We start from the raw sequence: 57,671 nt of genomic DNA, 5'->3' as shown, positions 1-57,671 counted from the left end.
GAAGGTTGGTATCCAGTTCCCATAAATCGCAATGATTTTGCCAGTTCTAGAGGATTATTATCTAATCTTTTTATTAGCATTTGTTCATATAATTGATGAGTTTTAATATCACCAAAAATTGCTTGACTATACCAATTATTTAAAAATATCTTCAATTCATTTTTATTGACCATTCTGGTAATTTTTTTAGCAATTTGGGAATCACCTTTAATTCTGGCTAATCTTTCTGCTCCTGTTTCTAAACCTGGGGAAACTGACTCTAGTACAACTTTAAAAAAACGTTCAGGAAAATGAAGCATAAGATATAAGCCTAATCTTCCTCCCATTGAATAACCGACTAAAAAGCATTTTATTATTTCTAATTTATCCAATAACTTGATTAGAGCTTGAGCAGTAGGTTCCATTTTATAGTATTCATCACCTCCTAAAACTTGAGTTTTACCATGTCCAGGTAGGTCAATTGTGAGATAATAAAAATCTTCCCCTAGTAATTTTATGACTTCATCAAATTCTTCAATGTCACCCATGAAGCCATGTAGAAAAAGAATTAATGGTTTTTGGGAATTACCTTGCAAAGAACAGTGAAATTGATAATTTTTCAGCGTCATGTTTCCGAAGCCCAAGCAAAAAGATTTGTGGCTGTATAAATAAATTTTGCTTATAGCCTTTCCCACTCTAGTTAGATACAAAATTACCCCTCCCCAACCCTCCCCTTGGTAAGGGGAGGATGCGCGACAGCGCGGGTGGGGTGTATTTCATGAGCTTGGGAATTGCTTATACAGCTTAATTACTTGTTTAACTTAGATACAAGACAGTATATTTTTTCTGCACGTGATCAAGCAAGATGCATACACTAAATATTTACGATTTTTAGTAATTGCTAAGGCAAAAACCGATCTAAAGCTGCTTTGAGTTGTTCAATTTCTACATCAATATTGCCATTTTTGGAAGCTCTAGCAATACATTCAGTTAAATGTTCATCCAAAACGATGCGGGCTACTTTATCTATAGCACCTCTGACAGCGGCAATTTGTAATAAAACATCAGGACAAGGGGTATTTTGCTGCACCATTGTCTTAATTCCGCGAACGTGTCCTTCTATACGCGATAGTCGGTTGATAATTCGCCGCAAAGATTCTTCACTATGGACGTGGGGATGAACGGAATCAGTATGCCCAGGAGTATGATCTGTATGTTGGTGGTTGAGATCGTGATGGTGTGTGTGTTCTGCTGGTTGAGAAGGCAAGGATTCGTCAGCTAATTGGTTTGATCCATTCATTGGTCATCACGGTTTTGGTATTAATTAAGATCCTAACCTAGAGAGATTTGAGATTTTACAGTGGTGGTCAGAAAAGGCGTAGTGCTATATGCCTGGACAGCAAAATTTTGTACTATATATTTTAGATTTGGGGAAAATCCGAACCAGAACAGTCCAAATTTCCATACTAGCTTTAGATCTGATTGTTCCATTAACTTAATCGCAGTAGGACAAATTCCATCTGGAAATCGTCTAAAGAAACGTAAAAACGTTAATAGACGTGTATTTTTATCCAAGCTGTAAACAATTGTAAATAACTTTATCGTTTATCTGTTGTTTTTTCTGATACTTCTAGATTAGGTTGTAATTATGCAAATTCCCAAACTACCCCGGTCTATACGCCAACTCACTACCCATGCAATCGCAATTTTTATGGGAGTGATGCTGACTGTTACCTCTTTACAAGTGTTACCATCTCAGGCTGAACCTGCACCAGATTCTGTAGTTTCTCAAAAGCTATCTCCGGCTGTTGCGGCTGTTGGTAGTAGTAGTTTTGTCACGGCTGCGGTGAATCGGGTGGGGTCGGCTGTGGTCAGAATTGATACAGAGCGAACAATTACCCGCCGTGTTGAGCCGATAATGGAAGATCCTTTTTTACGGAGGTTTTTTGGTGATGGCTTCCCTCAACAGTTACCAACTGAGCAGTTACGCGGTTTAGGTTCTGGGTTTATTCTTGATAAGAGTGGTTTAATTCTGACTAATGCCCATGTGGTAGATCAAGCTGATAAAGTGACAGTCCGCCTTAAAGATGGCCGCACATTTGAAGGAACGGTAAAGGGCATTGATGAAGTAACTGATTTAGCAGTTGTCAAGATTAATGCTGGTAATGATTTGCCTGTTGCACCTTTGGGTTCTTCTAATAATGTACAGGTGGGAGATTGGGCGATCGCAGTTGGGAATCCTTTAGGATTTGATAATACCGTTACATTGGGCATTGTCAGCACTCTCAAACGTTCTAGCGCCCAAGTAGGAATTAGCGATAAACGCTTAGATTTCATTCAAACTGACGCTGCAATTAACCCTGGTAACTCTGGGGGACCCTTATTAAATGGTGAAGGTGAAGTAATTGGGATTAATACAGCGATTCGTGCAGATGCTATGGGGATTGGGTTTGCGATTCCTATTGATAAAGCTAAAGCGATCGCACTTCAATTGCAACGAGATGGAAAAGTTGCTCATCCCTATTTAGGTGTACAGATGATCACCTTAACACCCCAACTAGCCAAAACAAATAACAGTGATCCCAACTCCATGTTTGAGATTCCTGAAGTCAAAGGCGTTTTAGTCATGCGGGTTGTTCCCAATTCCCCAGCTGCAAATGCAGGTATCCGTCGTGGAGATGTAATTGTGCAGATTGATGGTCAATCAATCACCAATGCAGAACAGTTGCAAGGAGTAGTGGAAGATAGTAACCTTGGTCAACTATTGCAGGTGAAAGTACAACGAGGTAATCAAACACAGTTGCTTTCAGTCCGCACCGCTGAACTAAAAGATATTTCTTGAAGAAGTCAGGAGTCAGGAGTCAGAATAAATTCAGTAATTCGTAGGCTGGGTTACGCTGCGCTAAACCAGCCTACGATTTTTGGGTAATTTATTTTTTGGTGTTGCCTAAAGTTTCAACGCCTTTTCTGCTTGGAAATGTAATAACAAACCATATTCCAAACCTTCAACTACAGCTTGATAAGAAGCTTCCAAAATATTCGTAGAAACTCCTACAGTTGTCCAACGTTGTTGACCGTTTCCCGATTCTACTAAAGCGCGGGTTTTAGCTGCTGTCCCTGTATGTCCATTGAGAATTCTGACTTTATAATCTGTCAACTCAAAAGCAGCAATATGGGGGTAAAAGTTGACCAATGCTTTGCGTAAAGCTGCATCCAAAGCCGCTACCGGTCCATTACCTTCCGCTGCTTCCAGAATATTATTACCGTTAACAGCTACTTTAATTGTTGCCAAAGAATTGGTCGGTTCTTTCCCCTCAACCAAATCACAGTGGACTTGAAAACCTTTAACTTCAAAAAACTGCTCACGCCGACCCAAAGCTTCATACATCAGTAAGATAAAACTCGCCTCTGCGGCTTCAAATTGATATCCTTCACTCTCCAAATCCTTCATGCGTTGGAGAATTTGCCGGGCTTGGGGATTTTCCTTATCTAATTCAATACCAAAAGTCCGAGCTTTCGCTAACACATTACTAAGTCCAGACTGTTCAGAAATAACAATTCGGCGCAGGTTCCCCACCTGTTCTGGCTGAATATGCTCATAAGTCAAAGGGTTACGTTCTACTGCTGATACATGAATACCACCTTTATGAGCAAAAGCAGAACGTCCCACAAAAGGCGCGTGTTCATCAGGCGCGAGATTTACAACTTCGCTGACAAAGCGACTAGCTTCTGTAAGTTGATTTAGCTGGTGTCCACCGATACAGCTATAACCAAGCTTTAGTTGTAAATTGGGAATCAGAGAACACAGGTTAGCATTACCGCAGCGTTCACCATAGCCGTTGATTGTACCTTGTACCATCTTCGCCCCAGCCATTACTGCTGCTAGGGCATTAGCTACAGCCATCTCTGAATCATTATGAGTATGAATGCCGATTTGAGGAATTGGTGATTGAGTAAGAGTTTCTCCTGTTCCCTGTTCCCTGTTCCCTATTTCCTGAACTACATCTTTAACAATTTGAGAAACTTCATGAGGTAAAGTCCCGCCATTGGTATCACATAAAACTAACCATTCCGCCCCTGTGGTTACTGCCGCTTTTAGTGTCTGTAAAGCATAATTAGGATTTTGTTTGTAGCCATCAAACCAATGTTCAGCATCATAGATGACACGCCGTCCTTGAGAACGCAAGTACTCAATTGTGTCAGTAATCATGGCTAAATTTTCTTCTAAACTGGTCTTGAGTCCGGCTGTGACGTGTAAATCCCAGGATTTACCAAAAATTGTCACCCAGCGCGTACCTGCTGCTAGAATCGCTTGCAGCATTGGTTCATCTACTGCTTTAGTATGGGGGCGACGAGTAGAGCAAAAAGGAACAACTTCTGCTTGTTTGAGCGGATTTTCTTGGAGTTGCCAGAAAAATTGTACATCTTTGGGATTTGCTCCTGGCCAACCGCCTTCAATAAACGGAATCCCTAATTCATCGAGTCTGTGAGCAATGCGTAACTTATCTTCTATGGACACTGATAATCCTTCCCGTTGAGTCCCGTCCCGGAGAGTAGTGTCATAGAGCCAAAGTTGATTTGAGGGAGTTGTGGTCATAAAAATTTGGTGAACCTTTAGTTCAACACTGACACCTGAGAGACAACTTTGCGGCGATGTGCCAATATACAAAAAGCTATTTTGGTAATTTCAATATGCCCCAAGTAGTAGCTCAAGGTAAATTAATTGAGTGTGAAAGCCAAGCCAATTTACGTAAAGTTCTGTTAGAAAATGGCATTGACCTCTACAATGGCGGTTCCAAGCTCATAAATTGTCGAGGAATTGGCAGTTGTGGTACTTGTGCGGTTAAGGTAGAAGGCGAAGTATCCGCAGCGAATTGGCGTGATCAAACGCGGCGTTCGCTTCCTCCCCATTCTCCTACATCAAACTTGCGTTTAGCTTGCCAAACTCAGGTTTTAGGTGATGTCAAAATAACAAAGTTTGATGGATTTTGGGGTCAAGGTTCTCAATTAGTTTGGACACCAGAAGGTTAACAAGGAGAGAAACAAGATGGGTAGATGGACACCCTTAATTCTGATGGCTGGAGGCGTGGCAATTTTGCTGGGTACGTTGCTAGGCATTAATTTTCCTATGGGCGGACAACAAAGTGCTAATGTTCCACCTGGACGTAGAGCTTCTAGCGTCCTCCCGGCTAATATTAATGTTAATAGCACTGCTACCCGGAATGATTCTGAAACTGCTAACAGCAATGATTCTGAAGCTGTTAACAGTAGTAATTCTGAAACTACTAACAACAATGATTTTGCTGATGATAATCGCCGCACCAGCGTAGCTCAAAATAATGCTTCTACTGAGCCTACAGGAATAAATGATAGTACACAAGAGGGAAATACTACTGATACTTCCATAACAGACAGTAGTTCAAGTTCAGATAATCTTAATCAAGAAAAAGAACCTATTCGCGCTTTGTGGTAGTCAGAGGATGTCTGAAAATTTTTTCCTGTGGTATCCAATATTTGTAGATCCCCCTAAAAAGGGGGACTTTGCGAAATTTATCTCCCTTGTTGAGAGGTAAGGGGGGATCTGAATAAAACTTTGATACTTCTCAGACATCCTTTTAGTTTGTGGACTCATGAACTACCTCTAGTTAGCTTCGCTTGAACTAGAGGTTTCTACATCCTCTAGTTTGTTATTAGCAAAGTCCCCTTGAGATTTTTGACGCTTCTTTTCCCCTAGTTGCCTCATGCTTCCCGCTTTTTTGCGGGTGCGTGAAGTAGAGCCAGAAAGATCAGCGTCTACGAGGCTAGTTCCTAACCCCGGTAGAGTGCCTTTTGCCCAATAAAGTATGACCTCAGCAGCAGCAATATCCCTGTCCTGAACATACCCACAAACACCGCACTGATGCTCTCGTTTATCGAGTGTTTTCTTGTGCTGATTTCCGCATTTTGGACAGGTTTGACTAGGTTTTACTTGACGGGTTGGGACTTCCACGAAGACACCACCAATTTGTTCTACTTTGTATTTAATAGATGCTCTAAGCATCCCAAAACCCACGTCAAGAATTGATTTATTTAACCCAGCTTTTTGCTTTTTGCGCTTACCTTTCTTCGCTTTACTAGTCATATTCTTAACTTCTAGTTTTTCCGTTGCAATGAAGCTATTACTGCCGATTATTTCTACTGCAACTTGATGTACCCAGTCTTGACGTTGATTAGCAACTCGTGCGACTAGTTTACTAACTTTCACTTGGGCTTTTTTATATCTTCTAGAAGCCTTGATTTTTTTGTTTCTATTTGGTGCGCGTTTACGTCTCTTCTCCTTAGAAGCTTTTTTGATTTTCTGTTCAGCAATTCTATAAAACTTAGGGGCATCAATTTGTTGATGATTTTCCCCGTCGGTAATGGATAATGCTGATTTACACCCTAAATCAATTCCTACCGCACCAATGGGTAAAGTTTTTGGTTTTAGGGCTTGCTCTAAAACATTAACTGTTATAGAGGCGTACCATTTGCCATTGCGAAAAACAATAGTGCAAGTAGTAGGTTTCCCCCAATATTTGGCTTGTCCACGCATTTGAATCTTGCCAATTTTGGATAGATTCAGATACCCATTCTCGCCATTAGATTCTACTTTAAACCCAGCAGAATCTGGATATGTCCACCCCGAATAATGCCTGATTGATTTGAATCTAGGACGTTTACCCAACCCTTTAAACCAGCGTTCAAAAGCAAAATCAACCCGCTTTAAAGTCGCCTGTAAAGCATGGCTAGGAAGCTCTTTGTATTCTACCCAGACTTCTTTAAACGCTGGCAAACAATTTTGTTGCTCAAAATAATCAACCTTGTGGTTAAACTTTTGATATTGGGTAAATCTGTTATTGACTGCGGCGTTAAATAAGTCTTTGTGTAACTTTCGGTGATACCGCAATTTTGATTCAGTTGTCTGATTTGGATATAACCGGAAAGTCATACGTCTGATCGCCACAGTAAATATTTACCCTCTGTTTAAAATCTGTTATATTATTAATATAAATTAGACACGGGGGTTTGTCAAGTGGTTGCTCGTAAAGGCTCACACGCTGTATTCTCTATTCACCTACACTTTATATTTGTGACTAAATACCGAAAGAAAATAATTAATGCTCCAATACTGGAAAGAATGCACGAGATTTTTGCAAATATCTGCATTAAGACTAACTGCATATTAGTAGAGTTTTCTGGTGAACAAGATCACGTTCATTTACTGGTGGACTATCACCCTGACAATAATATTTCTGATTTTACATCTAGTTTAAAATCTGCTAGTAGCCGGATTATTCGTAAAGAATTTAAAGAACATATTGATAAATTTTATTGGAAACCTGTCTTTTGGTCTAGCTCGTATTATGTGGCATCAAGTGGTGGTGCGCCAATTGAAAAACTAAAACAATATATTAAGGAACAAGACGCACCAACGAAGTAAATAGAATAGAAAGATTGGTTATTTTCGCTTCGCTGCAATAACCCGCTCTAACCCCTACCCTATGGGTACATTGAGGGTAGGGACTGCCGCGAGTAGTTCAAAAATCCCACGGCTAGAGGCCGGGGGTAGTTGTCAATCCTGATAGGTTATTAGTTATGTAGTAATGACTAATGACTAATGACTAGTGACATTTTAATTATTGGCGGTGGCGTTATTGGCTTGGCTTGCGCTGTCGAATTGAAATTACGGGGGGCAGGTGTCACCGTGCTTTGTCGTAATTTTTCAGATGCAGCCAGTCACGCAGCCGCAGGGATGCTGGCCCCTGATGCGGAAAAAATATCAAACGGGGCGATGCTTTCTTTGTGTTGGCGATCGCGCTTTTTGTATCCCAGATGGACACGCAAACTAGAAGATTTAACTGGTTTAAATACAGGTTATTGGCCTTGTGGCATCCTCGCTCCAGTTTATCAGGAGGCAGGGGAGCAGGGAGCAGGGGGAAGAAGTAAAGATAAGGATGTTTCCCAATCCTCTACTTACTGGTTAGACAAAGCAGCTATTGAGCAATATCAACCAGGTTTAGGTGCAGATGTGATTGGTGGCTGGTGGTATCCTGAAGATGGGCAAGTTGATAACCGCGCTTTGGTGAAAGTTTTACGAACTGCGGCTGAGTCTTTGGGTGTGGAATTCAAGGATGGCGTGACAGTGGATGCGATCGCTCAACAACAGGGAAAAGTTATCGGTGTACAAACCAATTTGGGTTTACTGCACGCCTCCCATTATGTTTTAGCCGCTGGTGCTTGGGCAAATCAATTATTACCTTTACCAGTGATTCCCCGCAAAGGACAGATGCTGAGTTTGCGAGTACCGGAATCTGTCCCAGAATTACCATTGACGCGGGTGCTTTACGGCGAAAATATTTACATTGTCCCCCGGCGTAATCGTTCTATTGTTCTGGGAGCAACTAGTGAAGATGTGGGATTTACTGCTGATAACACCCCAGATGGAATTCAAAGTTTACTCCAAGCGGCAATTCGTCTTTATCCACAATTAGCAAATTATCCCATTCAAGAAATGTGGTGGGGATTTCGCCCTTCTACTGCCGATGAATTACCGATTTTAGGCAATAGCCATTGTGATAATTTAACTTTGGCTACTGGACATTTTCGGAATGGCATTTTACTTGCACCTGTCACAGCCGAATTAATTGCTGATTTGATTTGGGAAAAAAAGGCAGATCCTCTCCTGGCTAATTTTCATTATTCACGCTTTCAAGCTCAGTCATCTACCACTACATCCATGCTGACTCATTCTGCTAATTTCACCAACAGACACGGTAATCTACAACCCACAGATTTGACTATTCAAGATTCAAGTTTGATTATTGCTGGTAAAACTTTTCAATCTCGCTTAATGACGGGAACTGGTAAGTATCGCAGCATTGCAGAAATGCAGCAAAGTGTTGCCGCTAGTGGGTGTCAAATTGTGACTGTAGCGGTGCGGAGAGTGCAAACTAAAGCACCTGGACATGAAGGTTTGGCGGAAGCTTTAGATTGGAATAAAATCTGGATGTTGCCCAATACCGCAGGTTGTCAAACCGCTGAAGAAGCAATCCGGGTTGCCCGTTTGGGACGCGAAATGGCGAAGTTATTAGGACAGGAAGACAATAATTTTGTCAAGTTGGAGGTAATACCTGATGCCAAATATTTACTTCCAGATCCCATTGGCACTCTGCAAGCTGCTGAACAGTTGGTAAAGGAAGGTTTTGCTGTTTTGCCATATATCAATGCTGACCCCATGTTAGCCAAGCGTTTAGAGGAAGTTGGTTGTGCAACAGTGATGCCTTTAGCAGCCCCTATTGGTTCAGGACAAGGGTTGAAAACTACTGCCAATATTCAGATTATTATTGAAAATGCCAATATCCCTGTTGTTGTAGATGCTGGTATTGGTGCGCCTTCTGAGGCTTCTGAGGCGATGGAATTGGGTGCGGATGCGTTGTTAATTAATAGTGCGATCGCACTGGCTCAAAATGCCCCAGCTATGGCTTATGCGATGAATCTGGCAGCGGTAGCCGGTCGCATGGCTTATTTAGCGGGAAGAATGCCGATGAAAAACTACGCTAGTGCTAGTTCACCTTTGACAGGGACTATTACCTAATCTGGAAAACCTCTCTCCTTACAGGAGAGAGACTTTAAATTTATCCCTTTAGATGTATGAAAAATACTATTAATATTTTCAACAATAATAGAGTAACAATTTTGAATATCTAAATATATATACATGGAAAATGTAATTACCTATAACAATGATAAAGGACTCCTCGCTTATATTCAATTTCTAGCATCAAGAGCATTAAGAACCAAATATGATGGTACTGATCCAATCTTTAATTTTGAAGATGCACTTGATCAAACCGAAATAGCACATTTCACTGTAGATGAACTAAAAAAAATCCCTGAAGTTAACACCCTATTTACAGAACGCTGGTTACCTGCACCAATAAATTTAGATGAATTAAGTAAACTTCCAGAAGGAACTTTAGGATATGTTTATGCTAGGGAAATGAAAGCTAGAGGTTTTGATCCCAACTTCTATCAAACAGTTCCTGTTGTTGATGATATTTCCTATCTGAAAATGCTGTGGAGAACTACCCATGATATTTATCATGTAGTTGCAGGCTTTGATACTGATGTATTTGGAGAACTTGGTTTACAAGCTTTTGTTTTAGCTCAAACTGCTATTCCTATCAGCATTATGCTGGTGAGTTTTGGTATGGTTTTAATTAGTCTCTACCAACCGGATAAACTCAAACCTTTAATGACAGAAATATCCCGTGGCTACCGTTTAGGTTCTCATACTCCCAGCAAACTTATTGCTCAAAAGTGGGATCAGTTTTGGAATGTTCCAGTTATGGAAATTCGCACTCAATTAGGAATGAATTATATTTCTGAAAACTGAAAATCAGTAAATTATGAGTATTTACAGATCAGATATTATTGTGAAAATTTGTATTCTCTAGGACTTATGCATTGACAATATCTATCAAATATGGGTTATGAATTTTATCTCTTGTAGGGTGTGGTTCGGCAAGCTCACCAACCACGTCAGACCCGATAATTTAGTACATAACAGATTTTCTCTATCTGACACACTGCACTAATATGCGATTCCAAAAGCCTGAAACTAGGCTATTTCGTTCATATATATCATGTGAAGTTTGTACAGTGCGTGAGTTCTATTCTCTTCAAATACTTTCTTCTAAAACCTGACTTCTGTACTTAATTAGCTCAATACTATTATCACCATTCAGTCTTTTGAGCCGTTTCTTAAGTTTAATTTCTACAGAACTATTAATATCAGGAGTGGGATTTCTATTTAATACAATACGTGCATAAATTTTAAAATCTTGCATTTCCGTTATAAGTTTAGTTATAGATGAATCTATTTGTCCAATTGCTTTTTTTAAATCATGTCCTTTTAGCTCTATAAAAAATGCCAATTTATCTTCACAGGATAAAATTAGATAATCACATCTTTCCCCCGCTGTAATTAAGCAATCATCTACCTTAATTTTACAAATCTCTTTACCATTGTCATTGGTGACTCTATACTCTTGTTTATTCCTAAAATCTTTAACAACTATAGTTTTCCTAATATCACAAAATTCCTTACATTCACTTTTTCTAAAAAAATCGTTACACATACTCAGTCATCTAAATTAAACAAATCATTAAACTTGTCATTAATTATACTGGATGCGCTATCTATTTTTTCAGCTTGAATTAATTTCAGTTCTTCATCCATAATTGACTCATAGTAATTTTCAGATATAAAGTAAGCAGAAATCCGATCTGGATCAATCCAACTTTTATTACTAATAATAGTTTCCACTGCTTCTCTTTCATCACCAATTTTTTTTGTACCCACTTGGTGAGCATATAAAAGATTGTTGAAAGATGAGAGAATATAAGGACTATGAGTAGTAATAACTATTTGATTATTATTAATATTTGCTAATAAACCAATTAATTCTACAATATCACTTTGGGTTTCAGGATAAAGATGTGCTTCCGGTTCTTCAAAAACCATAAATACACTCGTTTCATCTAAAATATATCTAAATATCAGCAAAAGAATCCAAACTGATTCTTGTTGTCCTGAAGAAGCATATTGTAGTTTGACATATTTTTCATTATTAATATAAATTCTTTCTTTATCAAGATCTGCATTAAATCTATACTCACCTTTGAGGATTTTTTTCAATAAAGATAATAAATCTATTCCTAGATTCAAAGCAATATTTTTGTTTTGAATGAGAGTATTTAAGTCATCTGTAAAATAAGATTTTAATAAATTAATTCTCTCGACAAAAGATTGTGTAAAATAGTCTAAAATATTTGGATTATTGATATCTTGTAATTGCTCAGTTAATGTAGACATCAAACTTCTCCCAGCAGGAATAAATACAGAAGAGTGTGTTTCTTCAAAAATGTTATCAATGCGTGATTTAAAAATTTTTGACTGTAATCTCCTATCTGATTCTAGTTCTCGTAATTCTTCTAATGACTTAAATTTATTCTGTTGTTCTTTGAAGATTATTTTGTAATTTGAAATTTCTGTAATTAGAGAATCTAATTCTTTCTCAAGAATTGGACTAATTTCAATATTTTTATTATATATAGACCCAGAAATTTTTATATATTTTTCGTTTGAGTATTGATATTTTACACTAGATACTTCACTATCTGCTTTAATATCAAAATATGTGAGTAATATTATTGAGCTTATATTATTAATTAATAAGGACGAATTCTTTATAGAATTATCATCTATATACTTAAGTATTTGCTCTTTTAAAGATTTAAATATAAAAATTATCTTGCTAATTGTACTTTTCCCGCTGGCTTGGGGACCAATTAATAGCATTACATCTGTGACATCGGCCTCAAATTTTTTCACGGGGCCAAAATTTTCTATAGATATTCTTTGCATAATTCTGATGTTCCGATTTAGATTCAAAAAATAAATCACTATTAACAGTGTAGCAAAATATCTGTTGTATGTGTTTATTCGGTTATTCGTGTTACTAACATTTGTACTCAATTAGGAATGAATTATATTTCTGAAAACTGAAAATTAGTTAATTGTTAGTTAGAACTTGTATGGATAAAATGTAGTAAGAGGGATTAGTGATTACAAGCAAATCCATATTTTGTTTATTCTGTCAATTCGTAAATTCTACTAAAATATAAATTTTTTATCTGTAATGTAAAGATTTATATAGTATAATGAAAATAAACTATAATATGTTTAGCATCCAATAAAAAAAGATAAGAAGGAATCACTTCATGCCCTATACAAACGAAGAAGGCGGACTGATAAACAATTTTGCTCGTGAACCTAAGGTTTATGAAGCAGAACCTCCTACACCCACTCAACAGCGCAACTATATTGTTTTAGGAATTGCTGCTGCACTTTTGGTTGGTGGTGTGATTTTTGTCGCCTTCTCTGTTTCTAACGTTGGTTAATCTCAAAATATTTTAATAAAATTTAACGTTTCAGAAAATCAGGTTCTAATCTTAGGAGGAGCCTGATTTTCTAATTTTTTGCTAAAATTAAAAATAATACTTAAGTATAATTAGACACTTATTAACCTGTCAAGCTGGGAAAAGTCGATTTATCCTGAACAGAAAAACATTTACTTGAAAATCAGAATATGAGATTTTTCCGTTATGTTTATTTGACTGACTTGAGAATGTATACTGTATTTCGGCTGTTTTAGCCACTATGAGCGTGAATGAAACTTTACCTACAGATATTTTTGCTTGGAATCGGCAAGTATATCAACGCCTAAAATTTGCCCTGAGTATTGGTTTACGACGGCAGATATTTTTTGCTGTGTGTGATGACTTACACTTAAGAAATCAAGTAGCTACTCGGTTACATTCTACCTTGGCTTATCCCGTGGGGCAGGTGCTATATCAGCCGACGGAAACAAGGGGAATCAGTACTCCAGCTTATCCAAGGCTAGTTACATTGCGGTTGAATTTAAATGATCCTAACCCCATAGCGCAGATAAATCAATGGTTGGGTAATTATCCTCCACCGATTGTGGGAGAATCAAAAGACACACCTGGTCGTCCCTTACCAATACCCGCATTTCAGATTGTCGGAGTGGAACTGCTCACTAAACAATCAGTAGCGGTACAACGTTTATTTTTACATTATCTCCGATTAAGTGAACAATATTTTTCTACCCAAGAATCCAGTCCGTTTTTAGAATCTAGTCTGCTGTTTTGGGTTCCGCGTCCTTGGTTATCTGCTATTCAGCAATCAGCACCCAAGTTTTGGCATGGTCGAACTGGTGTATTTATCTTTGCTGGAGAACCGACACCAACAATAGATAATCGCAATTATACAGAAAATTTCTCTAGTTTGAGAAGTGTAGATCTAGGAAATCTTGAGAAATCAATTATTGATGAATCAATCGCTTCAGAAGAAGTGTCAGAAAGTCTTATTCAAGAGTTTAAGTTTACTGAAGATGATGATTTTTTGGCAGAAAAAGCTAAGAATACAGAATATACGTTAAATGGAATATCAACAGAAAAGTTTGATATTCCCAAACTCTCTTCTTTCTTGCATATTAGTGATGAGTTAATATCGTTAGTTAAAGAAACACTGAATACGGATATTCCTGAAGATGCCGATGAAAATTTACAACCGCAGCAACTTCTCTGGGAAATTGAAAAATTACAAATCCAGCAAGCTGCTGGGCAAGAAATAGCGGTAGCTTATCATAATTTAGGAAATTTATATCGTCTTCGCATTGAGCAAGGAAAGTCAAGTCTAGAAAATTTAATGGTGGCAATTATTGCCTATCAGGAAGCAGTCAGTTATGACGACAATTCACCACAACTCCCAGATACTTTAAATGATTTGGGTACGTTGTATTGGATGCTGCACCGCACACCTGGTAATAGTGAGGAAGGAAAAACTTATATAGAACAGGGAATAGAGTTTTATCAGTTGGCAATAAAACTAATTACACCTGATAGCCAACCGGATATTTATGCTCGTGTGCAGAATAATTTAGCTACAGCTTACGGTGATTTAGCGCGATTTTCTAACCCTGTGGAAAATTGGCAACAAGCGGTTACAGCTTATGGTGAAGCACTTCTCTACCGAACAGAGGAAATTGATCCTATTAAATATGCTGCTTGTCAGAATAATTTGGGGACTGCTTACTGGCATTTGGGACAACATAGTCAACCGGTGGAACATCTTCAAAAAGCGATCGCAGCTTATAATCTAGCACTTGTATATTATAAACCCAGTGATGAGCCGCTCAAGTATGGCATGATTCAAAATAATATCGGCACTGCTTATTGGAATTTATCTCAATATGAACAACCATTGGATAACTTACAATTAGCAGTTGATTTTTACCGTGAAGCCCTTAAATATCGTACTCCTGCTAATGTTCCTAATGCCTGTGCGGCTACTCGCAATAATCTTGGTACTGCCTATTGGCATATAGCAAATCTACCACAAGTAACTAAAGACATTCGCCAAAGTTTTTTGAAATTATGCGTCAAAACTTATGAAGAAACTCTGAGTATATCAGATTCTGTAGATCGTAAAAATTTAAGTTTTGATTTATTGGCAACACAAAATAATTTGGGACTTGCTTATTATCAATTAGTTACAGATCCGTCTTTCAATGGTGACAAAAAAATACTTTCTCAGCATTTAGAAGCATCTTTAGAAAATCATGTCCAAGCACTAAATGCCTTGAATCAAAATACGGAAGCTTATCAAACGACTTTTACCCATATAGTGAAAATAATTCGCACTTTTCATGATCAATTAGGTATTCAAGGACAAAATCTGGCTTTATCTAAGGTTCCGGGTAATTTAATTCCTGAAATTTTACCTAAGTTATAAAAGAACTGATACTCTTTTAGAACCAACAGAATATGGATTAAATGAACCGCGAAGAAGCGAAGGACGCGAAGGAAGAAAGAAGAAGGAAGATAGGTAATCTTATTCTGGGAAGTCCCCAAGTTGATTGGTAGTTATTGGCTAAAGGTGTCACAATCGGTAAAATTACCGCAAGGGGTTTTCAAAGGCTGAAAAAGTCTTCTGTTCCCTGTTCCCTGTTTAATCACTACCCCAGACCTATGAAAGAAACTATCCTAGAGGTTCGCAATCTACAAGTTGAATTTTCCGGTGATGGCAGTAAAGTTAAGGCTGTCAATGGTATCAGCTTTGATTTGCATCGAGGTGAGACTCTAGGAATAGTGGGAGAGTCTGGAAGTGGTAAATCAGTTACGGCTTTGGCTGTGATGGGTTTGTTGCAGTATCCCGGTAGGGTTGGTGGGGGAGAAATCTGGTTTCGTCCCCAGGAAAATGCCCAATCTCTGGATTTATTGGCTTTATCGGTTAAGGAGATGCAGCTGTACCGGGGTGGTGACATTGCAATGATTTTTCAAGAACCGATGAGTTCACTCAATCCGGTTTATGATATTGGGTTTCAGATGACAGAAGCAATTATGCGTCATCAAAATGTGAGTGCAGCTGAGGCTAAGAGAATTGCGATCGCAGGTCTGCAAGAAGTTAAACTTTTACCTAGTGATGAAACAATCCAGCAGCAGTGTCTTGATAATCAGTCATCTCCACCCGATAGCTTCCAATTAGCGCAGCTGGTGAAAGAACAAAAAGCAGCGATGCTGGAACGCTATCCCCATCAGTTATCTGGTGGTCAACTGCAACGGGTCATGATTGCCATAGCAATTTCTTGTAACCCATCATTGTTAATTGCTGATGAACCAACTACAGCCTTAGATGTGACGGTACAGGCGACAATTCTGGAATTGCTGCAAGAATTACAAAAAAGTCGTAATATGGCGATGATTTTTATCAGCCATGACTTGGGGTTGATTTCGGAAATCACTGACCAAGTAGCGGTGATGTATAAAGGTAAAATTGTCGAATCTGGTGAGGCAGAACAAATTTTTACTAATCCCCAACATCCTTATACAAAGGGGCTTGTAGCCTGTCGTCCTTCCCTGAACCATCGTCCCCAAAAACTGCTGACTGTTTCTGACTATATGAGTGCAAAGGAGGATGAATTTGGACAGGTGGTCATTTATCCCCAAGAACCAGCACAACCACCAGATATCAGCAGCGAAGAGATTAATGTCAGATTAGCTAATTTGTGCGCCCAAGAACCTCTTTTACAAATTCGCAACCTGAATGTTGGCTTCCCAGTCCGGGGGGTACTTGGGAGAACGAAACCTTACAATATGGCTGTGAATGCTGTTTCTTTTGATGTTTATCCAGGCGAAACTCTGGGATTGGTGGGAGAATCTGGTTGTGGTAAAACTACTTTGGGTAGAAGTTTGCTGAGATTAATCGAACCGATGAGCGGTAAAATTATTTTTGATGGACAAAATATAATTACCCTCAAAGGACAACCGTTGCAAAAATTGCGCCGGGAAATGCAAATAGTTTTCCAAAACCCGTTTAGTTCTCTTAACCCCCGGATGAAGATTGGTGAAGCGGTGATGGAACCGTTGTTGATTCATTCTGTGGGTAAGTCTCAGTCACAGCGACGAGAAAGGGCTGTGGAACTGTTAGAACGGGTCGGATTGGGTGCAGATGATATGAAACGCTATCCCCATCAGTTTTCTGGTGGTCAACGTCAACGGGTTTGTATTGCCCGATCTTTGGCTTTAAATCCTAAGTTTATTATCTGTGATGAGTCGGTTTCGGCTTTGGATGTGTCGGTACAAGCCCAGGTATTAAATTTGTTAAAAGAATTACAGCATGATTTTAACTTGACGTATATTTTTATTTCCCATGATTTAAGTGTGGTGAAATTTATGAGCGATCGCATTTTGGTGATGAACCAAGGGAAAATAGTTGAAGAAGGTACAGCAGAAAGTCTCTACCGCGAACCAAAAGAAGAATACACACAGAAGTTAATTGCAGCAATTCCTACAGGTAGTCCAGAGAGAATGAGAAAGAGGTAGAAGTCAGGAGTCAGGAGTCAGGAGTCAGGAGTCAGGATGTAGAAAGAAGAAGGAGTCAGAAGTTAGAAAGAAGAAGGAGTCAGAAGTTAGAAAGAAGAAGATTAGAGAAGGAGTTAGGAGGTAGAATTTTTGAGAATAGCTTTTGCATAACTATCTAATAATCTACTAACTTCTTGCAATCTCAACATTACTTCTGAAGTGTTACCATATCCCAAATCATTTGTGAGAATAAGATAGTATCGACATTCTTCGACAGAAGCCTGTGCTATATTCATAAATCTTACTTTATCTAAATCTCCCTTTTTCTTAAATCCTTCCGCTATATTTGCAGGAATAGAAATTGATGCGCGTCTAAATTGAGAGGTAAGTCCATATATTTCTGACTTGGGAAAATTCGCAGTTAATTGATATACTCCTAACACAAACTGATGTGCTTTTTGCCAAACTATTAAATCTTCAAATGTTCTCGCAGGTTGCATTTATTCTGACTCCTGACTTCTTCTTCCTTCTTCTTTCTACCTCCTGACTCCTGACTCCTGACTCCTGACTCCTGACTCCTGATCATTTATAAAGATAAGCCCTAATATATTGATGATTGCGAATAATTTCCGCAGATTGTTCAGCTGCACTAGCGAAGTTTTGACTATAAACACCATGACCATCTATTCCATCTAAAGTTATCCAAGCATAAGCTATTTGATAAAGTTCGCTTTTGCCTAATAAATGTTCAAACAGAGGTTGTTTGTCAGGTAGAGTTTTTCTATTTAGCAGATTAGTTTTATCAGCGAGAATTACCACTTTTTCATCATAAAATTTCTGAGCTACTTCAATTTGCATATCTGGATTTCCTAAAATTTTTTCATCAGAAATATTAGGGTCAAATCTATCTCTAGAAATTTGGAAAGCACCATAAAACTTACTGTTTGGTCGGTGTTCTTGCCAATTACCACCACTAGATTCTGTAGCTGATATAGCAATTAAAAAGATAGCAACTTCTTGACGAAGAGTACCTCGCTTGACTTTTTCAAGAATTTGTTTAGCGAAATCAATTTTAATCGTACCATCAATAATTACACCAGCTTTTTGAGCTTTTTTAGCAGGGATAAATTGAGATAAATTCTGATCAGAATTAAAGTTTATTTTTTTGGATAAGTTTTCTTCACTATTTCTATAAGCAACAGGAACTAGTTTTTCATCTACTCGATTTTTTACACTAATTGCCACCACAAAAGCTAGGAATATGCAAACTAGTAAACTAAATTTTTGTGTGAAAATAAAATGAATTTTATCACCCTGAAGGTTGAACCAGTTGTTTTTATAAAATAGTATTTTTGTTAATTTCCAAGTTCTTTTAGACTGCGCTGGTTTAGCGTCCTTTAACATTCCTCTTCCTGCTAATTTTTTCAACAGACATTGTATATCTTCGATATTAACCTTGTATTTAGCAGCGATGGTTTTTGGTGGTAGTTTACCTAGCTGTAAAAGTAGATCTTTTTGATCAGGGCTAATTTGAAGATAGGCTAAACTATGCGGGTGTTCCATACGCAAAAGCCAATAACCATTTGGGTTCCATATCCACTGCACTGCGGATTTAAGTAGAGGCCAACGGTTAGGTTTTGGGGAATATTCTCGCAGTACATAAGCTTTTTTATTCTCTGTTTTGTGAATTCCCAAAACTCCCAAAGCCAGCAATTTCTCTAATAGCTTGATCACAAAATCAGAATCAATTTCTTTCCCAAATTGCTGTTGACACTTTTCCTGTACCTGTTTGACTGTTAATTTTCCATTCAACAGCTTGAGAGCGTAACCTTCCGTTAATGAAAATGGAAACCTCTGTCTCGTTTTAATTCCTTGTAAAAGTATTGGTGAAAAACCGCTTACCCCTTGCTCAGATTCAGGTACAGAGATTATTTTCCAGTGAGATACCAGATTTGGACACACTAAACTCTGATCCTTACGTGTATTAACAGGTGATAGTTTCACTGGGTTCATGTGCTAAAAAGATATCAAGGTTCTGCTGTACCCACATCAATTTAGTGAATAAGGGTTGTTGTCATATTATACCAGTAGATACGACTCTAATTTTTTTCTGCTATCCTTAATTTAGCGGAGCGCGATCGCACATTTTGAGCAATCTCTTCTTCACCAGCAATAATTGGTTTTTTTGTCAATACCTTTAACATGGGCGAATTTCTTAACCCATGCTTGACTAACCTATCTTCCAAGCTGTGAAAGCTAATCATCACAATTCTGCCACCGGGAACTAAAGCTAATGGTGCTTTATCTATTAAAGTTTCCAGCACCTTTAACTCATCATTGACAGCAATTCGCAAAGCTTGAAAAACGCGGGTAGCGGGGTGGATTCTACCATGACGGTATTTAGGAGGGACAGAATATGCGATCGCATCTGCCAATTCTGTAGTAGTCTGAAATGGGCGTTTCTCCACAATTCTTCTGGCAATACGTCGTGAAAGTCTTTCCTCACCATATTGAAAGAATATATCTGCTAATTCCTTTTCATCCCACTCATTAATTACATCAGCAGCAGTAAGAGACTGTTCTTGATTCATTCGCATATCTAAATTTGCCGCATTGCGAAAACTAAAACCCCGTTCTGGCTGATCTAAATGATAAGAACTCACACCCAAATCTGCTAAAATCCCATCATAAGTATTTGCGGGAAATGCGTAATTTGCAAAGTTGCTATGAATAAATTTGACTCTATCTCCAAACTCAGCTAAATTAGCTTTTGCAGCATTTAAAGCATCTAAATCTTGATCAACAGCAGTTACTTTTACATCTTCAGCCGCTTCTAAAATTAACCGACTGTGGCCACCACCACCAACAGTTAAATCTAAATAATGTCCACCAGGCTGGATATTTAAACCTGTAATCACTTCTTGACTCAGAACAGGAATATGGGAAAATGTAATTTCTTCTGAATCTATTGGGGTTTGTAAATCTGATTCCATCATTTATTTATTAATAATATAGCCTTTCCCACTCTAATTAGATACAAAATTACCTCTCCCCAACCCTCCTCTTGGTAAGGGGAGGGTGCGCGACAGCGCGGGTGGGGTGTATTTCATGAGCTTGGGAATTGCTATATAAATTAAGCATTGTTTATTTTTCTTGACATGGATCATCTATAGGTGGATGCCAACCGGCTGTTAACCAAAGTTGGCGAGAACTTATAATAAACCCATCATCATGATTTTGATCATTAAAATCAAAACGATTACAAGTTGCACGACCTATAGGAGTTGTTCCAATAATATTTAACCCATTTTTTGTCCATATAAAATGATCTGACCAATTTTGATTTCTAGGATTAAATAGTGGAACTTCTGTTTGTGTTTCTGTATCAATCCCATTTCTAAAATTATATCGCCTTTGATTACAACGATGACAAGCTAAAGCTAAATTATTGAGGTCATCTGATCCCCCTAAAGATTGGGGAATTATATGATCAATGGTAAATGGTGTCGCATTTGAACGTTCTGGTGAGTGACAATATTCACACAAGTATTTTGCCCTTTTGCGGACGTTTAAACGAACAGAATTATTAATAACCACAATTAAGAAGCGAGTTTAGCGTTGATAAAACTGAATATTTTTTCTAATTCCAATAAACCAGCTAATTCTGCTTGTTCATCTGGATTCAGTAAATTTTCTTTATTCTTTTCTAAGAGTTCCTCTAAACGAATCTGTAACTCTTCAGTAAAAGAAAAAGGACGAAATTGATCAGAAAGATTAAGGTTTATTCCATTTGGTAACCAAGATGATGGTTGTTTCATTAATTCTTTCATAGATATGTCATCCCTCTTTCATGTTCTTACTCTGCGTAGCCGCGAATTATATTCGCTATGACTTTTTGATAGATAATCTCATTCTAACGGAAAACCGCCATATTTTTCAATAACTTTATCAATATCTTCCATAGTTTTTATAGTCTCCGATATTATAGAAATAATGTTTTGATAATGAGTAAGATCCTCAAAAGTTAATTTTCTACTTTTCCTATCTTTCAGCCATTTTTGACAAACTTGATAACCACCTATATAAAAATTCCATATTTGTGGAGGAACTTGATCAAAGTATTGTTCAGAATTTATCCAAACTTGCTGATTAGGTTCATTATATTTAACTTGTTCTACAATATTAGAACCAGCAATAGGATAAGTAGAAATTTCTAATCCTGTTTTTTTCATTAAATGACATTTAAATAATTTATCTCCTTTCTCATCAAAAATAAATTCTAAATATAAATAAAACTATGTTGCGGTGTTCTGGTCAGGAATCATGGAAGGATAAAAACAAAAACATAAAGATGTTGCTTATTTCAATACTGCAAAAGGGTGGTGGAGTCCGAAATTTGTAAATTTAAAGATTGAAAAATAAAACTCATAAATCTGGGTATAAAAAAATTAATTAAATAATTAATTGAGAAAATTTAATTGTATTGGGTCTTCACAATTATTTGCTATTTTGTCTTGTTTTGTAAGTTTTAAAATACATTTTAATATCTTTCCCTTGTGTTTGGCAGAAGCAGTGATTGTTGGGACTTTATAAAGTTTCATTTTCGGATCTATTAATTCAAATATCCCTGCAAAACATAACCAAGTAAGCAATCTAGGAGGATCATCATTTTTATTTTCTTTACTCCTATCTGCTGCAACTTCACTATATATTTGTTTAAAAGTGTTCATATTAAAAAAATCTGTATTTCTAATACGTTCATTTTGCAATATTTTTTCTACAATTAAATGTCGTTGAAAATAACTTGATAGGTAGTCTGCTATTTGATAATCATCTAAATTTGATTGATTATGACTATGAAATTCCTCTGGAAATATAATTTGATCATTTTGTGAATTATGTACATAAAAAATATTCTGAATATCTATCCAAAAATTATCAGATGTTAGTTCTTTATATGTTATTTCATCAACTAAAAAATTGATAACTTCTATTTTAGTCCTAAATTTATTAATATTTCTCATAGCATATAAAGAACCATTTACATTCATGCGTGGGATATACTTTGTAGATATTTCAGGTAATGTTCCATGTAAATAATATTCTTTTCTTATCTCAGGAATAGTATATTTTCTGTTTGAACAAGTTAAAAACCTTTTGGTTTCTAATTTATGTAGTTCTTCCGCATAACATTCTTCTAAAGATGTTATATTCTCATCTCTAGCTATTTTATTGAGTATGAATTTTTCACGACTACTTAATTTATTGAATTCTTCTTCAAAATTATTTTTAATTAGTTCCTTTAGTGTTTTATGAACAATAGTAGATACGACACCAGGGTTATTATAAATAATGCTACAAACTTGTCTGAGCAAGTATGGGGAAAATGCAAAATTGTCCTTTAACCATCTTGTTACATCAGAGGGAATTGTTTGATTTTTATCTTTAATTAAAAGCTGAGAAAATTTATTTAAGTATTCATCTAATTCTGAGTTGTTAAATTCTTTTATTTCTTTAAATACTTTTTTTCTTATGGATTTTATTAATTCATTCCATTCATCTCTAATACTTTCAGTTAAAGGTATACCAGTTCTGCAAGAAAATCCTAAGATAAAATTTTCTTCTAAAGAATCTATTTCAATTACTATTGACTCAAATGCTTTATATATATCTAGTAAATCATTCTTGGAAAATAGATAATCAAATTGATCAAAACACAAAATAATAATTTTATTATTTTGTCTCAGATAATCTATAATAGTTGTAATAGATTTATTTCCATAAAACAAGGATCTTTCTCTATTGATATAAATCTTATAATGGTGTAAAGATATAAAATTTTGCTCAATAGATTCTTGAATAGCTTTTCTAATAGCACTACGAACAATAAAAGCTTCTTGAGAATGCTTACATAATAATCTAGTATCAACTTGATAGAAAAAAATATTCTCCTTACTTTGTGATTCTTGTTCTAATTTAAGGATGAGAGATGACTTTCCATACCCTGATTTTCCTTCAATAGTAAAAATTCTTTTATCAGTCTTTTTCTCTTGAACCTCATTAATAAAATTCCAAAATTCTTTTTTAATATCTTCTCTACCAATAAAATCTTCAGGATGACAAGCACTATCACTTTCAAAACTTTCAGCTACAGGTATATGAGGGATAGGTATTTCGTCATTTATGTTTTGATCATTAAATTCATTAATATTATGGGTTCCATTGTCAATTAAACAACCTACCCATACTTTATTCTGATGTAACAAAGATTTTAATGAGTCTATATTAAATTCCTCATTTTTTGCGGAGAACATTAAGAAACGATAAGATTCACCTTTTTGATTAAGTTCTTCAACTGCCCAATATAGTTTTTTCTCTTCAGTTGCTAATAATGTTATATTTTCTACGTGTCCTGTACACTTATCTTTATAGTAAGGAATAGAAAGATTCTGAGATTTCATTAAAAATCTAGGTAATTCTTCACAACTGACAATATTAATTTTTTCGTTAGGACGTTTTTTGTTATGATTATTAATATAATTATTCGCTTCTTCATTAATAGGAATATTTGTTAATAAATAAACATAAGAAATTTCTTCTTCTTCCACAAATCGAGAAGTTAAATCTTTTATATCATGTTTATCAATAATTGTTTTATTTAAAAAATCAATATACCTAAGTAACCCTCTATCTTTTTGATCATTTTCAACAAAAATATCTGTATATTCGTTATAAGCAATATCAAGGTTATTTTTATAATTAATAAATTTTAGTTTATAGTTATCCAGAATAAACGATAAAAACCATTTAATTAGTTCCTGCTTTTTTTGAGGATCATAATAGGGAATTATTGGGCGAAAACTTATTGTTAGATCATTTTTATTCTCTTGAAATGCTTTCACTGATAAATGATTAAATATTTCATACCATTTATCTAATAATTCTGAGCGGTTAAATTCAAATACTGGTTTATCATCATCAGTATTTTTTGTTTCGTATATTGCAAATTGATTACCATTACACACAGCAAAAAATTCAACCTTTATATTTTTATGATCAGCATAACTGTGAACTTGATGTATATTTTTTAAACTAGATACAGATTCATTTGGATGTTTAGCATCTAATACCCATTTTTTTTTACCATTCACTGATAACATATAATCTATACGTTTAGGCGTTGGTTTTTTTGTTGTTCCCTTGTGAACATAAGGATACTTTAATGGATATTCTAGTTTAATGTCATTATCTTGATATTCTAATAACTTTAATAAAGGCATTAAAAACTTTTCTCTTACACTTTGCTCATTATCTAAACTTAAATTTTGGAGTTCAATTAATTTTTTTTCTGTTTGTGGATTTAAGCCTGATTTTTCCATAAGTATTCTATTCTCCAACATATAGTTGTAGTTGTAAGTTGGGTTAAGGTAACGAACCGCAACGTTTATTCCATAATATCTTCTATAATTCCTTGAATAGTAACTATATAAATATCCTCTTGATCAGATTTAGAATAAACTGTTAATAAAATTAAGTTGGCACTTGTGAGCAATGCTAAACCCCTACCCATGTATTTGTCTCATTATTAAAGTGAAATTGTATGAGCTATAGAATTTAACTTGGCTAATTATAAATTAAATCTATCTAGCTACCAGTAAAAAATCAGCAAAATCACGAACCAATTGATGTAACTAGAGTTCAGTCAATACCACTTATCCAATATTTTTTCCACTCCTACCCCCTCAGACACATGGAAAAAAATTCTGGAGTCTCAATCCCATGAATCGCCAGATCCCTATAATAATCTAAGAAGTGCAACACAATAAATCATCAAGTACGAAGTCCGACCCTGCTATCCTCTCCAACATAACCCTGTAGGGACAACACAGAAATTATCTCTACAAGCTGAATTTTGGTAGATATTACAAATTTTGTCTGGTTAGCATCTTGGCGGTTTAATTCACATCCATAACGGGAGAACAGCAAATCTATGAGTAGAATCGAAACCCGCACTGAACCAATGGTGCTAAATATGGGGCCTCATCATCCCTCAATGCACGGAGTTCTGCGGCTAATTATGACACTGGATGGTGAGGATGTCGTTGACTGTGAACCAGTCATTGGCTACCTGCACAGGGGAATGGAGAAAATTGCCGAAAACCGCTCAAACATCATGTATGTCCCCTACGTCAGCCGTTGGGACTATGCTGCGGGGATGTTCAACGAAGCGGTTACAGTGAACGCACCGGAAAAATTAGCAGGTGTCGCAGTTCCCAAACGCGCCAGCTACATTCGCGTGATTATGCTGGAACTAAACCGCATTGCTAACCACTTGCTATGGTTTGGCCCCTTCCTAGCTGACGTTGGCGCACAAACTCCCTTCTTCTATCAATTCCGGGAACGGGAGATGATTTATGATTTGTGGGAAGCTGCCACAGGTTATCGCATGGTAAACAACAACTACTTCCGCGTTGGTGGTGTAGCTGCTGATTTACCCTATGGTTGGGTAGATAAGTGTTTAGATTTCTGCGAGTATTTCATCCCCAAAGTTGATGAGTACGAACGTCTAGTTACCAATAACCCCATCTTCCGCCGACGTATTGAAGGTATTGGCACAATTACCCGCGAAGAAGCAATTAATTGGGGACTTTCTGGCCCCATGTTACGTGCTTCTGGGGTGAAGTGGGATTTGCGAAAAGTAGACCACTATGAATGTTACGATGATTTCGATTGGGATGTACAGTGGGAAACAACCGGTGATTGTCTCGCCCGTTACATGGTGCGGATGCGAGAAATGCGCGAATCGGTAAAAATCATTAAACAAGCTATTCAAGGTTTACCCGGTGGACCCTACGAAAACCTAGAAGCTAAACGCTTAATGGCCGGGAAAAAATCTGAGTGGGATGCTTTTGATTATCAATTCATTGGTAAAAAAGTTTCACCTTCCTTTAAAATTCCCACAGGTGAAATCTATGCCCGTGTAGAAAGTGGAAAAGGTGAACTGGGAATTTATTTAGTGGGTGATAATAATGTTTTCCCCTGGCGGTGGAAAATTCGCCCAGCAGACTTCAATAACTTGCAAATTCTTCCTCATTTATTGCGTGGGATGAAGGTTGCTGATATTGTGGTCATTCTCGGTAGTATTGACGTAATCATGGGATCTGTAGATAGATAACTGATACCTACGGTCAGCGGCACTAATTGGTGATTATGTAGGGACGTACCCATGTACGTTCCTATGCAGCTAATAACAAAACATAATAGCTATAAATGCTTTAATTAAAGCCTGCTGTTCGCGGAACGTGCCTAACGGCACATAAATCTAAAACTCAGATATATCAAGAGTTTGAAGCTTAAAAAGGTGAATCAAGTGTAAGGAATAAGCGTTAAAACTACCAAAAACCTATCACTTGACAAGATTCAAGACTATTCTTCTCTTCTGATTCTTCCTCCTGACTCCTGACTCCTAGCCCTAACCCAAAGACTTTTATGGCTTACTGTTTTCATAAGTTTCTCCAGTTAATTTTTTTTGGGAAAATAGACAACTCGTGCATCTAAACCCCGCGACTTCAACACATGAGACAAGCACTCTGCCTTTTCTCTATATGAAGATCCGCCAGCGTATATATAAGCACCTAGCTTATGCTGTGCGATAAATGCGTCAGCAACATAGCTTCTGACACTGTTTAACAACTTATATGAGTTGCCAGGAACAATAACCACGTATGGATGTTCTGGTATTTTTCCAATGACAATAACTTCTTTCTTGCGAAAACTATTGAGAGAGTTGCTAACCTCAGGCAGGCTTTTAGCAATGCAAGAGGGTGGCTGAGACCAAGCCTGGCACGATAAAGTTTCCCATAAAACAGTTGTGACTATTCCTGTAATCAGATACCTATTCACGTACTCACCAAATAGTTATAGATGTTTAGATAACTAAAAAAATGTTGAATCCACGGAGGTTTTGAACCCGTTTTAATCGAGTAGAAATTACTGTATTTATAGTAAGCAGCTTTATTTTTTTACCACAATTTTAGTGATCAATGTAAAATTATCGGAATTTAGTGCTATGGAGACAGGAGACAGCTATGCTGGAGGCGGAAAGGAAGAGCTAGATTTTTATCCGTTTTGGTATATAGCGATTTCCATTTAAGTAGGACTTACGCAAAAAACCCTCAAACTCTTATTTCTCCGTGTTCTCTGTGTCCTCTGCGGTATGCCTACGGCACGCTACGCGAACGATATTCCGTAACTCGTGCGTAAGTCCTATTATAGCAATTCCCAATCTTATGAAATACACCCCACCCGCGCTGTCGCGCACTCTCCCTTTACCCTACGGTGTACACACATCTCTAGACAGGATGCTAAACGTGATCCGATCCCCCTAAATCCCCCTTTTTAAGGGGGACTTTGAAGAATTTTATCTCGTTCCCATGCTCTGCATGGGAATGCTGCTCATTGAGGCTCTGCCTCCAATCTGGCATTGAGTCAGAGACTCAAAGAATGCATTCCCAGTCGGAGACTGGGAACGAGGAAAGTCTTATCAAGCTAGGTTTTTAGGACTTGTGTGTACACCGTAGCCCTTTACCAAGGGGAGGGTTGGGGAGGGGTAATTTTGTATCTAACTAGAGTGGGAAAGGCTATAAGTAAGGTACAAGCAGTAATAATTAAACGCAAATGGACGCAGATGAACACAGATATTTTTGTACTTCATTAGACTAGAAAATGCTATATGCAGTTGATGATATTTACCTAATTAAATTAGTTTTGATGAAATTAATCTATTAATCCAATAACCGAATAAATCATTGTTAATTGGTGCCGTCCACGTAGATTTAACTGCTCTATTTTTTGGGCATGAAAATGCTTTTTGATGAGATGGAATGTTGTTTCACTGATTAAGATGTTTTGAGGATTATACCAGTCTGTATTTTTGTTGAGTTGTTCCAATCGAGATGCAATATTGACAGCATCTCCCAATACGGAATAATTTAATCTTTGAGATCCACCAACGCTGCCAGCAACTATCAGACCTGTATGAATGCCAATACCGATGCTAATAACAGGCTTGCCTAGCCGTTCTAATTCCTGATTTAATAGTACTAATCTTTTCTGCATAGATATGGCGGCAGAGACAGCATCAATGGCATCTTGTTGAATTTCTTCTGAGCAGGTGTGGGGAAAGGGAATGCCAAAAACAGCCATTACGGCATCACCAATAAATTTATCGACTACTCCATGATGCTCTTGAATGCACTCAGCCATTGCACCCAGGTATAAGTTTAACCAGTCGAGCAACTCGCGTGGTTTCATATCCTCAGAAATTGAGGTAAAACCCCGAATGTCGGTAAATAAAACCGTTGCTACCATTTCTTTAGCTTCTAATTGACCATTTTGAAAAATATCTGCCCGGTTTTGCCAAATTAATGTTGCTGTTTCCTGGGAAACATGACGTGCAAATAAACTCATCAATTGTTGTTTTTCTTTTTGTTCTTGCCATTGCACAGTTAAGGCAGCTAAGAAGATTGTGCTAATGGGAGCAGCGATTGGCAACCAGAGGTTGGAGATAGTGAGAGCTAAAACTGATAGATTGAACCAGGCAAAAGGCAGCAGGGCTATAACAAGAGCGCGTTTAGGAAATGTTAAAGGGGCTAGTATCAGAGTAGAACCGAGGCCAAATCCGAATAATAATAAGAGTTCAAATTGCCTGGGCAATCTTTGCAGTAGTCGGTTGTTAAGTAGATTATCAATCAAGGCAGCGTGTAGGTAGACACCAGATGTTGGTGGTATTTGATCGAAGGGGGTTTTTAAGGAATCGTTGGCTCCGGTGGCGGTTAATCCGACTAAAATAATTTTGTTTTTGAGTTTGGCTGTATCTACTTTTTTCTGGATGACATCAGCAAAGGAATAGGTAAGGATTCCTTGATCTTGCTGAGTTTGTCCTAACCAGTTAATCAAAACTGATTGTGTTGTTACTCCCAATTGCATGGGTGGTAAGGCAATTTGTGGCTTTGTAGGCTTGGTGGTGTCTGCTGTAAAGGTCTGTTGCAAGCTATTGTTGTATCCTTGTAACAACATGATGCCGAGGGAGGGAACTTGATTGATGTAGAGGGAGTATTTACGTGTGACTCCATCCAAATCGACATTGTTGACAATGTGGCCTTTGCTGGTGACGCGATCTAAAATTGGCACTGGACGCAAGGTCTGTTTGTGTAAATTGGGGGCGATTGCTAAGACAACCTGACCATTTATTGCCATTGCTTCGGCTAGTGCGGCATCGTGACTGGTAGGATCTGTAAATAGAATATCAAAGCCGATAACGGCTGGAGGAGAGGCTTCTAGGGTTTCTAACAATTGAGTATAGCGATCGCGCGATAATGGAAACTGCCCATACTGGCGTAATGTCGCATCATCAATCCCAATCACGGCAATCCGTGAATCCCAACTCGGATGAGGTAAATAGTTGCGTGTGCGAAACAATAAATTAAATCCTAGTAACTCTAAACTAGTCCAAGTCCCTACTTGCCATAATCCAATTGAGACAAGAGCAGTCAATATATAAGGATTCAGTAAATATTTTTTATTTAAAGAATGTCGTAGGTATTTCCGAACATCTCGCATAAAATTAGCTATCTTCTTCCTTCTTCCTTCCTTCTTTCTTATCTTCTCGTCCTTTGCGTTTTTGCGATACCCTGCGGAAAGTCTCTCCGCATCTACATTTAATCGGTATTCTTCTGATAGCACAGAAGTAGACCGACTAAAACCTAAAATAACTTATTATTCCTACCCAAATAAGACGCTGTGAATCTACGCCAATTAATTCCAATTTTTGATAGTTCCGTTGCCACTTGGGCAATAGAGGCACGGTTATTGCGCTGGTTAACGATGATTTGGTTGTTTTGCGGCTTAATCGTCCTATTTTCAGCATCCTATCCCGTAGCTGATGAACGACATGGTGACGGGATGTACTATTTTAAGCGTCAAATCATTTGGGTATTAGTTTCATTAATAATCTTCAACATTATTGTTAATCTCCCCTTACGGAAAGTTCTGGGGGTATCTCATTGGTTTTTGTTGCTGTTTTTAGGGTTAATTTTCGTCACCCTAATTCCTGGATTAGGAAAAAAGGCATTTGACGCAGCCAGGTGGATAGCAGTGGGGCCAATTCCCATCCAACCATCAGAATTGATTAAACCCTTTTTAGTTCTGCAAAGTGCTAGGCTTTTCGGTCAGTGGGAAAGATTAAGCTGGGGGGTTCGACTCTCTTGGTTAGGTGTCTTCTGTCTTGTACTGTTAGGAATCCTTGCCCAACCTAACTTAAGTACAACAGCACTGTGCGGAATGACTATTTGGTTAATTGCTTTAGCTGCTGGAATACCATCCAAATACTTGGGAGGAACAGCCCTTGGTGGGGTGGTATTAGCATTATTGAGTATTAGCATCAAAGAATATCAACGTAGACGAGTGATGTCTTTTCTCAATCCCTGGGCTGATGCTACAGGAGATGGTTATCAATTAGTACAGAGTTTATTAGCAGTAGGTTCGGGTAAAACTTGGGGAGTTGGATTTGGACTTTCTCAACAAAAGCTGTTTTATTTACCAATTCAAGATACTGATTTTATATTTGCAATATTTGCTGAGGAATTTGGCTTTATTGGTAGTATGTTGCTGTTATTACTTTTAGCTGTATTCGCTACTTTGGGACTAATTGTAGCATTCAAGGCCAAAAATACTATTCATCGGTTAGTGGCAATTGGCATCACGGTGGTTTTGATTGGACAGTCATTACTGCATATTGGTGTGGCTACAGGTGCGCTGCCAACTACCGGTTTGCCTTTGCCTATGTTTAGTTATGGTGGTAATTCGATGATTGCCAGTTTGGTAGCTGCTGCGTTGCTGATTAGAGTAGCCAGAGAGAGTAGTGAGGCGGAGGTCGTGCCTTTGCGGACAACGCAGCCCGATAATGGACGTAAAAGACGGATATTTTAGATTAAGTCTAAAGTTTTTATAAAAAAAACAGTAAAAGCGCAACAAGATGGGATACATGAAGACAGATATCAAATCATGCGATTGCGCTTTTGCAAAACTCAATTAATGTCATGCCTACAATTCCCACAATTAATAGAATGACATCTGCTCAAGTCCCCAGACTCGATCATTGCAGTCAACAAACCCTACTTACATACTTTGAGGATTCTTGGGAAATTGAAGAAAAACTTCTGCAAAGTTTAGTTGATCCCCAAAGTTTCTATCTGAATCCTGACCCTTTAAGAAATTGTCTCATTTTTTATCTCGGTCACTCTGCTGTTTTTTATATCAATAAGTTAATTCAGGTTGGTTTAATAGCAGATCGCATTCATCCACAATATGAAACCCTGTTTGAAATTGGAGTTGATCCTGAAACTCCAACAGAATTAGATGCAGCTATAAAAGGGATTTGCTGGCCTGATGTGGAAAAAGTTTGGCAATATCGAGACAAAGCTAGAGAAGAAATTACAAAGGTAATCCAAACCACTCCCATACATCTGCCGATTCATCAACAGCATCCTCTCTGGGCTTTATTAATGGGGATAGAACACAGCCGCATTCACTTTGAAACCTCTTCTATGCTGCTGCGTCAATTGCCGCTTGATAGCCTGAAATGCCCCCCTGGATGGAATTATGCACTTGCTAATAGTGATATTATTCCTAACAATGAAATGCGGGAAATTCCTGAGGGTGTGGTGCAATTGGGCAAACCTGATCATGATTTAACTTACGGTTGGGATAGTGAATATGGACATCTGGAAGTAGAGGTAAAACCATTTTTAGCTAGTCAATATCTGGTGACAAACAGGGAATTTTTAGAGTTTGTGCAAGCGGGTGGCTACAATAATCGAGATTGCTGGAACGCTGAATCTTGGCAATGGCAGCAACTTTATCAAGTCCAACACCCTAAATTTTGGCTACCTACATCAGATGGCTATCGCTATCGAGCTACATTCGATGAAATGGACTTACCCCTTGACTGGCCGGTGGAAGTTAACCACTATGAAGCGATCGCATTTTGTCGCTGGAAAGGCTCAAACATACGCTTGATGAGCGAAGCAGAATGGAATCAAGCCTTGCTAATATCTGAAGGTAACTGCTTATCAACTCATTGTAATCTCAATTTACAATTTATTTCCCCCAATCCGGTGGGAATGTTCACACCAGCCAACAGTGCATCTGGTCTTTTTGATTTACGAGGAAATGTCTGGGAATGGTTAGAAAACACATTTTACCCCCTACCAGGATTTAAAACTCATCCCCTTTATGAAGACCAATCTGCACCATTTTTTGATGGTAAACATCAGATGATGCTCGGTGGTTCTTGGGCTACTAATGGTTCAATGGCATTACCATCCTATCGGAATTGGTTTCGTCCTTATTTTTATCAGCACGTTGGTTTTAGAATTGCTCAGAATGTTGTTTAATTTAGATTTTTTTTCACGCAGAGTCGCAGAGAGAATTAAATAGTCAGGTCTGTTTTACATGGTTGTTGTTCAAACAAAAAATATCAGGAATTAAAAAATGCTAATTAAACCTTTGACAATTCTTGATGATCACTATCAAGATTTAAACAATGATGGTGCAGATGTTATTCAAGGATTAACTCAAGTTTCTAAAAGTTTACCCGCTAAATATTTTTATGACGATTATGGTTCTGAGCTATTTGAAAAAATCTGCGATTTACCTGAATATTATCCAACTCGCACAGAAGCATGGATTTTAAATCAATATGCTGACGAAATCGCTCAAATTACAGGTTGTTGTGAATTAATAGAATTAGGTAGTGGTAGTTCTACTAAAACTCGTCTTTTATTAGATGCTTATCAAAAAATTGCCGGTTCCTGTACATATTTACCTATTGATGTCAGTGGGGGAATTCTTAAAAATAGCGTTTTACAATTACAACAAAAATATCCTGATTTTACAATTCATGGATTATTAGGAACTTATGAACAAGCTTTAGTTCATCTGGAATCTAATTATTTGCAATCACGGATGCTCTTTTTTCTAGGAAGTTCTATAGGTAATTTTAGTTCACAAGAATCTGATGATTTTTTAAGCCAAGTTGCCCAAACCCTAAACTCTGGGGACTATTTTTTGCTGGGTATGGATTTACAAAAACCCAAGGATATATTAGAAGCAGCTTATAACGATAGTCAAGAAGTTACTGCTGCTTTTAATTTGAATATGCTTTCTCATCTGAATTGGCGTTTTCAAGGTGATTTTGACATTAATTTGTTTAAACATCAAGCGATTTATAATCAGGTAGATAATCAAATTGAAATGTATCTCCATTGCCAAGAAAGTCATTCTGTATCCCTAGACATTCTCAATTTAAAGGTTTCTTTTCAAGCTGGAGAAAGCATCCTTACAGAAATTTCTCGCAAGTTTGATTTAACAAATATGCAAAAACAACTCGAAATCCAAGGACTGAAAACTGTGAAAATATGGACAGATGAAAAACAGTGGTTTGGATTGATTCTTTGCCAAGTTGAATGAATTAATTAATGAGAATTTTTTAACGTTGAAATTAACACTTAAAAGAGGCAATTACTAATAATGAAACCAAATCCTATTCCCCCACAACCAGGTCAAGAATCAGTTTGGGATTATCCCCGTCCAGCAATTTTAGAAGATACTGATAAACATCTCAAAGTGATTTTTAATGAAATTATTTTAGGAGAAACCCAGAAAGCTAAAAGAGTCTTAGAAACTAGCCATCCACCAGTGTATTACATCCCTGGTGAAGACATTAAACTAGAACATTTGATAGAAACACCTAAAAAAACTTGGTGTGAATGGAAAGGCTGGTGTCAATATTACAATATATCTGTAGGTGATAAATATATCAATTATGCTGCTTGGCGATATATTCAACCAAGTCCTGATTTTGTAGGCATTCAAGAATACTATAGTTTTTATGCAAATTTAATGGATGCTTGCTATGTAAACGATGAACTAGTCAAGCCTCAACCGGGTGATTTCTACGGTGGATGGATTACTTCTGATATTGTTGGACCTTTTAAAGGTGAACCAGGAACAAAATGGTGGTAGATGATGAGAATTGAACTAATTCAAATCGTCAGTATTCAAGTGGAAATGATATGATAGGAATGTTTTAAACATTACAGGATAAGAGGGAATGTCTAGTATTAACCCCAAACATCATACTGTCACAGAAGCTGGAGTCATCATTTTACACTCTAATCATTTGGGTGATATTGTAGAAGTTCACATAAACAAAGAAAAGCGTCGTTTTTACGGTATTAGAGAAGATAATAAAACTGAAATAGAAGATGACAAAGATTGTGGAAATGATTTTGCCCAGCCAGTAATGCTTTATAAAATAAAATATTTCTTTGAAAGAGAACCAAAAGATACTTGGGAAGTAGGCTATCGGATTAAAGGGAAAAGCGAAGATACATGGATGAAAGGTTTTAAAACAGCAAGAGAAGCCTGGCTGTATCGAGAAGCATTAATTGCTGCTAATGTAGCTGAAAGATAACTGTTTATGTTTGGTTAAAAACTAACAATTTAATGCTACTTATTCAGATGGAAGTCATAATTTAGATTTAGACTTGAGAAATTCATTAACAACTTGTTCTACAGGACGAGATTTATTATCTACTTGATAATTCATCTTTTGCATTTCTTCAGTGGAAACTAAACCTGCTAATTGATTAATTGATGTTCGTAACTCTGGATATTTTTTCAGTGTTGCTTGATTAAAAATAGGGATAGCTTGATAGGGAGGAAAATAACTTTTATCATCTTCTAAAATCACTAAATTGAGAACCGGAATCAAGCCATCTGTAGAATTTGCTGCTATCAAATCTACTTTTTTTTCTTTTAAAGCTTGATACATCAATCCTAATTCCATTTGTTTTGTGTTTGCAAACTTTAAGCCATAGGTTTTAGCTAAACCTGGATAACCATCTTCTCGTTCCAGAAATTCATAGCCAAAACCTGCTTGTAATTGAGGAGTATATTTAGCTGCTTCTGAAAGAGTTTTAATATTAAGACGTTTGGCATCTTCCCCTCGGATAATCATAGCAAAGGTGTTATTAAATCCCAAAGGCTGCATAACTTCTAATTTAAATTTCTGGTCGTATTCCTGTTTCACTTTCTCATAGACGACTTGAGAATTACTAATAGGTTTTTGTTTCAATACGGCTGTTAAGGATGTTCCTGTATATTCCACATAGCCAGCAATTTGTCCTGTTTTTACAGCTTCATGACAAATAAAAGTTCCCCCTAAATTGAAGCGGCGATCAACTTTTAATTTTGTGTGAGACTCTATTTGTTGAGCTAATAATTCTCCTAAGATAAATTGTTCAGTAAAATTTTTTGAGCCGATAATAATTGTTGGTGGTGTTTGTTGATAATTAAAGGCTATTAATCCCGCTGCTAGTAAGGTTAATATCCCCATAGCAACGGTAAATTTGCGATTAATTTTAACTTTTTTATCTCTTTGTTCTGTTAATTTTTTTTCTACCCATCCTAAAGATAAATCTGCCCCTAAAGCGATGAAAGCTGCGGGTATTGCTCCTGCTAAAATTAATTGATTATTAACTGTAGAAATACCTCGAAAAATAAATACTCCCAATCCCCCACCACCGATCGCTGCGGCAATGGTGGCAATTCCCACAGAGATTACTGTTGCTACTCTGACTCCTGCCAAAATCACGCCTGATGCTAGGGGAATTTCTACCTGAAATAGCAATTGCCAATCTGTCATTCCCATGCCTTTGCCAGCTTCTCGAATGGCTGAATCGACGTTATTAATGCCTATATAAGTATTACGAATGAGGGGAAGCAAAGCGTAGAGAGTCAAGGCGACAATAGCGGGAATTTTGCCAATTCCCCCTAGAAATGGCACAGAAATGAGGAAACCAAAGATGGCTAAACTGGGAATGGTTTGGAGGGCGTTAGCGACACCGAGAATGGGTTGGGCGAGTTTCGGCTGGCGAGTGATGAAAATGCCTAAAGGGATGCCGATGGAGATAGCCACCAACATGGCGATCGCAACTAAAACTAAATGTTCACCTGTACGAAGAAGGATTTCGGGGGCGTATTGGATTAAAAACAAGGTTAAATCCTTAAATTAAGCACTTTTTTCCCAAGCATTTAAACAAGCAATAAAAGCCTTGGCCTCTGGATGTTGAGATTGAAGAAATTCTGCTCTCGTACCCAAGAAAACTAAATTACCCTCATACATTAACCCAATTCGAGTACCAAGGAAGAATGCTTCTTGAATGTCGTGGGTAACAAATACCACTGTTTTCCCCAGTTGCTTTTGCAAATGGTGAAACTGTTGTTGTAATTCTAAACGGGTGATGGGGTCAAGTGCGCCAAAAGGTTCATCCATCAATAATACAGGCGGGTCGGCAGCTAAGGCCCTGGCCACACCTACTCGCTGACGCTGACCTCCGGATAGTTGATAGGGATAGCGCTGGGCGAATGTTTCCGGGTCTAAACCCACCAAGTTTAACATTTCATAAACTCGCGTCTCAATTTGGCATTGTGTCCATTTTTCTAAAGAAGGAACGAGGGCGATGTTTTCTTTGACGCTAAAGTGGGGAAATAAACCAATGTCTTGGATCACATAACCGATTTGCCGCCGCAGTTTAATCCCATCCCATTCAGTTGTAGGACGATTGTTAACAAAAACCTGCCCTTGGGTAGGAATCAGCAAATGATTGATTAATTTTAAGGTGGTTGTTTTACCGCTACCACTGCGTCCGAGTAAGACAAGGGCTTCCCCTTGGTAAATGGTGAGATTTAAGTGGGATAATAGAAAATGGCGATTAATCTTAAAACTGACATCCCGAAACTCAACGGCGATTTCTGATGTTGGAGACATTTAAAATATTTTGTGTACTAGTTGAGATTTGAACTTTTATAAGATTACTAAAAAAGATGATCCAATCGTGTGGGATGGGCATCCTGCCCGTCCTTGTATTATTAGCGGGCAAGATGCCCGCACCACAAGAATTTATATTGAGCTATTTATTAAAACTTGATAGTTGCAGCAGCAAAAGCTAAAATACCCCAACCAGCCATCAATGATATGCCTCCTAAAGGTGCGATCGCACCCAAGGATTTGATACCTGTTAAGCTGATGGCATATAAGCTACCTGAAAAAATAACCACACCAGCTATAAATAACCAACCACTGGCTACCAAGGTTAATGGTGGAGAGGGTATGCGACTCATGAGCATGGCGACAAACAAGAGTGCTAGAGCGTGGTACATTTGATAGCGAGCGCCAGTATCGAAGATTTCTAAAGCGCGATCGCTGATTTTTTCCCGCAAAGCATGAGCGCCAAAAGCACCACCAGCAACAGACAAACCGCCAAAAATGGCAGCTACAGTCAAAAAAATCTGCGTCATCATACTTAGGCGTAAATTGGTGTTGGTACTTTACACATCAAAATGATATGATACGCCTCCTTCTTCGTTAACCTGAAAATTTGCATTGAATTCTTTAGCTTTTGCATCTAAATATTCTTTGGCTTCGGTTGCTGGTAATTGGGACTGCATGGCAAAGCCTAGCAGAGTGACTCGTCCTTGATTCTCTTGTAGCATTTGATAAAATTGCGATAATTTCGCTTGCTCTAGCGATCGCAAATGTTCATTCATCTGTTGATTAATCGCCTTTTTATTTTGTTTGCTTTGCTTATACAATCCCAAAGCTAACCATCCTCCCAATACTGCGGTAGGAATGCCAAACATTATACCTTGTGTAGCTGTATTATCCAGCTGGTTAAGAGCTTCGTGATTAACAAAATCTTTCACCAAACCTTGATCATCTATACCTGGCAAAATTGGCTTGAGTGTAGTATTTTTTGTAATTACTGCTGAGACTGATATCGTTAAAAACATGAATCCGAGTGTGAGCAGCCAACCAGCAGCCAATTTTTCAGCCGTCTTCATAGTTAGTTTTACTTCAGAGTTAGACCTTGTTTGCGATTTTAACCTCACTAGCGCCCAGCTTCCAGTCATATTTTCACAAATCTGTCGAAAGTATTTTAATATACAGCAGCAATTAGTAGACGCTACGGATATCTTCGGTTTTGTTTAATTGTTTACTATTGATACAGTGGTATGCACTTGAAGGAGATACATCATAGTCTCCTCCCTACAGTGATAATGGAGTTGGGTTTCTTGTATATCACTCAACCGAAAACCCTATAATTCTGATTAATCAAAAAACCATTAACCTTGAAAATCCTTAATCAGACTATAAGAGAACTCCACAAAAAAGATGATCCAATCTTGTGGGATGGGCATCTTGCCCGTCCTTCTATTTTTAGCAGGCTTTTCGGCCTGCACCACAAGAAATTTTGGGATATGTTTTGATTTGGAAGTCTCTAAAAATAGGCTCTGACTCCAGGATAAAGGAAAGCAGAGCCTTTAAAAATTAAATTCCCATACTCTGTATGGGAACAAGAGAATTTTCGATAAATTACACCACAGCAGCAGCAGCTTGTTTCTTAAAGAAAGCTTCCAAAACAGTTTCGGCAATTTGCCGACTGCTTAAACCTAAAGCTGCAAAAGATTGATCAGGTGTCGCATGATCTACCAAAATATCTGGTACACCAATCCGCTTCACAGGAACCAAAACATCAGCATCCATTAAAGCTTCAGCTACAGCAGAACCAAAGCCACCCATTAAACAACCTTCTTCTAAAGTGACAACCCGGCCGATTTGTTTAGCCAAAGGTAAAATCAACTCAGTATCCAAAGGCTTAACAAAACGGGCATTAATCACAGTTGCTTCAATACCGTGTTCACTGAGAATTTCTGCCGCTTGCATTCCTGGATAAACCATTGTGCCGTAACCGACGATTAACACATCATCACCTTGACGGAGAATTTCCCCTTTACCGATTTCCAAAGGTTCCCAACCTTCTTCCATCAAAGGCACACCGTGACCATTACCACGAGGGAAGCGCATGGAAATAGGGCCACTAGTATGATTAATACCAGTAACAACCATCCGTTGTAATTCGGCTTCGTCCTTAGGAGCCATCACTACCATGTTGGGGATGCAACGTAGATAAGCAATGTCATACATACCTTGGTGAGTAGGTCCATCAGCACCCACAATTCCTGCTCTGTCTAAACAGAAGAACACAGGCAGGTTTTGAATGCAAACATCGTGAATGATTTGATCGTAAGCGCGTTGTAAGAAGGTGGAATAAATAGCCGCAACAGGACGCATTCCTTCACAGGCTAAACCTGCTGCTAGGGTGATAGCGTGTTGTTCAGCAATACCGACATCAATATATTGATTAGGCAGTTTAGTTTGTAGTTTGTCTAAACCCGTACCTGTAGCCATTGCTGCTGTAATACCAACGATTTTCGGGTTTTGTTCAGCAAGTTTGACTAAAGTGTGAGAAAAGACTTTAGCATAAGCAGGGGGTTTGGGTTTATTGGAAGGAATAGCCTTACCAGTGGATACATTGAAGGGGTTTTGGGCGTGATAGCCTACTTGGTCTTTTTCAGCAATTTCATAGCCTTTGCCTTTAGTTGTCACTACATGAACCAAAACAGGGCCTGTCATTTGATGTGCCTGTTGGAAAGTAGCAATTAATTCCTCTAAATTATGTCCATCAACTGGCCCCATGTAGGTAAAGCCCAGTTCTTCAAAAACTGCACCTACCTTGGGAACTGCCAAACGCTTCATCCCTTCTTTGATGCGATCTAGTTCTGGTGAAAGCGACTCACCAACGAAAGGAATGTGTTTAACTTGTTCCTCAAAATTATCTTTGATAAATTGCACCGGTGGGCTAAGGCGCATTTTGTTGAGATAGCGGGGAATTGCACCGACATTGGGAGATATGGACATCTCGTTGTCGTTGAGAACTACCAGCAGGTTCGTTTTGGGTAGGTGTCCCGCATGGTTGATAGCTTCTAAAGCCATACCACCAGTTAAAGCACCATCTCCAATTACAGCTACAGCTTTAAATTTTTCCCCTTTTAAGTCACGGGCTAAAGCCATGCCTAAGGCAGCTGAGATACTGGTTGAAGCGTGTCCTGCCCCAAAATGGTCAAATTTGTTTTCGCAACGCTTGAGATAACCAGCAACTCCGTCTTTTTGTCTGAGGGTGTGGAAGTCACTGTAACGACCTGTGAGTAGTTTGTGGGGATAAGCTTGGTGGCCTACATCCCAAATGACTTTATCCCGATCTAAATCCAGCGTCTGGTAAAGCGCTAGGGTTAATTCTACAACTCCCAAGCCGGGACCTAAATGCCCTCCTGTTGCTGCAACGGTTTGTAAGTGCTTATCTCGAATTTGATGGGCAATTTGTTGTAATTGTCGAATCGACAAACCGTGCAACTGGTTAGGATGGGTGATTTCACTCAGATGCATATTATAGGATTTTCCTCTCTAAACTCTATTTTTGGCATTCTTTTGATTTTCTCACCTCAGGTGGCGACAAGAATCCTACTGTTACCAATGTTGTTGTTGTAGTATAGCTTTTGTTAACAATACATTGCTGGAACAAGGCATAGATTCAGATTTTTGTTTGAATACAAGATTTTTGATGTTGTACTTTTTTAGTTACTTGTGTTGAAAGTAACTAAAAATGCTTGTATTTTATGGCATTTTCTACCTTGACAATCCAAATTATGGCTGTTGGGGAATACCGGGTACTATTGGAGTTTCTGGTTGTTTTTGTTGACGTTGCAAATATTTACTTAAGACGTAAGCAAGATCGCCACGGGTCATGGGACTTAATGGGTTAATCTTACCTTGAGGATCTATATTAATTAAATCTTCGGTGATGACGGTTGCGATCGCTCTTCTAGCCCAATTAGGTATAGACGCTGCATCTGGGTATGGGGTCAAAATTTCGTTGACGGTTGGCTCAGAAAACTGAAAAACTCCATAAGCTTGGGCAAAAATCGCTAAACCTTCCGCTCTTGTTACCCTTTGGTTTGGGAAAAACATATTGCCCCGATAACCTTTCATAATATCAGTTTTCAGCACTGTCTGAATATCTTCATATGCCCAATAAGAACTGGGTACATCTGGCACAAATATGGGTTTTTCTTGTTTTGCAGCTTGTCGTTTATCTAAATAAAAAGCTTTAACTAAAACTCCTGCTAATTCTGCACGACTAATTAATCTTTCTGGATAAAATTTTCCATCGGGAAAGTTATCCATTAATTTTGTTTCCAGCACTTTCTGAATATAATCTGATTTAATGACAGGAATATTTTCTTGTGCTTGTGTTAGTTCAATTAATGGAAAGCTTTGTATTAATACAATCAAAGAAATTGTCCCTAGCCAATACTTCATAGTGATCACCCTTTCAAATCTGCTTATTTTGGAGAACAATTACACTAGACGAGCAGTTATGTTGATTTGTTGCTATTGATTCGTAATTATTTTAATTACTTATATTAGTTAGTCTAATACCGTTGTATAGCAATCCTATTTGATTTATGTTCATGTAGTGTGCTGGAGGCATCACGGAATTTTGAAAACGTATCCCTATTAATGGTGGGTTTTGTTGGGTTTACTTGCGTCAATCCAACCTACTTACTTTTCAAAGCATTTTCAAGAACTCTTCTGGCAACATTGCCGGTATTGAAGACTCTGCAAAATCAGATTTATTTCGTGTTACGATTATTTCTAAACCTGCGCCCATTGCTGCTGCACTTGTCACCGCATCTTCAAAATCTTTAATTGCACTTTGCAAAGCTTGATGAATTACTTCATCTGTAACGCTGGCAATTTTAATATTTTGCAATAAGTTTTCTATTAATTTACGTGCTGCTTCGCTACCAATTTGACGGCGTAAAATATAGAATATATTGGTGACAGCGTGTCCTGAAACAAAGCCTTGCACCTGTCTTTTCATGACTGTATTTAATGCTTGTGCTGAGGCAAGAACAAACGGTTGACGCTGTGCTAAAATATCTAGTAAAACATCGCTGTCAAATAATACCTGTTTCAACTATATTTCTCCTCTAGGTAATTAACATAACTTTCCTCTGGATTTTCTGATTCTAAGCTAATTACACCTATTAGGCTTTGTGTCCAGGGGTCAAGTTCAGATAAACCTTCTAGGGTATGTTGAGGAGGAATAGAAAATAGTGTTTCTTGTTGAATTGATGCTAGTAAGGTTTGTACAAGAGTCCAGCGTTCTTTGATTGGTAATTCTAATACCTGTTCTTGCAATTCTTGTAATTTAATCATTACTTTGCGGTTAACTTTATCATTCGCCATTATAACAGATAAGAAGATATAGCCTTTCCCACTCTAGTTAGATACAAAAAAGCGATGTTGGGTTTATTTGCTCTTTTCTAAATTGCAACAGAAGATGTAGTAAGAGATGACAAGAAAATCATTATTTCTTGTATTAATGGATGTTGCTGCAATATCTTAATTTCTTCATCATTTATATTGCTAAAGATTCTCTCGTTGATTGATTGTTCTTTACCTAAAACTGTTTCTAAAAATTCTTTAGGTTTACTTTGAGCAAATTTCCATTCTAAATCATTAAATTGACGTTGTGCTATTTTTTCAATTAATGATTTATCTTGTATTAAGATAATTTCTATTTGTGGAACAGCTAGAGAAACTTGAAAAGGGATACCAGAAGATGCTCGACGCAATAAATAATTAATTAAATCTTGCTTTTCAAATATTTGAGATTCATTATCTGTATCTGCATCTAGGACTAAGATAACAGGAGTATTTCTAGTAGCGAGTAGTGAACTTGCTAATGATCTTACTTCATACTGACTGTCACCTACTATTATTTTCACATCTTGAATCAGATTTTCAGGTAGTAATTTTTCTAAGATTTCTTGGTTTTTATTACCTTCTAATACTATATAAGATAAAGTCATGATAGAACCTCTGTTTTAATGCTGTAATTAGCTAGTCCTTGTTCAACACAAATACGATATTTTTTGATTAATGCTCTACGTATACACTCATTTTCTAAAGAATATTTAATTTCTTCTCCTCCCCACAATAGAATAGTTTGAGGTGCAACAAATCCAGCTAAGGTTTCCGATGCTTCTGTAAATCCACTACGACTAAATATACTCCCAATAGTTGCTGCTGGTCTGCGTAATAGTTGATTTCTTAACTTGGCTATAGGTTCAATTTTAACAGGTTTTGCTGTGTCTTTACATTCTATTATACAAGATAAGCCATCTGCATAAACTACTCCGTCAATTTGTTCTATTTCTTCTCCATCTAAATACACGCTATAAGGCCAGGTTACTTCGGTGTTGTTCAGTTGAAATGCTCGTAAAACGAGATATTCTAATGCTTTACCTGCATCCCAATTTGGCGTATTACCTGATTCAATTTCTGACCATAATATTATTAAATCATCCCAGTTATAGCTGGTAATTCTTGCTTGATATTCTACATCTGTGGTCATGATTATATGTGATGTGTCGTATGTTGTAACCTATTATCATTAATTCTACCTGAAGCTGTTATTGATTATTGTTGGGTTTCCTTGCGTCAACCCAACCTACAGAAAATCTATGGTTTCCAAGTGTTGAGAGATTGACGAATAAAAAAATCTTCCTTCTTCCTTCGCGGTCTTTGCGGTCTTTGCTTTGCAACGCTACCGCGAACGCGGTTCGTTTCTTCTCTATCCGTCAAAATGTCTTTGGCAGACTACTAGTGCTATACAAATTCTTTTACTGACTCAGAGTTAAAATAGTAGATTAATAACCCATCCAAACAAGATTGCAAAAAATCATGGTTTCTATTTCCAAGACAGCAATCCGGTTGTATGATACTGATTTTGTCACATGGACACAGCAAACGGCTGAATTAATTCGTGCGGAAAAATGGGATAGGGTTGATTGGGATGCGGTGGTTGAGGAGATTGAAAGCTTGGGAAGGTCAGACCGACGAGAGTTGAAAAGCCGATTAGAAGTATTGTTACAGCATTTGCTAAAATGGCAATATCAGCCCAGTTTGCGAAGTGGCTCTTGGCAAAATGCGATCGCAGAACAACGAAACCGCATTGAAGATTTACTCCAAGATAGTCCTAGTCTTAATCCTTATCTAGAAGAAGTTTTAGCTGATTGCTACCGCAGAGGAAAAAAACTAGCCAGCAACGAAACTGAAATTCCCCAAAATACCTTTCCAGCAGATTTACCTTACTCAGTGACTCAAATACTGGATATGGAATTTTTACCTTAACCCATCACAAAATCTGTAAAACTACCAAGGTCATATCATCGGTATTTTGCTTATCTGGCCCGATGAATTCCTCAACCTTATCAAATAAATAATCGACAATTTCCTGTGGGCCGTTGCAATAACGACAAGCGAAGTTAAAAGAAGTGATAAAATTTTCTTCATCAAAGCGATCGCCCCCAGCCGCAGATGCATCCGTCAAACCATCTGTATAATAAATAATCGTATCTCCAGATTCTAACTGAACATGGGCATCTTCATATTGGCTATTAGCATCTAAGCCAATCAGCATCCCTAAAGTATCCAAACGAGTCACATTTTTTGTAGCCGCGTGCCACCAGAAAGGAGGATTATGTGCGGCATTACTGTAAGACAAAATCCGTGTGCGAGGATTATATTCTGAGTAAAACAAAGTCACAAAACGGTGGGAATTTTCCAAATCCGCGTACATGACTCGATTCAAATTTTGCAAAATTCCGGCTGCGGAATTACCATGCAATACTTCACCTCTCAGCATTCCTCGCATCATTGTCATAATCAACCCAGCGGGAACACCTTTACCCATAACATCCCCAATTACCAAACCCCAACAGGCATCTTCTGCACTGCCTTTATGATTATTTGAGGGCAATTGATGATGATTTGTAGGAATAAAATCGTAGTAATCTCCACCGACTCGATTAGCCGGTTTACAACGTGCAGCCAAAACAACACCAGGAATACTAGGACATTGACGCGGTAAAAGTCGGCGTTGAATTTCTGCACCAATTTCTAATTCTTGATCTAAGCGTTCTTTTTTCCTCAGTTCTACCGCTAATTCATCATTTTCAATCGCTACAGCCGTTTGATCTGCAACTAATCTCACTAATTTTTGTCTGGTTTCTGTCCAACTATAATCAGGATCACGGCTTAAAACGTAAAGCCAACCGCGTTCTGTATGCTTAACTAAAATTGCAGTGCCAAAAATTTGTACATCTGGCCCTAAATAGTGATGCATCTGAGCATCTAAAATACCTGTAGTTGTTGCTAAAGGAACTGAATTAGGTACAAGTGTAATTTGACTACTGGCATTTTCTAAAGCTTTGCGGATATTTTTTCTTTGCTGACTATCCTGCCAATGCAGTTGTTCTAGCCTAATTTGACCATTGGGTTTGTAGAGAAAAAGGGCGCTACCTTCAGCATCAGTTACTCTGGTTGCCATAAGAGGAATCAATTCTAAGAACTGATTCAAATTATTGAAGCTTCTGAGGGCAAATCCTAAAGAACTGAGCAAATCTTGAATTTTGTTCTGTTCACGATGTAGCCTGGCCACAAGTTCTTTCAGTGCCACGACTGGAGTGACATCTGTCGTGGCACTACTATTACTTTCAGTGGGGTGAGAAGGCACTTGAGACACAGGTAAATAATTATTGCACTTGATATTAACAGATTGCAGATTTATGATTTTTTACAAATCCTTTTTCTTAGGCATTGTTCAATCATATTGGACAAAATTAGTCATTTTAGCAAGAGTAAAAAAGCTGAGGATGTGATTTTTATGAGTATTATATTTTTAGGAATTTACAGTCACCTCTTTATTTATTTGAAGATTGGGCAGTAAAAAACTGTAACGAGGATTACGTTATAGAAGGCTTATAATTTTTCCATGACTTAATTGGTAATTCATATATCTTGAGAAATAAAACTTTGTTAGCAAAAAACCCCATATACTACACTTGCAGAGTAAGCCTTAGGAATCTTGAAGCAATGAATTTACAAGGTTGTTTCTTGATGAGTGCGTTTTTTTAGGAATAAGGAAAAAAAGATTTACCATCCTGCCTGTAAAAGAAGAATGTAAATTTATAGATTGCAAACATTTCACCCTTGCTTGTGGATACCTGTTGCAGTAATCAAGTAAACTTGCTGTTGCATTAGATAAACTACTTCGATAATTGGCAAAATGGCTTTAGTGTGCAATTTTAGCAGAAGTTAGCCATTTATTGTAAAAAAAATAATTATTTTAGCAAATATACTGTTTTCTGTATTTCATTTTTGCTGAATGCAAGGAAGCAAAAAGCTTTCAGGCATTAGCTACGATCCCAATTTGAACAGTAATTTCTACAAATTTGGGTTGATTTTGAATATTTCAGGGAATAGGGAAGGGGGAAATGGTGAAATAATACAGCGATTTCCTTGGTGTTGAAAAATGGCTAAATATTTTTGCGTAGGTATTTAGCACAACATAGCAACAACAACTATCAATCAAAGAGGGTGAAAAGGTAGATTAAACCAACTTTAGGGACTTCCAATCAAAAAAATACCCAAAAGTTTCTTAAAGTTTCTTGTGGTGCGGGCATCTTGCCCGCAAATTATCAATGACGACTTTTTTCTCCCCCCTGCTTCTAGCTTTCCTACACTAGCCATTTAATAGTGCTTCAACAAACTCATAGCTAGAAAATGGGCGCAAGTCTTCAATGCCTTCTCCTGCACCAATAAAGCGAATGGGTAAACCTAGTTGCTGCACAACTGCTAGGGCAACTCCTCCTTTGGCTGTACCATCTAGCTTTGTTAAGACAACGCCACTTAGTTGGGCTGCTTGGGAAAAGACTTCAGCTTGGCGCAGTCCATTTTGTCCCAAGGTAGAATCTAAAACTAAGAGTGATTCTATATGAGCATTTGGGGCTTTTTTGTCAATAATTTTCCGAATTTTACTTAATTCGTCCATTAAGTTTTTCTTGTTTTGTAGTCGCCCGGCGGTATCTATTAGGAGTAATTCGGTTCCTCGTGATTGGGCTGCGGCGATCGCATCAAATACCACTGCGGCAGGATCTGTATTCTTGCCTGGATTGGCTATAACTTCTACACCGCTTCTGCTTCCCCAAACTTTAACTTGTTCTACAGCGGCAGCCCGGAAGGTATCAGCAGCCCCAATTAAGCATTTATAACCAGATTTTTGGGCTAAATGGGCAATTTTTCCGATTGTGGTAGTTTTACCAGCCCCATTGACTCCGGTAATTAACCAAATGGTCAGGTTTTCTTTATCTGGAGCAAAACTGGGTCTTTCTGCAACTTGATTTGGTGCATCTAGCATATCCCGGAGAATTTTTTTCAGAAATGCGATCGCTTCTTCCGGTGGAGTCACTTCATCCCGCAGTTTTTTCTGTAAGGCATCAATAATAAAATCTGTTGCCTCTACACCCACGTCTGCTTGCAGGAGTAATGCTTCAATTTCTGCTACAGCAGCTTGATTGAGAGGCCCTTGGCCAACAATTGATTTAAGTTGGTTGAGAATATTCCGCCGAGTTTTATCTAAGCTTTGGCGTAACTTTTTCAGCCAGGTAATTTCTTCTATGGAAACATCTTCAGCCTTTCTTCCTTGGGCTGCCAAAACTTCAACTGACCACACAAAGCCATCATCAAATTCTAATTCAGGAATTTCTACTTCTACGTTTGCTGTGGTTGATGCAGGAGTTAATGTTGTCTCTGGTTCCTCAACTTCAATGGCGTTGGCAATTAATCTTTCTTGCTTGGCTTGTCTTTCGGCTGCTGCCCGTTCTAAAAAGGATAAGGCTGGTTGTGTTTCACTGACTGGTGTTTCTGTGCCAGAAGTTTCTGATCCTTCAATTGCAGCTACTAGAGTTAATTCTTCAGTTACAGGTATTTCTTCTATTGCGGTTATTTCTGTATTTTCTTCAATAACAGCTACTGGAGTTATGTCTTCAGTTACAGATATTTCTTCTATTGCGGCTATTTCTGTATTTTCTTCAATAACAGCTACTGGAGTTATGTCTTCAGTTACAGATATTTCTTCTATTGCGGCTATTTCTGTAGTTTCTTCAATAATAGGTGTTGCTGTTTCTTTAGAAATTACTTCTGGTGTATCTTCCGAAACAGTTGCAGGTGCTTGGATCTGGGACTGTTGTTTTTGCTGAATATTTTTGTAAGCCGCTTTAGCAAACGCCAGCAGATCCTCTGTCTCTGGTGTAGTTTCTGCGGCTGGTTCTGGCTGTGTTTCTGGCGCGGGTGGAGTTTCCCCCTGTGGCTGTTGTTCAGGGGTATCGTTATGTTGACGGCGGAACCAATTAAAAACCATTGCAGCAGTATTTTTAGTAACTTATTAATTTTCAGTTTAATTTAATTAGTCACGTTTTCTGGGGATGGAAGTTTTCGGGTTATCCTCACTTGGAAAAAATTCAGGATAGGTGAAGTGAGGATATTACCCTATGCTGTTTGTTTCTGTTCTGTGACACGGCGCAGAACACCATTAATAAAGCGATGTCCTTCATCTCCACTGTAGCGTTTAGCTAACTCTACAGCTTCGTTGATGGCTATACTAGCGGGAACTCTCATAAATCGCATTTCTGCTACAGCGATTTGCAGAATATCCCGGTCAATTTGTGCTAAACGAGAGACTTGCCAATCGACTAAAGCTTCAGAAATGAATTGATCAATGATACTGCGGTTGTCGTTGACAGTGATGATGATTTCTTTGGCGTAATTGCGGACTTCTTTATCTTGATTGGCTAACTGGATTAATTCTGGGAAGTCAATGGCTGTGCCTAATTGATTGATGGCTGTTTGGGTACAAGCGATCGCTTCTTGAAGCATAGTTCTCGCTGTATTCAGGTCTGAAGCCCGTGTTTGGCTGGTTAAAAGGCGATCGTTACTGCGTTGGAGTTCACCCGCAGCGTTGTCGAGGGTATCTTGCACTTCTGTCGTCAAAGTGCGTACTGCGCCGAGTACTAATTTAGCTACTAATTGTTCATCAGGCAGTTTTTCCAATTTCTTGGGGTTAACTGGCAACTGGCTAAGGCTTAATAAAGCTAATTCGCGTGCTATCTGTTGGGGTTTACGAGGTTGCATGATGGTGGGGTATTGGTAGGGAAATTAATGAACTAAAAGGGCAAACTCATAATTATATCAATTTCTGCACATTCTAAAGAACAATTTTACAGCAGATTTCAGATAAATGAGGTACAGGATCTAAATTCAAAGTCATACACCAAGCCTATTTACTCCTGACTCCGAACTCCGAACTCCGAACTCCTGACTCCTGAATCCTGAATCCTGACTCCTGACTCCTGACTCCGAACTCCGAACTCCGAACTCCGAACTCCTGACTCCTGCTGTATCAATGATGAGTTTACCTGGTTGATTTTACTTGTCTTCCACAGTAATCACCTGCTGTTTAGTTTCTATGGGTGATATTGATTTTGGTAAAACTAAGGGGGATAGGGGTGCATTAGAGGCAACAATCCCACCAGAGACAACTATTTTGAAAGCCTCTTCTACAGATAGTGAGAGGTTGACTACTTCGTCTTCTGGAACTACTGCATACCATCCGGTGGTAGGGTTGGGGGTTGTGGGGATGAAGACGCTCAACATGGGACGATTCATTTGCGCTTGGATGTCATTGCTAATTGCACCAGTGACAAATGCGATCGCCCAAATTCCCCGTCTCGGATATTCTAATAAAACTACACGCCGAAATTTACCATTGGAATCTTTGAGTATAGTTTCTAGTAATTGTTTGAGGGTTTTATATACCTGGCCTGCCAAAGGAATTGCTTGCAAAAATCGCTCACCAAAATCTAGCAACCACCTACCAGCTATATTCCGAGCCATTAAGCCAATGATCAGGATACTTAGTAGTGGTACAGCTAACCCAACTACTAAATTAAGTACATTGACTAATATAGGATGCAGACCATCAAAGGGATTCACCTGTTTGGGGATTTTGGTGAGAAAATTAACTACCCAACTGGCAATAGTAATGGTCAGCCAGATTGTAGTCGCTAGGGGAATCACCACCAACAAACCAGCAATCAGGTCATTTTTGAAGTCCTGTTTTAGGCGTTCAATTACCAAGCCCCTATTCTCCTTTTTTTGGTTAGTCAAATTATTATGATTGTTATCCACACCATTGATTTCTGGGTATTAAGTTAAGAGTTGTTAGCAAGTCCTTAATAATCAGTCCCCATTAAACCTGCAATTAGACGTATACCAACCATAATATTGGTTGGTTAATCTTTAATAGTGTTACTTTTCTTTATAAAACCTGTAAATGATTGTTGCAAGTTTCTTAGGTAATACTAATCCTAACGCGCCATATCACCAGATGCTCACAATTATAAAAAAAATGCTGCAACTCCGACCAAAACAGGTTTTTACTCCTGACTCCCGACTCCCGACTCCTGACTCCTGACTCCTGACTCCTGACTCCCGACTCCTGACTCCTGACTCCCGACTCCTGACTCCTGACCCCTGCTATATTTCATTTCCCAAACCTTCAACAAAATCAAGTATTCATAGAATGCTTGCAAAGTACACCAAGCTAAACCTGGGTGTCCGTCTAAGCAGCCACCCAGGAAAAAATACATATACACGAAGCGTATCACTGGTCTAGCTGGTACACGCAAAGATAAATCCTTAAGGGCGCGTCGTCTTTCTACTTCCGATTTGCCAAAAAATAAATCTCGCCATTTCACATCGCCATTTTCTAATTGATACAAAGTTTCTTTGGCTTCGTCTGTAGAATAACGGTTATGCTTATCGAGCCAGCGGCTCAAACCTTTGCTAGAAGTGTAATGAGGATAGGTTTCTTTTAAAAAGCTGGTTGCACCGTCACAAACTTCCCGTTCAGTATGGCCATAATCTGTAAACCAAACTTTACCATGACGGAAAAGACGCAATTGATAGCGGGGATATTGGGTACTATAACGAATCCACTGATTCATAAACATCACTCTTTCCGCAACGTAGTAAGCGATGTAATCTGGGTTTTGAGTTGCGGCGACACATTCAGCAAAAAGTTCTGGTGTCATGCGCTCGTCGGCTTCGAGAATGTACACCCACTCATGTTTGGGAAGCACGGATTCTAGCATCCAGGTGCGTTGTTTCCCGTGACTTTCAAAGGGGTGTTGGATGACTCGAATAGGATAACCACTGGAAATTTCTATAGTGCGATCGCTACTACAAGAATCTACAACTATGATGTCATCAGATAACATGGCTGATTCTATACAAGCAGCGATATCTAACTCTTCGTTATATGTGAGTATGTAAATTGAGAACATTTCTGATTTGATAGAGATTTTACTAAATCTATTAATTTAGGAGTTGCTAAATAAATCTAAAACTTAGATATATCAAGAGTTTGAAGGTTAAAAATGTGAAAACATACAGCAGTTTGCGTAGTTAGGAGGTACAAAATCTAAATTGAAACCTATACATAAAGCCAGTTTTACTCCTGACTCCTGACTCCTGCTGTATAAGGGCAGGGAGACCCCCGCCCCCAATTGTATTACATCCAACAGACAACCGCTAATATACTGCTGAATGCTCACGGAGATTAACGCGCTGGAACCTTACGTTTACTACCTTGTAAAGTACCCATACCTTTTAATCCTGTCCAACCAATGATGATATAACCAATAGACAACAACAAACTACTCAAACCAATCCGCAGTCCAGATTTCCAAGCATTATCTTTAGCTTCTTTTTCTGCTGTTTCTTTGCGTTGGCGAATTTCGCTCAGTCTTTGATTAGCAACTTCTCTAGGATCTGTTTGTTGAGCAATAAATTTATCAAGCTCTTGGGGATTGGCTTTAAATTTCTTGAGTAATTCTTTTTGTTCTGCGGGAAGTTGGGGGTTTTCGAGCGCTTGCTTATATCTCTGCTCATCTTTAATTAGTTCACTAAACCTAGTTTTAGCTTGGATTCTCGCTTGCTCTAATTGAGCTTTGGCCTGATCGTTATTAAGTTGGGCTTCAAATTGGGATAATTGGGTGTTAAGTTGGTTTTCAGCTTGTTGGGCTTGTTGGGAGATGTCTTTTACAGTTTGTGTGCTGGCTTGCCGCACATTATTGAGGTGTAGAGGAAAAATCAGCAAAAACATCAATCCTAAGATGCTTGAGAGTATTAAGGATGGAAGTCTTAAATCTATACCTTGTGGGCGATCTTCAGCCCCATCAAACCAATATGCAGCAAATAGCATTCCTAAACCTACTAGCGGCACAATTCCTCGGTCAACTAGGGCTGTTGCCAAGCCAATTTGTGATTGCTTATTAGTGGGACTAAAGCCTAACAACAGGATCAGAAAATCAACGAAAAAAGACAAAATGCAGATTATTCCCACAACCTTGAGTGTGAGTGAAGTATTTGAGGCAGCTACGCGGTTAACCATATTTTTGTAAATTTGTTGTCAATAAAATTGTTTGCCATATTTGACACTCCCCTGGCTAAAGCCGAGGGGATTCTGAAGAAGCCCAAAAACGGACTCTTAAAGGCGTAGTCAAAGCGCCCCTATAGACTCCATCGAGATTTAATCCCAACGTTGTCTTTACTTTTCTTAAAATATTGTTAGCAGTGTGATACAATCCACGCTTTACTCGTTTACCTGATTCTTTCCACGTCACGGGTTTTTCACCATATTTCGGGAGAAAATCATTATCCAAAAACGAAGCCTTGGATGTATAACTTTCCTCAGTTTCTACAAACTCAATCCCGTAATGTTCACATAGTTGAGAAATGCGGTTTTTGAGTTTAGCAGTAGGAATCTGCACAAAGGTCTGATTAGTTTTTGTTCCCAAATTAACTTCTTGTCTTTGTCCTTTATTCCACCCAAAGACTAAAGTTCCAATTCCATGTTTTAAACAATTGTCTATTACCAATCTTGCTGCTTTGTTGACAGCATCATGCATCCGACGATTTCGTTTTTCTGTAATAGCAGCTAATCTTTTAGACCAAAATCCTTGGGGTTTGTTTTGTTTAATAGTGGCAATCTGTTTATTATAAAATTGGTTGACAGATTTTAAATGTCTGCCATCAATAATAAATGAAGTTCCCACGTTAGAAACACAAGTCAACCAATTACCAATTCCTGTATCTATTCCCAGACATCTATCTGGGCTTATTTGTTGCTTCTCTATCTCTGAAGATTGATAAACAAACTCAACATAGAAACAACGATTACGAGGTACTATTCTTAGCTCTTTGATGTCATCACAATTTAAGTTAGATGACATTGGTAGAAGAAAGTTCTTCAAACTAAACCATCTATTGATAGTTGTACCTAATGGTATTTGAATCTGTCCTTCTACTATTTTCAGTGCTTGTTTGGGGTAAGATATTGCTACTAATCCAGATTTTCTATATTTAGGCAATCTTGGTTTATCTTCTAGTTCTCCTTTTCTGTACTTGCTGTTTAAAGCCTTGAATGATTTGAAAGATTCAAATACCGATAACAGAGTTTGTTGTGCAGCTTGAGAATGCAAGGCTTGGTAATGCTTGTTGTTTTTGTATTCATTAATCAAATCAAACTTCTTGATTATCTTCCCTGTTTTGAAGAAGATTTGCCTGGCATAGTAAATACCGCAATTGGTTAATCTGTGAGATTGAGAGCAGATAAATTCTAATATGGTTTTGAGAGATTTATCTGGCTGAATTAGATTTTGCTGGCATTTGTACAGAAATATCACCTCCTGAAGAATAATGTCGTTATTTTAGACAAAGGTGGATTATATGTAAAGAAAGGAGATTGAACTGAGCGGACTTATCTGCCTCACTGTGGGCTTCACCATCCTTTCTATGTGAGTATCCAACTATAAAAAGCTAAGACAGATTATACCGCAGCTGTCAAAATGGGCTTATTTTCATCAGCCCGTAAAGCAGTAAAACCCTGTTGGTGCATGAATTTTTTACTTGATTTACTGGCGCTATTAGGTTTAAAACTATACCACAATAGTAGCTGTTATGGGTGTTGTCACTAAAAAATAATGAGTCTCATCTTTCGACATTTCCGGTCAGGGTTTGTTCCCAAATGGGTAAATCTTCTGGACGGTCTACATCAGCCAGTGTAGGTAAGTATACAGAATATAAATTAAGTTTCTCGGCAATTTCTATAGTTTGTCGGCATACTTGAGCTGTTCCCCACTCGATTTGAAAAAATAGCTCTGGGATTGGTTGCTGCAAACCAATTAAATAATAACCACCATCAATTGCAGGGCCAAGTACAAGTTCAAAAGACTTTAGTTGCTCAAAAGCTGTGGTTAAAATCTGTGCATTCACTCCAGGACAGTCTGTACCAATGATAATGACATATTCTGCACTCTTGTCAAAAGCATCGGCAAGCGATCGCGCCATCCGTTCACCTAAATCGCCTTCACCCTGAGAATTGTAACCCAAATCTAACCCCAACCAATCTTGCATCAGTTGCAAGTTACCTCCCGCAAACCGCACTTCCACAGTTACAGCTGATGTTTTTTGTAATTCTTTTACCTGCTTGATAGTATATTCCGTCATCTGTCTTTGCAGATTCGCAGCACCAACATTACCCAAAGCGGGTATCATCCGGGTTTTTGTTTTCCCTGGTTCTGGGTAGCGGGTAAAAATAATCAGGTGCTGTTTCTCTTTAGTTGGTGATTTCAACACAATATACTGAGTTTATTTAGATATTTAAATATAGCATTTCCTAATCACATGAGGTATATCATAGCCCCCTCCACGAAACAGCGGGGAGGGGGTTGGGGGTGGGGTTTTTGTACCTCATTCAACCAATAACCGCCATACTATCTTAATAACAAAATTTACCATCTTGAGCAGTAGGACGATCTTTTGCCATTCGCATTGCCCCTAAAATAGTAGAAGCTATCACACAACGCTTTGCTGTTCCACCAGACTGAATAAATAAAGTCACTCTTCCTAATTGTTGAAGTTTGACACTACCCGTATAATCAAATTGAATCTGCCGCACATTATTGACAAGATCCAAATTTGTTTCACTATCTAAGCGGACACTAGAATCTAAACTATTCCATAAAGCATTACTGGGGCTAACTGTTGCAGGATGAACAGCCCATTGAACAATACTATTTTGTTCTCTAAAGCTAGCTTGCCACGTCAATTTTTCCTTTCTAGCTTGGTTTTGAGCTTCGCGCATTGCTTGGTAAACTTGACCTTGTGCAACGTTCAGACGGCGAATATTCACAAAGGCTAACCAACTAGGAGCTGCGATCGCTGATAATATGGCAATTACAAACACAACAACTAGATTTTCTAGCAAAGTAAATCCGCTATTAGATTTGTCAAAAGAGTGTTTGCACCTTGTATTCATTTGTCATGGTTATCTATTTTTTATACCTTAAATATATTCACTTGCTTAATTTCATTTAAATATGTAAATTTTATAAAGCAAAGATTAATTTGTTGTACAAAAAATCAAGTGAATATCTCGTCTGACTCAGTAATATTCTAATTCTTCTCACTACAAATAACCATGCTTCCAAAGATAGAAAGGACTCACCAAACTACTTAAAAATAGTTGCATTTCACAAGATGCAACTAAATCACTTTCTAACCTGCCTCTATATTTGATTAGATGTAAACAGACCTTACGCAAATCATTAAGCATATATACCAACGAAAAAATTGGTTTCTTCCAAGGTTGGATATTTACCATGCGAGTCACATAACGGCTTAGTCCAATACCCCTAAAAAATGGAATTAAATATTCTCTTTTTAAACGAAATTCAGGTATTTTATGATAAGTTTCCATTTCCGGGTTATACCAAACTTCCCACCCAGCTTTTTGGATATAATACAACATTTCTAAATCTTCACCGGCCAGCATATTATCAGCTAATCTACCAATTAAAACTGTTGGACTCTGTGCAATGTCCAAACAAGCCTGACGACGGACAACAAGTCCAGCAGAAGGAGGAAGTAATTTTGTCTTAGTTTCATACAGCAAAGGCAAGTCCCCTCGCTCTGTAATTGCTAGAAATGGGGCAATTCTCTCAAAATCTTCTGGTGGTTTTATCTCCCAGTTAGGATGAATTTGACTACCATAAGCACCAGCTTGGGGATATTTTTGAGCAAAACTATGAGCGGATGAAACCCAGTTAGGGGTTGGGTAATTGTCATCATCTAGAAACCCAATCAATTGACCTTTAGCTTCTGCAATTGCCTTTTTTCTAGCATAAGCTGCTCCCTGTTTGGCTTCAAAGTAGTATTTTAAGGGATATGTACATGGCCAATTTTTTTGATAGCTTTTAACAATTTTAGCTGTATTATCTGTACTGTTGTTATCAACAACAATAATTTCCCAAGAGATATTCTTTGTATTAATTTGACTTCTTAGTTTTTCTAGTAGCTCAGGTAAACGATGTTCACCGTTGTAAGTAGGGATAGCTACGGTAAAATCAATGCAATTATTCATTGCTTTTCAAGTTATATTTTTACTGAGAGCAGTTTTTTACGGGAATATAAGAATTCCCAAAACAGTTACTCAAGTATCAATTTTGCTACTTTTAGGACTCCTTTAGATATAGTTTTTTCACTGAAATCATCTAATTTATTAATACCAACAAATTTAAGTACAACTAGTGTCTTTTGCTGTTCGCATTCCCCCAATCAGGGTTTCTAAGATAGCACAGCGTCTCAAATTACCAGCCTGATTAGTTCCTGCTGTGGGTATGGCTACCATTACTTTTAAAGGTATGTCAGCATCATTACCATCAGATTTACGTGCTAAAGCACCCATATAATCAAAAGTAATTGTGCCACTTCCAGTTGTAGTCAGAACTATATTGCCACTACTAGATTTAGTATTCACACCGGTCATATTGCTATAAAGTAAAACCTTACTTTTTGCCAAATCACTTGCTAAACTATTCCAACCCGAACTAGGTAAAGTGGTACCCTGATAAATAACGTACTCAGCAATATTACTGGTACTATTGACTCTAAAACTGGCACTATAGTTCAATTTGCTATTTTTAGCTGATGTCTGAGCTTGCTGTAAAGCTGATAAAACACCCTCGTAAGCTTTATTTAATCGTTGTCGGTTGACAAATCCCTGCCAACTAGGGGCTACTATTGCCGATAAAACGCCTATCATCAATATAACTACAAGTAGTTCTATTAAGGTAAAGCCAGCCTTCTGATCAGTGTATCCAGATTTTAAATTTCTCAGATCTCTGTTAGTATTATTACGGTTGTGAGTCCATAATTTGACAAGAAA

The 57,671-nt window shown here is 37.9% G+C and carries 53 protein-coding genes (2 of these 53 only partly in view); 16 read left to right on the top strand and 37 right to left on the bottom strand.

Features of this window, described 5'->3' with window-relative positions; translation table 11 throughout:
• Window positions 1-608: the 5' portion of a 2-succinyl-6-hydroxy-2,4-cyclohexadiene-1-carboxylate synthase gene (gene menH / locus ACOWPH_RS26735; RefSeq protein WP_015213143.1), read on the bottom strand. It extends 202 nt beyond the left edge of the window; 608 of the gene's 810 nt are visible here — the first part of the coding sequence; it begins with the start codon at window positions 606-608; its stop codon lies beyond the left edge, outside the window.
• Window positions 609-880: 272 nt separating this feature from the next.
• Window positions 881-1,279 (bottom strand): metal-sensing transcriptional repressor, encoded by a 399-nt coding sequence (locus ACOWPH_RS26730; RefSeq protein WP_015213142.1) that lies wholly within the window; start codon window positions 1,277-1,279, stop codon window positions 881-883.
• Window positions 1,280-1,627: 348 nt separating this feature from the next.
• On the opposite strand from ACOWPH_RS26730, the gene ACOWPH_RS26725 reads away from it, so the two are divergent.
• Window positions 1,628-2,821, top strand: coding sequence for an HhoA/HhoB/HtrA family serine endopeptidase (locus ACOWPH_RS26725; protein WP_015213141.1), 1,194 nt, complete (start codon window positions 1,628-1,630; stop codon window positions 2,819-2,821).
• Window positions 2,822-2,926: 105 nt separating this feature from the next.
• Here the strand turns inward: ACOWPH_RS26725 and cimA are convergent, their stop codons facing one another.
• Entirely contained in the window at window positions 2,927-4,576 is a 1,650-nt protein-coding gene (cimA, locus tag ACOWPH_RS26720; protein ID WP_015213140.1) for a citramalate synthase, read from the bottom strand.
• Between the two features lie 95 nt (window positions 4,577-4,671).
• On the opposite strand from cimA, the gene ACOWPH_RS26715 reads away from it, so the two are divergent.
• Both ACOWPH_RS26715 and ACOWPH_RS26710 read left to right on the top strand, forming a co-directional pair.
• The gene (locus tag ACOWPH_RS26715) at window positions 4,672-5,010 is read left to right on the top strand and encodes a 2Fe-2S iron-sulfur cluster-binding protein (RefSeq protein ID WP_015213139.1); all 339 of its coding nucleotides are present in this window, start codon (window positions 4,672-4,674) and stop codon (window positions 5,008-5,010) included.
• Between the two features lie 16 nt (window positions 5,011-5,026).
• Window positions 5,027-5,452 (top strand): hypothetical protein, encoded by a 426-nt coding sequence (locus ACOWPH_RS26710; protein ID WP_015213138.1) that lies wholly within the window; start codon window positions 5,027-5,029, stop codon window positions 5,450-5,452.
• Window positions 5,453-5,620: 168 nt separating this feature from the next.
• On the opposite strand, the gene ACOWPH_RS26705 is transcribed toward ACOWPH_RS26710, so the two are convergent.
• A complete protein-coding gene (locus tag ACOWPH_RS26705) occupies window positions 5,621-6,946 on the bottom strand; it encodes an RNA-guided endonuclease InsQ/TnpB family protein (RefSeq protein ID WP_096713092.1) in 1,326 nt (441 codons plus the stop codon).
• Window positions 6,947-7,030: 84 nt separating this feature from the next.
• Between ACOWPH_RS26705 and tnpA the strand changes: the two genes are divergently transcribed.
• The 3 genes from tnpA to ACOWPH_RS26690 all read left to right on the top strand — a co-directional run bounded on the left by tnpA (window position 7,031) and on the right by ACOWPH_RS26690 (window position 10,393).
• Window positions 7,031-7,438 (top strand): IS200/IS605 family transposase, encoded by a 408-nt coding sequence (gene tnpA, locus ACOWPH_RS26700; RefSeq protein WP_015212641.1) that lies wholly within the window; start codon window positions 7,031-7,033, stop codon window positions 7,436-7,438.
• 177 nt (window positions 7,439-7,615) lie between these two features.
• Entirely contained in the window at window positions 7,616-9,592 is a 1,977-nt protein-coding gene (thiO, locus tag ACOWPH_RS26695; protein ID WP_015213136.1) for a glycine oxidase ThiO, read from the top strand.
• A gap of 123 nt (window positions 9,593-9,715) precedes the next feature.
• The gene (locus ACOWPH_RS26690; protein ID WP_015213135.1) at window positions 9,716-10,393 is read left to right on the top strand and encodes a Coq4 family protein; all 678 of its coding nucleotides are present in this window, start codon (window positions 9,716-9,718) and stop codon (window positions 10,391-10,393) included.
• A 286-nt stretch (window positions 10,394-10,679) separates the two neighbouring features.
• Here ACOWPH_RS26690 and ACOWPH_RS26685 read toward each other — a convergent pair whose 3' ends face one another.
• Together ACOWPH_RS26685 and ACOWPH_RS26680 are read right to left on the bottom strand one after the other, a co-directional pair.
• Window positions 10,680-11,138, bottom strand: a complete 459-nt coding sequence (locus ACOWPH_RS26685) for a hypothetical protein (RefSeq protein ID WP_015213134.1) — start codon at window positions 11,136-11,138, stop codon at window positions 10,680-10,682.
• 2 nt (window positions 11,139-11,140) lie between these two features.
• Window positions 11,141-12,427, bottom strand: coding sequence for an AAA family ATPase (locus ACOWPH_RS26680; protein ID WP_015213133.1), 1,287 nt, complete (start codon window positions 12,425-12,427; stop codon window positions 11,141-11,143).
• A 356-nt stretch (window positions 12,428-12,783) separates the two neighbouring features.
• Between ACOWPH_RS26680 and psb34 the strand changes: the two genes are divergently transcribed.
• The 3 genes from psb34 (at window position 12,784) to ACOWPH_RS26665 (ending at window position 17,469) form a co-directional block, all read left to right on the top strand.
• Window positions 12,784-12,963: a photosystem II assembly protein Psb34 gene (psb34, locus tag ACOWPH_RS26675; RefSeq protein WP_015213132.1), complete on the top strand. Its 180-nt coding sequence runs from the start codon at window positions 12,784-12,786 to the stop codon at window positions 12,961-12,963.
• A gap of 259 nt (window positions 12,964-13,222) precedes the next feature.
• Complete coding sequence (locus ACOWPH_RS26670) at window positions 13,223-15,379, top strand: tetratricopeptide repeat protein (RefSeq protein ID WP_015213131.1); 2,157 nt, start codon at window positions 13,223-13,225, stop codon at window positions 15,377-15,379.
• A 236-nt stretch (window positions 15,380-15,615) separates the two neighbouring features.
• The gene (locus tag ACOWPH_RS26665; protein ID WP_015213130.1) at window positions 15,616-17,469 is read left to right on the top strand and encodes an ABC transporter ATP-binding protein; all 1,854 of its coding nucleotides are present in this window, start codon (window positions 15,616-15,618) and stop codon (window positions 17,467-17,469) included.
• Window positions 17,470-17,582: 113 nt separating this feature from the next.
• Here ACOWPH_RS26665 and ACOWPH_RS26660 read toward each other — a convergent pair whose 3' ends face one another.
• From ACOWPH_RS26660 to ACOWPH_RS26625, 8 genes are all read right to left on the bottom strand, one after another.
• Window positions 17,583-17,948, bottom strand: a complete 366-nt coding sequence (locus ACOWPH_RS26660) for a four helix bundle protein (protein ID WP_015213129.1) — start codon at window positions 17,946-17,948, stop codon at window positions 17,583-17,585.
• A gap of 82 nt (window positions 17,949-18,030) precedes the next feature.
• Window positions 18,031-19,452, bottom strand: coding sequence for a hypothetical protein (locus ACOWPH_RS26655; protein ID WP_150110990.1), 1,422 nt, complete (start codon window positions 19,450-19,452; stop codon window positions 18,031-18,033).
• 95 nt (window positions 19,453-19,547) lie between these two features.
• On the bottom strand, window positions 19,548-20,441 hold the full coding sequence (gene rsmH / locus ACOWPH_RS26650) for a 16S rRNA (cytosine(1402)-N(4))-methyltransferase RsmH (protein WP_042464593.1): 894 nt from the start codon (window positions 20,439-20,441) through the stop codon (window positions 19,548-19,550).
• A gap of 151 nt (window positions 20,442-20,592) precedes the next feature.
• Complete coding sequence (locus tag ACOWPH_RS26645) at window positions 20,593-21,045, bottom strand: HNH endonuclease (RefSeq protein WP_015213126.1); 453 nt, start codon at window positions 21,043-21,045, stop codon at window positions 20,593-20,595.
• A 2-nt stretch (window positions 21,046-21,047) separates the two neighbouring features.
• Window positions 21,048-21,278 (bottom strand): hypothetical protein, encoded by a 231-nt coding sequence (locus tag ACOWPH_RS26640; protein WP_015213125.1) that lies wholly within the window; start codon window positions 21,276-21,278, stop codon window positions 21,048-21,050.
• 78 nt (window positions 21,279-21,356) lie between these two features.
• Window positions 21,357-21,722 (bottom strand): type ISP restriction/modification enzyme, encoded by a 366-nt coding sequence (locus ACOWPH_RS26635; RefSeq protein WP_280514230.1) that lies wholly within the window; start codon window positions 21,720-21,722, stop codon window positions 21,357-21,359.
• Between the two features lie 186 nt (window positions 21,723-21,908).
• Window positions 21,909-24,827, bottom strand: coding sequence for a type I restriction enzyme HsdR N-terminal domain-containing protein (locus tag ACOWPH_RS26630; protein ID WP_190645412.1), 2,919 nt, complete (start codon window positions 24,825-24,827; stop codon window positions 21,909-21,911).
• Between the two features lie 65 nt (window positions 24,828-24,892).
• Window positions 24,893-25,018 (bottom strand): hypothetical protein, encoded by a 126-nt coding sequence (locus tag ACOWPH_RS26625; RefSeq protein WP_015213123.1) that lies wholly within the window; start codon window positions 25,016-25,018, stop codon window positions 24,893-24,895.
• Window positions 25,019-25,438: 420 nt separating this feature from the next.
• On the opposite strand from ACOWPH_RS26625, the gene ACOWPH_RS26620 reads away from it, so the two are divergent.
• A complete protein-coding gene (locus ACOWPH_RS26620) occupies window positions 25,439-26,623 on the top strand; it encodes an NAD(P)H-quinone oxidoreductase subunit H (RefSeq protein ID WP_015213122.1) in 1,185 nt (394 codons plus the stop codon).
• A 344-nt stretch (window positions 26,624-26,967) separates the two neighbouring features.
• Here ACOWPH_RS26620 and ACOWPH_RS26615 read toward each other — a convergent pair whose 3' ends face one another.
• Window positions 26,968-27,351 carry a hypothetical protein gene (locus tag ACOWPH_RS26615; protein WP_015213121.1) on the bottom strand — a complete coding sequence of 128 codons (384 nt, stop codon included), beginning with the start codon at window positions 27,349-27,351 and terminating at the stop codon, window positions 26,968-26,970.
• Window positions 27,352-28,224: 873 nt separating this feature from the next.
• Window positions 28,225-30,069, bottom strand: coding sequence for a CHASE2 domain-containing protein (locus ACOWPH_RS26610; protein ID WP_015213120.1), 1,845 nt, complete (start codon window positions 30,067-30,069; stop codon window positions 28,225-28,227).
• Between the two features lie 180 nt (window positions 30,070-30,249).
• Here ACOWPH_RS26610 and ACOWPH_RS26605 point away from each other — a divergent pair, with 180 nt between their 5' ends.
• The 5 genes from ACOWPH_RS26605 (at window position 30,250) to ACOWPH_RS26585 (ending at window position 34,984) form a co-directional block, all read left to right on the top strand.
• On the top strand, window positions 30,250-31,437 hold the full coding sequence (locus ACOWPH_RS26605; RefSeq protein ID WP_015213119.1) for an FtsW/RodA/SpoVE family cell cycle protein: 1,188 nt from the start codon (window positions 30,250-30,252) through the stop codon (window positions 31,435-31,437).
• A gap of 110 nt (window positions 31,438-31,547) precedes the next feature.
• Complete coding sequence (gene ovoA / locus ACOWPH_RS26600) at window positions 31,548-32,903, top strand: 5-histidylcysteine sulfoxide synthase (RefSeq protein ID WP_015213118.1); 1,356 nt, start codon at window positions 31,548-31,550, stop codon at window positions 32,901-32,903.
• 97 nt (window positions 32,904-33,000) lie between these two features.
• On the top strand, window positions 33,001-33,978 hold the full coding sequence (gene egtD, locus ACOWPH_RS26595) for an L-histidine N(alpha)-methyltransferase (RefSeq protein WP_015213117.1): 978 nt from the start codon (window positions 33,001-33,003) through the stop codon (window positions 33,976-33,978).
• 60 nt (window positions 33,979-34,038) lie between these two features.
• Complete coding sequence (locus ACOWPH_RS26590; RefSeq protein WP_015213116.1) at window positions 34,039-34,533, top strand: DUF427 domain-containing protein; 495 nt, start codon at window positions 34,039-34,041, stop codon at window positions 34,531-34,533.
• A gap of 88 nt (window positions 34,534-34,621) precedes the next feature.
• The gene (locus ACOWPH_RS26585; RefSeq protein WP_015213115.1) at window positions 34,622-34,984 is read left to right on the top strand and encodes a hypothetical protein; all 363 of its coding nucleotides are present in this window, start codon (window positions 34,622-34,624) and stop codon (window positions 34,982-34,984) included.
• A gap of 54 nt (window positions 34,985-35,038) precedes the next feature.
• Here ACOWPH_RS26585 and ACOWPH_RS26580 read toward each other — a convergent pair whose 3' ends face one another.
• The 10 genes from ACOWPH_RS26580 to ACOWPH_RS26535 all read right to left on the bottom strand — a co-directional run bounded on the left by ACOWPH_RS26580 (window position 35,039) and on the right by ACOWPH_RS26535 (window position 43,895).
• Window positions 35,039-36,568, bottom strand: coding sequence for a glycine betaine ABC transporter substrate-binding protein (locus tag ACOWPH_RS26580; protein WP_015213114.1), 1,530 nt, complete (start codon window positions 36,566-36,568; stop codon window positions 35,039-35,041).
• Window positions 36,569-36,583: 15 nt separating this feature from the next.
• A complete protein-coding gene (locus tag ACOWPH_RS26575; RefSeq protein ID WP_015213113.1) occupies window positions 36,584-37,342 on the bottom strand; it encodes an ATP-binding cassette domain-containing protein in 759 nt (252 codons plus the stop codon).
• A 149-nt stretch (window positions 37,343-37,491) separates the two neighbouring features.
• On the bottom strand, window positions 37,492-37,872 hold the full coding sequence (locus tag ACOWPH_RS26570; protein WP_042464587.1) for a DUF423 domain-containing protein: 381 nt from the start codon (window positions 37,870-37,872) through the stop codon (window positions 37,492-37,494).
• Between the two features lie 30 nt (window positions 37,873-37,902).
• Window positions 37,903-38,415, bottom strand: coding sequence for a hypothetical protein (locus tag ACOWPH_RS26565; RefSeq protein ID WP_042464585.1), 513 nt, complete (start codon window positions 38,413-38,415; stop codon window positions 37,903-37,905).
• 532 nt (window positions 38,416-38,947) lie between these two features.
• Window positions 38,948-40,858, bottom strand: coding sequence for a 1-deoxy-D-xylulose-5-phosphate synthase (gene dxs / locus ACOWPH_RS26560; protein ID WP_015213110.1), 1,911 nt, complete (start codon window positions 40,856-40,858; stop codon window positions 38,948-38,950).
• A 258-nt stretch (window positions 40,859-41,116) separates the two neighbouring features.
• The gene (locus tag ACOWPH_RS26555) at window positions 41,117-41,791 is read right to left on the bottom strand and encodes an S-layer homology domain-containing protein (RefSeq protein WP_015213109.1); all 675 of its coding nucleotides are present in this window, start codon (window positions 41,789-41,791) and stop codon (window positions 41,117-41,119) included.
• A 250-nt stretch (window positions 41,792-42,041) separates the two neighbouring features.
• Window positions 42,042-42,452, bottom strand: a complete 411-nt coding sequence (locus ACOWPH_RS26550) for a PIN domain-containing protein (RefSeq protein WP_015213108.1) — start codon at window positions 42,450-42,452, stop codon at window positions 42,042-42,044.
• Window positions 42,449-42,724 (bottom strand): hypothetical protein, encoded by a 276-nt coding sequence (locus tag ACOWPH_RS26545; RefSeq protein ID WP_015213107.1) that lies wholly within the window; start codon window positions 42,722-42,724, stop codon window positions 42,449-42,451. The genes ACOWPH_RS26550 and ACOWPH_RS26545 overlap by 4 nt, the downstream gene beginning before the upstream one ends.
• A gap of 77 nt (window positions 42,725-42,801) precedes the next feature.
• Entirely contained in the window at window positions 42,802-43,350 is a 549-nt protein-coding gene (locus ACOWPH_RS26540) for a hypothetical protein (RefSeq protein WP_015213106.1), read from the bottom strand.
• Window positions 43,347-43,895, bottom strand: coding sequence for a restriction endonuclease (locus ACOWPH_RS26535; RefSeq protein WP_015213105.1), 549 nt, complete (start codon window positions 43,893-43,895; stop codon window positions 43,347-43,349). The genes ACOWPH_RS26540 and ACOWPH_RS26535 overlap by 4 nt, the downstream gene beginning before the upstream one ends.
• Before the next feature lie 329 nt (window positions 43,896-44,224).
• Here ACOWPH_RS26535 and ACOWPH_RS26530 point away from each other — a divergent pair, with 329 nt between their 5' ends.
• Window positions 44,225-44,674, top strand: a complete 450-nt coding sequence (locus ACOWPH_RS26530; RefSeq protein ID WP_015213104.1) for a DUF29 domain-containing protein — start codon at window positions 44,225-44,227, stop codon at window positions 44,672-44,674.
• A gap of 4 nt (window positions 44,675-44,678) precedes the next feature.
• Here the strand turns inward: ACOWPH_RS26530 and ACOWPH_RS26525 are convergent, their stop codons facing one another.
• The 11 genes from ACOWPH_RS26525 to ACOWPH_RS26475 all read right to left on the bottom strand — a co-directional run.
• Window positions 44,679-46,067, bottom strand: a complete 1,389-nt coding sequence (locus tag ACOWPH_RS26525; protein ID WP_015213103.1) for a PP2C family protein-serine/threonine phosphatase — start codon at window positions 46,065-46,067, stop codon at window positions 44,679-44,681.
• 999 nt (window positions 46,068-47,066) lie between these two features.
• Window positions 47,067-48,743 carry a signal recognition particle-docking protein FtsY gene (ftsY, locus tag ACOWPH_RS26520; RefSeq protein ID WP_015213102.1) on the bottom strand — a complete coding sequence of 559 codons (1,677 nt, stop codon included), beginning with the start codon at window positions 48,741-48,743 and terminating at the stop codon, window positions 47,067-47,069.
• A gap of 128 nt (window positions 48,744-48,871) precedes the next feature.
• Complete coding sequence (gene nusB, locus ACOWPH_RS26515) at window positions 48,872-49,513, bottom strand: transcription antitermination factor NusB (RefSeq protein WP_015213101.1); 642 nt, start codon at window positions 49,511-49,513, stop codon at window positions 48,872-48,874.
• Window positions 49,514-49,807: 294 nt separating this feature from the next.
• A complete protein-coding gene (locus ACOWPH_RS26510) occupies window positions 49,808-50,569 on the bottom strand; it encodes a DUF502 domain-containing protein (RefSeq protein WP_042464580.1) in 762 nt (253 codons plus the stop codon).
• Window positions 50,570-50,817: 248 nt separating this feature from the next.
• Complete coding sequence (locus tag ACOWPH_RS26505; protein ID WP_015213099.1) at window positions 50,818-51,726, bottom strand: glycosyltransferase family 2 protein; 909 nt, start codon at window positions 51,724-51,726, stop codon at window positions 50,818-50,820.
• Window positions 51,727-52,001: 275 nt separating this feature from the next.
• Window positions 52,002-52,835 (bottom strand): hormogonium polysaccharide biosynthesis protein HpsJ, encoded by an 834-nt coding sequence (locus tag ACOWPH_RS26500; RefSeq protein WP_015213098.1) that lies wholly within the window; start codon window positions 52,833-52,835, stop codon window positions 52,002-52,004.
• Window positions 52,836-52,890: 55 nt separating this feature from the next.
• The gene (locus tag ACOWPH_RS26495; protein WP_015213097.1) at window positions 52,891-54,129 is read right to left on the bottom strand and encodes an RNA-guided endonuclease InsQ/TnpB family protein; all 1,239 of its coding nucleotides are present in this window, start codon (window positions 54,127-54,129) and stop codon (window positions 52,891-52,893) included.
• Between the two features lie 304 nt (window positions 54,130-54,433).
• The gene (locus ACOWPH_RS26490; RefSeq protein WP_015213096.1) at window positions 54,434-55,081 is read right to left on the bottom strand and encodes a TIGR04282 family arsenosugar biosynthesis glycosyltransferase; all 648 of its coding nucleotides are present in this window, start codon (window positions 55,079-55,081) and stop codon (window positions 54,434-54,436) included.
• Between the two features lie 142 nt (window positions 55,082-55,223).
• Entirely contained in the window at window positions 55,224-55,763 is a 540-nt protein-coding gene (locus ACOWPH_RS26485) for a pilus assembly FimT family protein (protein WP_015213095.1), read from the bottom strand.
• Window positions 55,764-55,913: 150 nt separating this feature from the next.
• Window positions 55,914-56,867 carry a hormogonium polysaccharide biosynthesis glycosyltransferase HpsE gene (gene hpsE / locus ACOWPH_RS26480; protein ID WP_015213094.1) on the bottom strand — a complete coding sequence of 318 codons (954 nt, stop codon included), beginning with the start codon at window positions 56,865-56,867 and terminating at the stop codon, window positions 55,914-55,916.
• Between the two features lie 153 nt (window positions 56,868-57,020).
• Window positions 57,021-57,671: the 3' portion of a prepilin-type N-terminal cleavage/methylation domain-containing protein gene (locus tag ACOWPH_RS26475; RefSeq protein WP_015213093.1), read on the bottom strand. 27 nt of this gene lie beyond the right edge of the window; 651 of the gene's 678 nt are visible here — the last part of the coding sequence; the start codon falls outside the window, past its right edge; the stop codon is at window positions 57,021-57,023.

It is taken from the genome of Anabaena sp. PCC 7938 (assembly GCF_049315035.1).
GTDB classification, from domain to species: Bacteria; Cyanobacteriota; Cyanobacteriia; order Cyanobacteriales; family Nostocaceae; genus Anabaena; species Anabaena cylindrica.
The sequence above is the reverse complement of the archived record's forward strand: the minus strand, read 5'-3'. Positions and strand labels throughout refer to the sequence as shown.

Coding starts and splice junctions, on each gene's coding strand:
- ACOWPH_RS26670 (WP_015213131.1), top strand. CDS start 13,223: ATGAGCGTGAATGAAACTTTACCTACAGATATTTTTGCTTGGAATCGG.
- ACOWPH_RS26625 (WP_015213123.1), bottom strand. CDS start 25,018: ATGGGTAGGGGTTTAGCATTGCTCACAAGTGCCAACTTAATTTTATTA.
- ovoA (WP_015213118.1), top strand. CDS start 31,548: ATGCCTACAATTCCCACAATTAATAGAATGACATCTGCTCAAGTCCCC.
- dxs (WP_015213110.1), bottom strand. CDS start 40,858: ATGCATCTGAGTGAAATCACCCATCCTAACCAGTTGCACGGTTTGTCG.
- ACOWPH_RS26665 (WP_015213130.1), top strand. CDS start 15,616: ATGAAAGAAACTATCCTAGAGGTTCGCAATCTACAAGTTGAATTTTCC.
- ACOWPH_RS26540 (WP_015213106.1), bottom strand. CDS start 43,350: ATGACTTTATCTTATATAGTATTAGAAGGTAATAAAAACCAAGAAATC.
- ACOWPH_RS26545 (WP_015213107.1), bottom strand. CDS start 42,724: ATGGCGAATGATAAAGTTAACCGCAAAGTAATGATTAAATTACAAGAA.
- ACOWPH_RS26715 (WP_015213139.1), top strand. CDS start 4,672: ATGCCCCAAGTAGTAGCTCAAGGTAAATTAATTGAGTGTGAAAGCCAA.
- ACOWPH_RS26630 (WP_190645412.1), bottom strand. CDS start 24,827: ATGGAAAAATCAGGCTTAAATCCACAAACAGAAAAAAAATTAATTGAA.
- rsmH (WP_042464593.1), bottom strand. CDS start 20,441: ATGGAATCAGATTTACAAACCCCAATAGATTCAGAAGAAATTACATTT.
- ACOWPH_RS26705 (WP_096713092.1), bottom strand. CDS start 6,946: ATGACTTTCCGGTTATATCCAAATCAGACAACTGAATCAAAATTGCGG.
- ACOWPH_RS26640 (WP_015213125.1), bottom strand. CDS start 21,278: ATGAAAGAATTAATGAAACAACCATCATCTTGGTTACCAAATGGAATA.
- ACOWPH_RS26505 (WP_015213099.1), bottom strand. CDS start 51,726: ATGTTCTCAATTTACATACTCACATATAACGAAGAGTTAGATATCGCT.
- ACOWPH_RS26660 (WP_015213129.1), bottom strand. CDS start 17,948: ATGCAACCTGCGAGAACATTTGAAGATTTAATAGTTTGGCAAAAAGCA.
- ACOWPH_RS26555 (WP_015213109.1), bottom strand. CDS start 41,791: ATGAAGTATTGGCTAGGGACAATTTCTTTGATTGTATTAATACAAAGC.
- ACOWPH_RS26500 (WP_015213098.1), bottom strand. CDS start 52,835: ATGGTTAACCGCGTAGCTGCCTCAAATACTTCACTCACACTCAAGGTT.
- ACOWPH_RS26485 (WP_015213095.1), bottom strand. CDS start 55,763: ATGAATACAAGGTGCAAACACTCTTTTGACAAATCTAATAGCGGATTT.
- ACOWPH_RS26680 (WP_015213133.1), bottom strand. CDS start 12,427: ATGCAAAGAATATCTATAGAAAATTTTGGCCCCGTGAAAAAATTTGAG.
- ACOWPH_RS26535 (WP_015213105.1), bottom strand. CDS start 43,895: ATGACCACAGATGTAGAATATCAAGCAAGAATTACCAGCTATAACTGG.
- thiO (WP_015213136.1), top strand. CDS start 7,616: ATGACTAGTGACATTTTAATTATTGGCGGTGGCGTTATTGGCTTGGCT.
- ACOWPH_RS26575 (WP_015213113.1), bottom strand. CDS start 37,342: ATGTCTCCAACATCAGAAATCGCCGTTGAGTTTCGGGATGTCAGTTTT.
- ACOWPH_RS26725 (WP_015213141.1), top strand. CDS start 1,628: ATGCAAATTCCCAAACTACCCCGGTCTATACGCCAACTCACTACCCAT.
- hpsE (WP_015213094.1), bottom strand. CDS start 56,867: ATGAATAATTGCATTGATTTTACCGTAGCTATCCCTACTTACAACGGT.
- ACOWPH_RS26620 (WP_015213122.1), top strand. CDS start 25,439: ATGAGTAGAATCGAAACCCGCACTGAACCAATGGTGCTAAATATGGGG.
- egtD (WP_015213117.1), top strand. CDS start 33,001: ATGCTAATTAAACCTTTGACAATTCTTGATGATCACTATCAAGATTTA.
- ACOWPH_RS26570 (WP_042464587.1), bottom strand. CDS start 37,872: ATGACGCAGATTTTTTTGACTGTAGCTGCCATTTTTGGCGGTTTGTCT.
- ACOWPH_RS26530 (WP_015213104.1), top strand. CDS start 44,225: ATGGTTTCTATTTCCAAGACAGCAATCCGGTTGTATGATACTGATTTT.
- ACOWPH_RS26730 (WP_015213142.1), bottom strand. CDS start 1,279: ATGAATGGATCAAACCAATTAGCTGACGAATCCTTGCCTTCTCAACCA.
- ACOWPH_RS26590 (WP_015213116.1), top strand. CDS start 34,039: ATGAAACCAAATCCTATTCCCCCACAACCAGGTCAAGAATCAGTTTGG.
- cimA (WP_015213140.1), bottom strand. CDS start 4,576: ATGACCACAACTCCCTCAAATCAACTTTGGCTCTATGACACTACTCTC.
- psb34 (WP_015213132.1), top strand. CDS start 12,784: ATGCCCTATACAAACGAAGAAGGCGGACTGATAAACAATTTTGCTCGT.
- ACOWPH_RS26610 (WP_015213120.1), bottom strand. CDS start 30,069: ATGCGAGATGTTCGGAAATACCTACGACATTCTTTAAATAAAAAATAT.
- ACOWPH_RS26690 (WP_015213135.1), top strand. CDS start 9,716: ATGGAAAATGTAATTACCTATAACAATGATAAAGGACTCCTCGCTTAT.
- ACOWPH_RS26585 (WP_015213115.1), top strand. CDS start 34,622: ATGTCTAGTATTAACCCCAAACATCATACTGTCACAGAAGCTGGAGTC.
- nusB (WP_015213101.1), bottom strand. CDS start 49,513: ATGCAACCTCGTAAACCCCAACAGATAGCACGCGAATTAGCTTTATTA.
- ACOWPH_RS26685 (WP_015213134.1), bottom strand. CDS start 11,138: ATGTGTAACGATTTTTTTAGAAAAAGTGAATGTAAGGAATTTTGTGAT.
- ftsY (WP_015213102.1), bottom strand. CDS start 48,743: ATGGTTTTTAATTGGTTCCGCCGTCAACATAACGATACCCCTGAACAA.
- ACOWPH_RS26565 (WP_042464585.1), bottom strand. CDS start 38,415: ATGAAGACGGCTGAAAAATTGGCTGCTGGTTGGCTGCTCACACTCGGA.
- ACOWPH_RS26710 (WP_015213138.1), top strand. CDS start 5,027: ATGGGTAGATGGACACCCTTAATTCTGATGGCTGGAGGCGTGGCAATT.